The sequence below is a fragment of the Stenotrophomonas sp. 78350_Sma genome, from assembly GCF_056482105.1.
The window spans coordinates 1,924,772-1,980,340 of sequence record NZ_CM151182.1; the positions used below are offsets into that span (position 1 = coordinate 1,924,772).

Consider the following 55,569-nt stretch of genomic DNA (forward strand, 5'->3'; position numbering starts at 1 on the left):
GTATTCCTGGCGTGGGTGACGCGCAGATCTTCGGTGGCGGCGACTACGCCATGCGCGCCTGGCTGGACCCGGACAAGGTCGCCTCGCGCGGCCTGACCGCCAGTGACGTGGTGCGCGCCATGCGCGAGCAGAACGTCCAGGTCTCGGCCGGCCAGCTCGGTGCCGAACCGCTGCCGAACAGCCAGTTCCTGACCCTGATCAATGCCCAGGGCCGCCTGAAGACCGAAAAGGAATTCGGCGACATCGTGCTCAAGAGCGGTGTTGATGGCGAGATCGTGCGCCTGGCCGATGTGGCCCGCCTGGAACTGGGCGCCGGTGACTACACCCTGCGCTCGCAGCTGGACGGCAAGAACGCGGTCGGTATCGGTATCTTCCAGTCGCCCGGTGCCAACGCGCTGGAAATCCGTGACCAGGTCATCTCGACGATGGACGAGATGCAGAAGACCATGCCGGCCGACGTGAAGTACGAAGCCGTGTATGACACCACCATCTTCGTGCGTGACTCGATCAAGGCCGTGGTCTCCACGCTGCTGGAAGCCATCGCGCTGGTGGTGCTGGTGGTGATCCTGTTCCTGCAGACCTGGCGTGCCTCGATCATCCCGTTGATCGCGGTGCCGGTGTCGGTGGTCGGTACCTTCGCTGCGCTGTACCTGCTGGGCTTCTCGATCAACACGCTGAGCCTGTTCGGCCTGGTGCTGGCAATCGGCATCGTGGTCGACGACGCGATCGTGGTGGTGGAGAACGTCGAGCGCAACATCGAAGAAGGCCTGTCGCCCACCGCGGCGGCACACCAGGCCATGCGTGAAGTGTCCGGCCCGATCGTGGCGATCGCGCTGGTGCTGTGTGCCGTGTTCGTGCCGATGGCGTTCCTGTCCGGTGTCACCGGCCAGTTCTACAAGCAGTTCGCAGTCACCATCGCCATTTCCACGGTGATCTCGGCGATCAACTCGCTGACCCTGTCGCCGGCCCTGGCCGCACGCCTGTTGAAGGCCCACGGCGCACCGAAGGACGGCCCGAGCCGCCTGATCGACCGCCTGTTCGGCTGGGTGTTCCGTCCGTTCAACCGCTTCTTCAAGTCCAGCTCGGAGAAGTACGAGCGCGGCGTGGCGCGCATTCTCGGCCGTCGCGGCGCGGTGTTCGTGGTCTACGCGATCCTGCTGGTCGGTACCGGCGTGATCTTCAAGCTGGTGCCGCCGGGCTTCATTCCGACCCAGGACAAGCTGTACCTGATTGCCGGCGTGAAGCTGCCGGAAGGCTCGTCGATCGCGCGTACCGATGAAATGTTGCGCAAGGTCGCCAAGATCGCCCAGGAAACCGATGGCGTGGCCCACACCATTTCGTTCCCGGGCCTCAATGCGCTGCAGTTCACCAATACGCCGAACACCGGTGTGGCGTTCATTCCGCTCAAGCCGTTCGCCGAGCGCCATGGCCGCACCGCCGCGCAGATCAACGCCGAGATCAACCAGAAGATCGCCGGCCTGCAGGAGGGCTTCGCGTTCGCGATGATGCCGCCGCCGATCCTCGGCCTGGGCAACGGCAACGGCTACCAGATGTTCATCGAGGACCGTGGCAACCTGGGTTATGGCGCGCTGCAGAATGCCGTGCAGGCGATGCAGGGTACCGTTGCGCAGACGCCGGGCATGGCCTTCCCGATTTCCAGCTACCAGGCCAATGTGCCGCAGCTGGATGCCGAGGTGGACCGCGTCAAGGCCAAGGCACAGGGCGTGCAGCTCACCGAACTGTTCGACACGCTGCAGACGTACCTCGGTTCGGCCTACGTCAACGACTTCAACCAGTTCGGCCGTACCTGGCAGGTGATCGCGCAGGCTGATGGTCCATTCCGCGAGACAGTCGAGGACATCGGCAAGCTGCGCACCCGCAACGATCGTGGCGAGATGGTGCCGATCGGTTCGATGGTTACCATCAAGCAGACCTTCGGCCCGGACCCGGTGCTGCGCTTCAATGGCTACCCGGCAGCAGATCTGGCCGGTGAAGCCGACCCGCGCGTGCTGTCCTCGGCCGAGGCGATGAACAAGCTGACCGAGATCGCCGGCAAGGTGTTGCCGGTGGGCATGACCACCGAATGGACCGACCTGAGCTACCAGCAGGCCACCCAGGGCAAGGCCGCCTTCATCGTGTTCCCGGTGGCGATCATGCTGGCCTTCCTTGTGCTGGCCGCGCTGTACGAGAGCTGGTCGCTGCCGCTGGCGGTGATCCTGATCGTGCCGATGACCCTGCTGTCCGCGTTGTTCGGCGTGTGGTTGACCGGTGGTGACAACAACGTGTTCGTGCAGGTCGGCCTGGTGGTGCTGATGGGCCTGGCGTGCAAGAACGCGATCCTGATCGTCGAATTCGCCAGAGAGCTGGAGATGGGCGGCAAGGGCATTGTTGAAGCTGCGCTGGAAGCCTGCCGCCTGCGTCTGCGCCCGATCGTGATGACCTCCATCGCGTTCATCGCCGGCACCGTACCGCTGGTGCTGTCGCACGGTGCAGGTGCCGAGGTGCGCTCGGTGACCGGTATCACCGTGTTCGCCGGCATGCTGGGCGTGACCCTGTTCGGTCTGTTCCTCACGCCGGTGTTCTACGTGGCCCTGCGCAAGTTCGTCACCCGCAACGGTGGTGGACAGCTGGTGCAGCACGGCGAGCCGACCATCCACCACTGACATGGAACCCCGTCGCCGCCGGTCACTGGCCAGCGGCGGCTTCCCCCTCACAAGGCAAGAATCCATGAACACCCATCAGAACAAGATCGCGCTGGTCACCGGCGCCACCCGTGGCATCGGCGCCGAGACCGTGCGCCAGCTGGCCCAGGCCGGCGTGCACACGCTGCTGGCCGGCCGCAAGCGCGAGACCGCCGTCGAGCAGGCGCTGAAGCTGCAGGCCGAGGGCCTGCCGGTGGAAGCCATCCAGCTGGACGTGACCGACGCGGCCAGCATCGCCGAAGCGGTCGAGCAGGTGCGCCAGCGCCACGGACGACTGGACATCCTGGTCAACAACGCCGGCATCATGATCGAGAACCCGGCGCAGGCGCCGTCGGAACAGTCGCTCGATACCTGGAAGCGCACCTTCGACACCAACGTGTATGCGCTGGTGGCGGTCACCCAGGCCTTCCTGCCGCTGGTCAGGCAGGCCAAGTCCGGCCGCATCGTCAACGTGTCCAGCATGCTCGGTTCGCAGACCCTGCACGCCGACCCGGCGTCGGGCATCTACGATTTCAAGGTGCCGGCCTACAACGCCTCCAAGGCAGCGGTGAACAGCTGGACCCTGAGCCTGGCCTACGAACTGCGCAACACCCCGATCAAGGTCAACACCGTGCATCCGGGTTACGTGAAGACCGACATGAACGGCGGCAACGGCGAAATCGAAATCAGCGAAGGCGCACGTTCCAGCGTGGAAATGGCGCTGATCGGTGAATCCGGCGCCAGTGGCAGCTTCACCTACCTGGGCGAGGTGCTGCCATGGTGATCCGCACGTTGGCGATGGCCGTCTCCAGCCTGGTGCTGGCAGGCTGTGTCAGCGTCGGCCCCAACTACAAGGCGCCGGTGCAGGAGCCCGTGGTGCTGCAGGGTGCGCAGCAGCCGGTGTTCAGTAGCACCTCGCCGGTTGCCAGCTGGTGGGCGCAGTTCGACGATCCGGTGCTGGAAGAACTGGTGCACGGTGCACTGTCGGACAACCTCGACCTGCGCGTGGCGGTGGCCCGCGTCAGCCAGGCCCGCGCGGTGTTCGTCGAAAGCCGCTTCGACCAGGCCCCGCACATAACCGCAGGCGGCAGCTACGACCGCCGCAAGCAACCCGATCCGCAGCTGGGTGGGCAGCGGGTGTTCAGTGAAAGCTACCAGCTCGGCTTCGACGCCGGCTGGGAGCTGGATCTGTTCGGCCGCAAGCGCCGTGCTGCAGAAGCCGCGCGCGCCGACCTGGACGCCGAGCAGGCCAACCTGGCCGATGCGCAGGTACTGGTCGCCGCCGAAGTGGCGCGCAACTACTTCGAGCTGCGCGGTACGCAGAAGCGCATCGCGGTGGCCCAGCACACCCTGGTCAACCTGCGTGATACGCAGAAGCTGACCGAGGCGCGCTGGGAGCTGGGCGCTGGCAGCGAGCTGGACGTGCAGAGCAGCCGTGCACGGCTGAAGGCGATCGAGGCCGACATTCCGCTTCTGGAAGTATCCGAGACGCAGTCACGCAACCGGCTGGCGGTGCTGCTGGGCCAGCGCCCGGAAATGCTGACCGCGATGCTGGCACCGCATGAGGTGCCGGCGTTCGCCAAGGCGCTGCCGCTGGGCGATACCCGCGAGCTGCTGCGCCAACGCGCCGACGTGCGCGTGGCCGAGCGTCGCCTGGCCGCTGCCACTGCGCGGGTGGGCGTGGCCACTGCGGATCTGTTCCCGCGGCTGTCGCTGTCCGGTTTCGTCGGCTTCCTCGGCGGCGATGCCAGCGGCCTGGTCAACGGCAACAACAAGGCCTGGTCGCTGACCCCGTCGCTGAGCTGGGCCGCGTTCGATTTCGGCACCGTGCGCGCACGGCTGCGTGCCAGCAAGGCAGAAGCCGAGGGCGTGGCTGCGCAGTATGAACAGGCCGTGCTGTTGGCACTGGAAGACACCGAGAACGCGCTGACCCGCTATTCCAAGCAGCAGGCGCGGCTGGCGATCGTGGTCGAGCAGGCGCAGGCGGCGCGACGTGCCGAATCGCTGGCGCAGATCCGCTATCGCGAGGGCTCGGAGGACTTCCTGACCCTGCTGGATGCGCAGCGCACGCAGCTGGCGGCAGATGATGCATTGGCGGCGGCCGAGGCCGAAGTCAACGTCAGCGTGGTTGGCGTGTACAAGGCGCTGGGCGGTTGGGGGCAATCGCCGCAGCAACCCAGCGTGGCGCAGCTGCAGTAGGCGCAAGGGGACGGAAGCCGCGGCTTCCGTCCCTTTCTGCTTTCAGGGCCAATGATTGGCCGGTATCGCGCGTTCGCGCATGCGCACGATGCAGAAGCGATGGCCGGTCGGCGCTTCCATCACCCACCAGCGTTTGACGAAGCTGATCCGGCGCGCGCCGAGTTTTTCCAGTCGATCTGCCTCGGCATCGATGTCGTCGCTCTCGATGTCCAGGTGCACCCGCGATGGGTGAGCGACCCGCTGCACTTCCACGTTCAGGCCCGCGGGCGCGCCCTGCAGGTCGGCGTACTCGGCGCCGTCTTCGGCATGAGCGGGCTGCGCCTGCAGACCAAGTGCGGCCGCCCAGAAGCGTGCGCCTTCGTCTGCGGGCGTGTCCTGGCAGTCGATGATGAATCCGGCCAGCCGGCTCTGGTGCGCCATGACGCCCTCCGCAGATTGGGAATGGAGGAAGGGTAGCGCGTCGCGTGCTGTGGACGTTGTCACAGTCATGACGTTTCTGACTCTGCCAGAACCGGAGCCCGCGGTGTAACTAGTGGGGGCAGATTCCAGGAGGGCAGGCGATGAGCGATGACAAACGCGATACCCAGCGCATGCTGTTCGGTGATCCGGGACCACCCGGCGCAGGGCTGTCGGTAGCGGTCGTAGTGCTGATGGTACTGGCGACGATGGCGGCTGCGATCGGCTTCGTGCGCCTGCCGGACCAGATGCTGGGGCTGGGCCTGATCGGCATCTCCGTGTTTCTGGCGGTCGGTGCCCGCATCTTCCAGGCACGCAACCAGCATCAGGCGTTGTACCGGCTGATGTCGCGACAGCCACGGCATTGAGATCACGCCGCATTGCGATCCTGAATGGGGCAATAGCCACACTTCCAGGGTTACGCTTGGCTTGTAGGAGGGAATAAACGCGACATCACGCGGTAGCCATCGGAACTATTCAGTAACGTTCTAATGATCTCTTCTCCATCAACATGAAATGGTTCATGGGACTTGACGTAGCCGAACACTTTTTCAGCCAGAACGGAGCCGGCAGAATTGAATGCTCCATGCAGCTCCGGTCTTAATCGGTCAAGGAACATCACCGAAGCAACAGCAGTTCCCAGGGCCTGCATCGCCCGAGAAGGACCGCTATGGTCCCAGAACCAGCGACCCTTTGCCGGACAGAAGTCCTCGTTGTCATCGTGAATCATGTAACTCCAGTCGGGGCTCTCGTACATCCAGTCTGGAGGCGTAAGCAGCCTGCCCTTGTAGAAAACTTCATGAGTTCTCGCCGAGCCAGTAAATCTCACTCCTTGGTCCTGAAGCCAGTAAAGTGCTCGTTTTCTTAGTGCGTGATACTCGAGACGTTGCTGTACCTCATGTGTAATCTGGGCTTGCGTGGATCCATCGGTAGCCGCGAGCAGAAATTCACCCAATGGAATGCTTTCCGAATGCAGTTCGGTGAGATCCAAGTATGCTCGCCCTTGTAGAACAGGAGGGAGTGCTGCGCGGGCATCAATACCGAGGATGACTGGAACGATTCGCACGTCGGACTGATCAACGTGCTTCTCCCGCATAGCCAGTTCGCGACTCAATCCTGAGCCGGGTCTCGACATGGCCGAGAGAAAGTCGCTGTCACAAAGGCAGAAAACGATCAGTGGGCGTTCCGCCAGCGCGCGTTCAATCAGCTTGTCGATGCTTTGACCAAAACCGACGCTGTCCCTGTCCCAGAAGACTCGATACTTCCAATCCAAGTTGAGGATAATATCGCTACGGATCCACTCCTTTGCATGAAATTGCCCGCCCCAAGCGTAAGAAATGAAGACGGTTGTATCTTCGCGCCAAGGTGTGTCCATTCAGTCTGTATGATTGTTTTGGATTTGACCGGATTCTACTCAGGCCAGTCCAGCTCGACCACCAGCGGGAAATGATCCGACGGCAATACGCCGTCGATGCGACGGTCATCGGTGACGAAGCGGCGTGCATGGAAGCCACGCACCAGCACCCAGTCCAGTTGCGCGGTGGCCTGGCCGGTGAAATCGTGGAAGGTCAGGCGTGGCCCCTGCGGAGCCTTCACCTGGGTACGGGTGTCCTGCAGCAGGCGGGTGAATGCCTTGTAGGTGTCACCACCGGGCTCGCTGTTGAAGTCACCCGTCAGGACTACCGGCAGCCCGGCCGGCAGGGCTGCCAGATGCTTGCCGATCAGTTCGGCACCCTTCACCCGGCGCGGCTCGTCCTCGTCGCGGTAGGGCAGGTGGGTATCCATGAAGTAGAAACGACGGCCATCGTCCAGGCGCCGGAACAGGGCCCAGGTGACCATGCGCGGGTACAGGTTGCCCCAGGTGATGCTGCCGGGCACCTCCGGTGTGTCGGACAACCAGAAGTTCCCGGATTCCTCGACGGCCAGCACCTTGCTGTCGTAGAACACGCCCATGTGTTCGTCACCGCTTCCACCGCGGCGGCCTTCGCCGAACCAGCGGTAACCGGGCAGGTGCCCGGACAGGTAGTCGGCCTGCTCCTTCACCAGTTCCTGGGTGCCGATCACGGCCGGGTGCGCATCGAGGATGACCTTGACCATGGCATCGCGACGGTCCGGCCAGCGCTTGCCCGGTTCGGTATCAGCCGGGGTGCGGACATTGAACGACATCACCTTCAGTGGCGCCGGCGCAGTGGCCCAGGCAACGGCAGGCAGAGCAAGCGCCAACAATGCGCACAGCGCAGGTCGATGGAAGCGCGACAACATCGTGGAATCCCTCCATTCCATGAAAACGGTTTCATGGAGCATGCCATGGAAGGCGAGGGCAGCGGTATGCCGGGACGGGCGGCTGGCAGGTGCCGGGCGGGCGGTGAAAGCGCCGCCCGGCGGATCGCGCGGGCGCGATCAGGAGATCATGTCTGCTCAGTCGGCGGGCAGGTACCACTGGCCATTCTGGTCAATCCAGTACACCCGGATGTAGGGAGTGCCATCCTCTTCGAAGTACGTCACTTCGCAACGTTGATGGTAATAGGGCCCCATCTTGACCCGGACGCAGTTCGTGTTCTCCGGACCACCGCCACCACCGCTGGCGGTGGCCTGGGACGACGTGGAGAGAGCTCCCACAGCAAGCATCAGTGCGGCCATCGAGGCCAGGTGCAGTTTCATGGGCATCATCCTTGTGTCTGCAATCGCGCATCTGCGCGGTGTCATGCAACTACCCCCGGTAGATCAGGCGACCGTGCGGCAGCTGCTGCGTATGCGCCGGCCCGGCTCGCGGCCCGGCGCAGTCCCTTCCCGGCTCAGTCGCGCAGGTAGGGGTTGCCGTACTCGTCGATCCAGTACTCGGCTGTGTAGACGTTGCCGAATTCATCGGTGTAGGTTTCCGTGCAGTGGTGGTGGACGCGGTTGCGGTCCACATTCACAGGCACACAGGAAACATTCTCTCTCGGGACCCCTGTGTTGGCGTCCGCCACCGGAGCCAGGGTTGCAGTTGCCACCACCAACGCGGCCATCGCGGCCAGTTGCAGTTTCATAAGCATCATCCTTGCTTTCTGCAATCGCGCACATGCGCATGGCGTGTGTAACACGCGAACCAGACCGCCGGAAGTGCCTCGCCGCGATCAGTCCTCGATCTCGCCGCGCCGACTGGCAGCACGTACCGCCTGCGCGGTGGTTGCCACCCCCAGGCGTTGGCGCGCGTGGCGCAGATGGTTCTCCACCGTGCGCGTGGAAAGCCCAAGCGTGGCCGCGATCTCAGCCTGCCGGCGCCCGGCGGCAACCCAGCGCAGCACTTCGCGCTCGCGCGTGCTCAACGCGCTTCCCGAAAGCTCGGCAGGCGATTCGGCCAGATGGCGTGCGGCTCGGAATGCTGCGGTTGCAGCAGCCTCCAGCTGCAGGCGCGCGCTGGCTGACGCGTCGATCGACGTACCGGCAACGCTGATCGCGCCCTCCAGGCCGGTGGTGCCGAACACCGGCACTTGCAGACCATGCAGGCCTTCGCCGCGTGGCTGCTTCACTATCTGGTAGCGTTCGCCGCGAACGCCTTGGCGCTTGCTCCAGAAGAACGGCGCGTCGCTGTCCAGCACGTGGCGATTGACCGGGCAGGCGTGGAGGTAGCCCGCAAGGTCGGTATCGCTGCCATCGCCGAACCAGTCGCCCTCGATCCAGTACACGCGTTGTGTACCGCGCTCCAGCCCGGTGCCGGTGGCGAACACCAGCACGCGGTCGTAGCCGAGTGGTGCCGCGATGCCTCGCAGGACCGCACCCACCGCGCTCAGCGAACGGGCGCGTTCCATTTCCAGCAACGCCTGCACCAGCGCGGTCATCCGGTTCAGCGCTCGGCCAGGGCGTCGAGCAGGGTGCGTGCAGCCAGTTTGCCCAGCGCATTGCCGGCCAGCGGGCTGTCGCCGGTCAGCAGCAGGCGGTCCTGCAGCACGCTGCCATCGATGCCGTCGTTGACGATCTGCACGCCCTGCCGTGCCAGGCGCTCACCGAAGAACCACGGCAGTTGCCCGGGCATGTAGCCGATCTCCGGCGTCTGCCGGTCCATCGCATCGGGGAAAGCGCAGATGCGATAGCCGCGGAACAGCGAACCGCCGTCGGCTTCGTCCACGCCTGCAGCGAGCAGTGCGGCCGGGCCGTGGCACAGGGTGATGATGTGGCGTTGCTGGGCCATCGCCCAGTGCAGGACGTCCTTCACTGCACGGCTCTGCGGCAGTCCTATCAGGGCGCCATGGCCGCCGGGGATGAACACTGCGGCATAGTCCGAATCCGCAGCAAGCCCGGCGACCACCTCATCCAACGGCAGTGGCTGGCGGAAACGCGACGCGTAACGTTCGTACAGTCCGCCGATTTCCTTGTCCTCGCGCGGGAACGCCCACCACTCGAATTTGGCGGCGTTGCCCGACAGCGTGGCCACATCGATGTCAAAGCCGGCCTTGTCCAGGTGGTACATCGGCAGCAGGGTTTCCACTGGATGGTTGCCGGTGGAGAACAGGTGGCCGTTGGCAGTCGGCAGGTAGCGTTCGTCCGCAGCAATCATCAGCACCTTCCAGCGCCCATCGCGGCGCGCGTCGGGATAGTCGGCACCGGACAGGTCGCTCCTGGGCGAGGTGAACTGCGACAGCGAGTAGGGCGACGGGAAGAAGGCATCGCGCTCGGCCGGGTCGGGGCTGGGCTGGCGGCTGGGCTCTTGCGTGTTCATTCGGACCTCCTGCGGGGAATGTGAGGCCAGCATAGGAGGACGGGTGCGCACGCGCGATGAGGGATTTCCCTCAGTCGGATGTCGCCGGTGCCTGTTGGCGCCAGGCATTCGGGCTCATGCCGAACGCGCGGCGGAACGCACGACTGAATGCGGGTTCGGACAGATATCCGACATCTCCGGCAATCTGCGACACCCGTCGGTTGCCACTGCGCAGCATCTGCGCGGCCAGCTGCAGTCGTGATTCAGCGAGATAGCGCATCGGCGACATGCCGGTGGCCAGGCTGAACCGCTGCGCGAAATTCGAGCGGGACTGATTCAGGCACGCAGCGAGTGACTCGACGGTCCATGCGTGCGCGGGCCGGGCCTGCATCAACGCCAATGCCCGTCCAATCAGTGGGTCGGCCAAGGCATGCAGACGCTGGCAGTTGTGCGGACCGGACGTTCCGAGCCAGTAGCGCAGGGTCCAGACAAACAACAGGTCGAGCAGGCGTGACAGCATCAAGCCGCTGCCCAGCGTAGGCCGGGACGCTTCCGCCTGGATCGCGGCCAGGGTTACCGCCATCCAGTCGGCCGAGTTGGCAGGAAATCCGCTTGGCATCCGGTCCACCCCTGGAACATGCAACCAGCCGGGCAGGGCATCGAGCAGCAGACGGCTGCCAGGGCCATCGAACCCGAACGATGCGGTGGTCAGGCAGGCCGGCCCCTGCGCGTCGGCGGCGCAGTCGATGCGATGCGTCCGGCCATGCGGCATCAACAGCAGCTCGCCGGTCTGCAGTGGCACCACCGCGGCATCCGCATGCAGCCGCGCCGTGCCGTGCTCGATGAAGTGGAAGCACCCCTTGCCTTCGGCAATGGCGAGTGATCCGCCGGGCTGCATGACGTTGCAGCTGATGTCGCCGCCCTGCATGCGCGACGACTGGAAGATCGCAAACAGTGCGTCGGATCCAGCCTGGAGCGATTCGGTGTTGTGGAGCCTTGGCATGGTTTTCAGGAGTCCGTGCATCGCCGCTGGCGGGTGCGATCCGTAGTCTGGTCGGGTGGCTTCAGGCAGCGCGGGCTGCTGCCAGCCAACCATCCCATCCAAGTGAGGAGTCCTGCAAGATGAGCAAGCCAAGCATCATTCTGGTTCATGGTTTCTGGGGCGGTGCCGCGCATTGGGCCAAGGTGATCCTGGAGCTCGATCGCCGGGGCTTCCACGACCTGCATGCCGTGGAACTGCCCCTGACGTCGCTGGCCGACGACGCAGAGCGGACCCGGCGCATGATCCGCCAGATCCCGGGGCCGGTGCTGCTGGTCGGTCATTCCTATGGTGGCGCGGTGATCTCCGAAGCTGGAAACGAACCCAACGTGACCGGCCTGGTCTTCATCGCCGCGTTCGCGCCGGATGCGGGCGAGAGCCCCGGCGGCATTACCCAGCAGCAGTTGCCCGAGGCGGCGGCCAACCTGGCGCCGGACGGTGACGGCTACCTGTGGCTGCAGCCGGGCAGGTTCCACGAGAGCTTCTGCCAGGACCTGCCGGCCGACGAGGCGCGCGTAATGGCGGTCACCCAGAAGGCACCTCTGGCGAGCACCTTCGGCGATGCCATCAGCGATCCGGCGTGGCGGCACAAGCCGAGCTGGTACCAGGTCTCCAGCGCCGATCACATGATCCATCCCGACAACCAGCGGCGCATGGCGGCGCGCATGCAGCCGCGTGCCACCATCACGCTGGATGCCAGTCATGCATCGCTGGCGTCGCAGCCGGTAGCGGTGGCCCAACTGATCACCGACGCTGCGTCCGACGGACAAGGCTGAGTATCCCGGTCTGCCGCAGTGGCGGTGTTCCGGCAAGCCTGGGCACCGCCGCTGTGATGCGGCCGCGCGGGACGGCCAGCGGCCGTGATGAGGTGGGTTACTTGTTCTGGCGCTCGTGCTCCTGCATGTCCTCATGCAGGATCCGCCGTAGTTCGACGATGGCCGGCGTGGCTTCCTGCACGCTGTGCCCGGACACGATCACCTTCTCCGAGTCCGCGTGCGGCAGGTGAGAGCTCCAGTAGGGCACCAGCCCGTCGTCGGTCTTTTCCAGCGGACCATCGGCCTTGGCGCGCGCGATGATCGAGTGGTAGTGCACCTTCGGCGACATCGGCAGGTCGGCCACGGCGCGGACGAAGGGATCGTCCTTGTCCAGATTCTGGATGCTGTTCATCTGGTAGCCGTGCTTGCCGTCGTTGCGATCGATCTGGCCGTCGTTGGCGATGGTGGCGACGTCTTCCAGCACGGTCAGCGGCAACCGCACCAGGCGCCCTATCCAGCGGCCCAGGCGGGTGCCGGCCACATCGGTGCCGCGGTGTGGCGTGGCGATGAATACCACCCGCGACACTTCCGGTTCCGGCAGGAAGGTCAGCACCGGTGCGCCCTTGGTGCGCAGAAGTTCCTGCTGTGCAGGTGTCATCTGAGCGGTTGCCAGCAGCGTGTCCACCAGATGATCGCCGGAAGAGGAGATCATCAGCCGCGCGATCACGCCACCCATGCTGTGCCCGACCAGCACCATGTCATGCGACGCCTGCGCCTTGCCGCTGGGATCGAAATGCTTGAACACCTCGTCCAGCGTATGACGCATTGAATCGTGGCTCATCGCGATGGGCATGTTGGTCGGGTAGTAGAACTGCCAGACCTGGAAGTCCTGGCGGATCTCGTCGTCGCGCATCAGCTCGTTGGCGACGTTGACCCAGGCTTCCGGACTGCTGGCCAGGCCATGGATCATCAGCAGCACGCGGCGGTTCGGGTCGTAGGGCTGCATCATGTACAGATGCGGCGTGTCGATGCCGCCCTTGCCACCGAACAGCGAACGCAGCGATTGGTGGCTGAAATTGGAGCGCGCCAGCCACAATGCGTAGCCTGCGGTGAAGTTCGCGGCCAATGGCACCTGCTGTCCATGCAGGGTGACTTCCGTGACCTGGTAGGGATCGTGGATCTCCAGTTCCGGCTCGTCGTCGTGCAGTACTTCCCACAGGTTCTTTCCGGAGAAGCGCAGCAGCACCGTCATCGACGGCGACGGCATCTCGCTCCAGCTCTGCGTGGCCGAAGTGCTGGCCTGCGTAGCAGGCGTCGCTGCCGGCGGCGTGGTGGTCGTGGCGGCTGCAGGATCGTCCATCACCGCCACAAGTTCGGCACCGAAGCCATCGCGGCGATGCACGCTGCGCAGCGTGCCGGTGAACGACAGCGAGGCCGCCGGTACCAGCTCGGTGGGCGTACGCGTATCCAGCGGCGATGCCTCACCTGAAGGTGCCAGTACGAAGGTCCAGCGGCCCAGCTGGAAATGGCTGGCTTCACTATGCACGCGCCCGGTGGCATAGGCGTTGTACAACTGTACCGAGGCTTCCTGCACGGCCAGGTTGTAGTAGTCGCGCACCTGGGTCTGGCGGTCTTCGAAGCCGCGCTGGTTGGCGGTACGCTCGGTGAAGAACAGATAGGCGTAGGCTTGGCGCGCGACCTGCATCCACGCGTCCAGGCGCGGCTGGAAGTCGGCGTCCAGTTCGGTGATCGCGCTCTTGGCGCGGCCTGACGTGGAGTACTCGCGCTTGGGCGCGGGCAGGGTCATCGCATACTGCAGCCACAGCTCGGCCAGGCTTGAGCGCTTGTCCTCCTCGCGCACCACGATGCTGCCTTCCATGGCCTCGATGCAGGGCAGGCCGGGCTTGGCGCAGACGCCTTCATCCAGGCCGGCCACGCGCAGCGTTTCCATCGTTGCCGAACTGAGCTTGCCGGTGGTCAGGATGTCGCCGCGTTTCAGGGCGATGTACTGGCCGGGCGTGACCGAGGCCACCTGCACCGAGGGGCCGAACTGGCGCAATGTCGCGCAGCCGCCCAGGGTGAGCAGCACGGTGATGATGAGGGTCGTGCGGCCGATGAAGCCCAAGCCCGTGGTAGCCATACGATCCTCCTGCGCGGTCGCGCCACTCTAGCGGTCGGCCTGTCAAAGCGGAAGATACCGGGCGGTCGGTTTGGGCCCCTGAGCCGCTGCCATGCAAGCGATTCAGGCAGTTCCGTGTGACACTGGAGTGAATGGAGCAATGCAGGAACTGCGATGACGTGGCTTGAAACCCGGATCCCGCCGCCGCTGGTGATGCTGTTGTGCGCGGGGATCGGCTGGCTGGGGAGCCGACTGTGGCCGGGTGCGGTGTTGCCCCTGCCGATGCCGGCGCTGATGGCAGGCGGGGTGATGGTGATCGGTTTGGCGCTGAACCTGCTGCCGAAGCTCGCGTTCCAGAGGGCGCGCACCACGGTCAATCCGCTGCGCCCTTCGGCATCGAGCGCGCTGGTCACGCGCGGCGTGTACCGCTACACGCGCAATCCGATGTATCTCGGCCAGGCAACGATCCTGACGGGCGCGATGTTGTACCTGCAGAACACGATCGCGTTGCTGGCTGTACCGTTGTTCGTGCTGTACATCACCTGGCTGCAGATCATGCCGGAAGAGCGGGCGTTGCTGGCCCGCTTCCCCGAGGTGTATCCGTTGTTCCGCCAACGTGTGCGGCGTTGGCTGTAGCGGGGATCAACCCGCTACCGGGTGATCTGGCACTTCACGGCCGCGGAATAGCCTTCGTAGTCGTCGCCTGCGATCACGTGCAGGGTGTGTCGCTTGTCGATGGCCTTCACGTATGAAGGTTCCTCCGTGTTGGCGTGTTCGTTGACCGTGGTCACTGACCACGCCTTGGCCAGATGCTTGGAGTCAACGCCGTTCAAATAGACGAAGAGGCTCTTCTCGCCCTCGGCCACGTTCACATCGGCACTGGTGACGGTACCGCCGAACAGGGCGACCGGCTTGTCCTCCGGCTCGAAGGTGCCACCCGGTTTCCTGGCCAGGCCGGCGGCCTGCAGTGCATCAATGGCGTCGGCCTCGCTGAAGTTCGAGCCGGCCCTGCAGGCCAGCAGGGCTTCCAGCGTAGCGGTGCCAGCAGGCGCAATGGCTGGTGCGGCGGCGTGCGTGGCCGGAACTGTGGTGAATGCGGCGAAGAGCAGGGTGAGGGCGAGGGGGGCTTTCATGGCAGATCCTTCAATGTGCTGCGGGATAGCCGGTGGCGGGGCGAACAGACCCCGGCCACCGGCCATATTCGGCGTGACGGGTCAGTCGAACCAGACCAGCGGCATGTCGGCATTGAGCGACATGTGGCGGAAATCTCCCAGTACCTGGGCCACGGCCTGCACGGTGTGGCAGCCCGTTCCCAGCGCGGACGATCCCGCGCTCAGGTAGCTGGCGGAGATGGTACGGGTGCTGACCGAGTCCGGTCTGGAACCCAACTGCTGGGTGCCGAGGCTGCCCACCTGCTGGCCATCGATCTTCAGGAACAGGAACACGCTGCCGCCGCCGTCGTTCGGGTCACCCTGCACACGGGACTTCGTCGAGAACAGCACCACCCCGTTGTGCCCCTGCGGGATGCAGACCTGGCCCTCACCAATGACCACCTGCGAGCCCACCGACGGGCAGCCGGGCGCGAAGCCATTGGTCCCGACGCAGACATAGGCGAAGCGGCGGTAAGGGCCCGCGGCGGCGTAGTTGAATCCTGGATTCAAGCCCTTTCCGGCCACGCCAAAGCCGTTGGCCAGCGTCACCAGTCGGGAGTTGGCGCCGAACTTGTACTTTACGTTGTTGGTGTTGGCGTCCTGCGGCTGGTAGTAAGGCGATTCGGACGCGACGAAGCTGACAGTGCTGTAAGCCGGCGGATTGACGAACAGGCCCTGCGAATAGAAGGGAGCCTGCGTTTCGGCGCCACTGAAGATGTCATTGATCGACCAGGTCATCGATTCGATGCCGGGTTCCTGCTCGTTCAGGAAAATCCCCAGCATGCCGTCGCCGTAGCTGCCCCACGCGAACGCGCGGCCGGAAGCCATGGCCACGATGGGGCCACCGGGATTGCCGGCCTGGGCGGTCATCAGCAGCTTGCGGTCCTTGGCCTGCAACGCCATTCCTTCAGGGCTGCCGACGGTATTGAAGTCCAGCTGCGTGGTGTCACTCGCAAGGCTGCTGTTGGTTACCGAGCCTGCGGAGGTGATGAGCACGGAGAGGTTGCTGGCAGAGCCGAAATTGACGGCCGAACCGATGGCCTGACCGGCCAGGTTGACCGTATGGCGTCCGGCAGGCAGGTATTTGGCACCGATGACATTGAAGGAATGCTGCTGGGCCGACGTCGACTGCCGCCAGTCGATGTAGCTGTCGTTTGAGACCACCTCACCGTTGATGGTGATGTAGGCATTGGCGGCAGAGCTGCCGCCAGGGAAGTACCGTCCATCCGACTGCACGTACACCCAGCCGGGGGCGCTCAGATCGATGGTGCTTGAAAGCAGGGTTGCCGTGCCGGGTTGTACGCGCTGGTCAGCGGCCAGCTGCAGATAACGGGACCCTGGCGTGGCAGCGGAAGCCTGCCCCAGTGCCAACGCCACGGCCAAGCCCACAAACAGTGTGATGCGTTTCATCTGATGTCCTTTCAGGTGTCGGGTCACGTCGTGTGACGCAGGGACTCTACTGGATCCGGATCCCAGCTTCTGTGACTGGCTCCCGATGCGGGTGGCATTGGGGATGTCGGAACAGCAGATGGGGCACCAACTTCGGAAAACAAAAAAGCCGGAACTCCGTTGCGGGAGATCCGGCTTCTTGCGGCCTCGACAGGCCATACAGATGGTGGAGGTGGGCGGAATTGAACCGCCGTCCGAAGGCACTCCATCCCCAGCACTACATGCTTAGCTCGCCGTTGAATCTCGTCCCCGAACAGCACGGCGTGCAAAGCGCATCCGGGAACCAGCCTGTTGTGTTCTAGTGCCGGACTGACAGGCAGCCACCCAGCGCGATTCCATGATAGTGACTCTACACCGCGAGCATGGACACAAGCGGTTTCGAGGCTTAGGCCTTAAGCGGCCAGAGCGTAGTTGTCGTCGTTGGCAACTAGAGTTTTGCAGCTGGATTTACGAGGAAAGCTACCCCCTCGGCATGCGCCAGGCGACTTCACAACCCCCGTCGAAACCAATGCACCCCCGGTTTCTACAGTGCTGCAAGGTACAGGGCCGATTCCGTGTCGCCACGGGCAGGGCCTGCCCAACGCCGCGAATGTTACGGCAATACGGCTGAACAGTCACGCACGGGAGTCGGAACCTGGATATACACGATGGAGCCGGCGGAGGGGCCATCCGCCCGTCGCCGGCTCCGCCCATGCCGCTTGGCACGTTGTGGTCACCGCAGCGGCGTGCTCGAATCGGTCAACGCCCTTCCGCGGACGGCCCCGGCCATGCCCTCCAGCTCCCGCATTCTGCGATTCCGTGGTGCTGCCGCAGCACTCGCCGTCCTGGTGGCGATGCCGTTCTGCACGCTGCAGGCCGCGGAGCCTCCCTATTCGGTGGAGGCCCGCTACAGCCGGGCGCTGGATCTGTTCAATCTGCTGGACAACCTGCCGGACTGGCTGCCTGGATACACCTCGCCGGTGTATCGGGAAGCGTGGCAACGCCGCTTTGGCCTGAGCGATCAGGACCGGGCGCTGTTGGCCGACTACGCGGCTTTCCGACAGCGCACGTCACCGCTTGCGCGGAGCGGTAGGGAACCATCGGCGCCGGCTGATCGCCTGTTCGCGGGTGCTGACACCCGCACCGGCGATCCTTACGCGAGGTATTTCCTGGCCGTGCCGTCCTTCACCGCAGCTGTTGACGCCGCCATCGCGGGGCAGGACAGGGAGGATCAGCTGCTGCTGCGCCGCTACTACGCGCACTTCGCGCCACGTGCCGAACAGCTGCTGGCGGCCCAGGCGCCGTTTGTTGCGCAGCAGGCATTGCTTGCCCGGCAACTGGCCGCGCCTGCAGTGCTGGCGCTGGCCCAGCAGATGAAGGCGTTCTTCAACGTGGACGATTCGCCCGTTTTCCAGGTCCGCTTCGTATGGTGGCCCGAGGCGGAACGAACCCAGGCCAAGCTGCGCGGGGGCTACATCCTGCTGTTCTCGACGTTCGGGACCGACGAGGATTGGGCGCCGATCGTGATGCATGAGTTCAGTCATTTTCTTTCGGCGGGACAGCCAGCGCCGCAGCGGCGGCTCCTGGCCGAGTCCTTCGCCGCGTTGTGCCCGGAGGCCCTGGCACTGCCCAACCCCCTCAATGCACTGGAAGAGCCGCTGGCGATCTACTGGGGCCAGTACCGCTTCGAGCAGCAGGTGCGGGGCGAGGCGCTGTCGGCGGAGAGCGCCTGGTACGTGCAGCCGCAGGCCGACCGTACGGCGAAGGCGCTTGCAATGGCCTTCCCGGCCCGCGGCCCCGCGCCACGCCTGGAGGTGGGCCCCTTGCTGCGAGCTGCGGCGTCTGCCTGCAGCGCTCCAGAAGACGAGCGGCGTTGATCGGCACGCCGGGGTATCCGGTCCGCAGGGTTGGCGCCTGCCCGCGCATTCTGGCAATCCGCAAGAAGTTGTAGAGCCGCCGTCATAGCGGATTGGTAACTTCATTGGCACGAATTTGCGACACACTGGCGACGACCATCCAAGCCAATACAGACACGGAGACGGTGGGTGACCGATGCAAGCCAACAACGCAGCCTGCGACAGCTGATCGGGCCGGTCGGTGCCGACTACCAGCGGCGCGCGTTGCCGCCGGGCTGGGTCTGGGCGGTGCTGGCGGTGCTGCTGGCGGCCACCTGGCTGACCGAGCTGCCGGCCACGGCTGCGGCCGCGCTGATCGCCAGCGCGGTGGTGGTGCACTGGTCGCAGCGCGGTCGCATCCATTGGCTCGGCTGGCGCCTGCCGGGCCTGGCCGTACTGGCGGCTCTGCTGTGGGGGCCGGAAGTGCTGTCGCAGTGGTTCGAGCACGGGCTGGCTGTGGTCCTGATGTCGCTGGCCAGTCTCAGTATTGGCGTGCACGTGTGGCAGTCGCGGCAGACGGCGCGCCAGCTGCAGGGCGCGGCCGATGCGCTGGATGATGCCCAGCTGCTGTCCTTGCTGCCGGATGATGCCGCGCAGCTCGCCCAGCAGTGGCGGAGGGGGGATGATCGCCATGCGCCGGAACTGGCGGTGGTGATGCACCTGGCGGTGATGCACGCGGCGCTGGCGCCGCGCATGCGCGGGCAGGGCGTGCTGGCAGGGTGATCCGCCTTTTGTAGAGTCGAGCCATGCTCGACTGCTTCTTCGCCGAAGCCGAGCATGGCTCGGCTCTACAGAAAACCAGGGCAGCCGAGCATGGCTCGGCTCTACAGAAGGCCAGGGCAGCCGAGCATGGCTCGGCTCTACAGAAAACCAAGGCCGCCAGGCATGGCCCGGTACTGCAGCCTTACGCGTCGCGGTTGCCGCGACGCATCACGCGCTGCTTCTCGATCGCCCAGTCGCGATCCTTGGCGGCATCGCGCTTGTCGTGGGTCTGCTTGCCCTTGGCCAGCGCGACTTCGAGCTTGATCTTGTTCTTGCTCCAGTACATCGCGGTCGGCACGATCGTGTAGCCATCGCGCTCGACCTTGCCGACCAGCTTGTCGATCTCGCTCCGGTGCAGCAGCAGCTTGCGCTCGCGCCGGTCGTTGGCGACTACGTGGGTGGAGGCCTGGATCAACGGGGTGATCTGGGCGCCGATCAGGAAGATCTCGCCGTGCTTCACGTAGGCGTAGGCATCGATGATGTTGCCGCGACCAGCGCGGATCGACTTCACCTCCCAGCCCTGCAGGGCCAGGCCGGCCTCGAAGCGCTCTTCGATGTGGTACTCGTGGCGGGCACGCTTGTTCAACGCGATGGTCTTGTTGGCCGTCGCGCTCTTTGCTTTATCCTTGCCGCTGTTCTTGCTCATTTCCGTATTGTCTCCGATTCGGGCCCGCCCGGTCGATTGCCGAAACGTCCTGTATTCATGCCTACTATCCGCCGCAGCGCCCTGGTCGAGCATTCGTCCGCGCGCATGTTCGACCTGGTCAACGATGTCCAGGCCTATCCGCGCCGCTTCCGCTGGTGCTCGGCTGCCCAGATCCTGGAGCAGGGCGAGGACCGCCTGGTGGCGCGCCTGGACCTGGGCCTGGGTTCGTTCAGCACCTGGTTCCAGACCGAAAACACCCTGCAGCGCCCGCACAGCATCGACATGCAGCTGCGCGATGGCCCGTTCAAGCAGTTGCACGGCCGCTGGGAATTCCATGCACTGGCCGAGGACGCCTGCAAGGTCACCCTGACCCTGGAATTCGAGCCCAGCTCGCGCCTGCTGGGGCCGGCCCTGGCGATCGGCTTCCAGGGTCTGGCCGATCGGATGGTCAATGATTTCGTCCGCGTCGCCGACGAGGCCTGAGCGATGATCGAGGTCGAGGTGGTGCTGGCCTGGCCGCAGCACGTGCTGTCGCGCCGGCTGCAGCTGGACGAGGGCGCGACCGTGGCCGATGCCATTGCCGCCGCCGCGCTGGAGGGCAGTGACCGATGCCCGGCCGCGGCCGTGCATGGCGTACTGGCGCGCCCGCAGCAGGTGGTGCTGGAGGGTGACCGCATCGAGCTGCTACGCGCGTTGCTGGTCGACCCAAAGGACAACCGCCGGCGACGCGCGCTCGGCGGTTGATGCCCGCACCCCGTCCGTGGGGACGGACAGGGGGCCTCAGCGGCCCTTCTTCTTCTTGTCCTTCGGCAGGTTGCGGCCGAACTGGCGCACGGTCTGCTGGGCCAGGGCCTTGTCGTTGCCCGGGAAGTAATCGCCTTCCCAACGGGTCACGGTGTCATTCTCGAAGAACACCACGAAGTTCTTCACTTCGGTGCGGCCCAGGCGGTTCACGCGCTGGCTGGAGGTGTAGTCCCAGCGCTGGGCGTGGAACGGATCGGGAATGGACGGGGTGCCCAGCAGCGCGGTGACCTGCTGCTTGCTCTGCCCGACCTGCAGCTTGGCCACGGCATCTTCCCGGATCAGGTTGCCCTGATAGATGGGTTGCTTGTAGATGATGCCGCACCCGGTGGTGGACAGGGCGACGGCGGCGACCAACAGGAGATTGCGCATCGGGACTGGCGGTTGGGGAAATCAAACCGATGATACACTCCCGGCGTGCCACCGCGACCCAATCCGAGGCAGCTGGCGCTAAATCGCCAATGAACGGAGACCTATGGAAACCCACGACCTGCGAAAAGTCGGCCTGAAGGTGACCCATCCACGGATGCGGATCCTGGCGCTGCTCGAACAGCGCAATGCCCAGCACCACATGACCGCCGAAGACATCTACCGCCAGCTGCTGGAGCATGGCGATGAGATCGGCCTGGCTACGGTGTACCGGGTGCTGACCCAGTTCGAGGCCGCCGGCCTCGTGCTCAAGCACAATTTCGAAGGCGGCCAGGCCGTCTACGAGCTGGACCGTGGCGGCCACCACGACCATATGGTCGACGTGGACAGCGGCAAGATCATCGAGTTTGAAAGCCACGAGATCGAGGAGCTGCAGCGCAAGATTGCAGCCGACCACGGCTACGAGCTGGAAGAGCACTCGCTGGTGCTGTACGTGCGCAAGAAGCGCAAATAAGCCGATCCGCCCAGCCATAAGCGACGAAACCCCGGGCCTGCCCGGGGTTTTTCGTTGCTTACGGTAGATCCACGCCATGCGTGGATGGACCCATCAGAACCTCCAGATCCACCGCTTCGGCCATCGCCCGGTTGCCCGCATCGCCCGGGTGCAGGTGATCGCCGGAGTCGTAAGCAGCGGTCATCCGTGACGGATCGGCCGGGTCGCGCAGCGCGGCATCCAGGTCGATCACCGCGTCAAACGGACTGTCCGTGCGCAGCCAGGCATTGAGCTGGCGGCGCAGGGCATCCTTGTCCGGCTGGTAGTAGTCGTCCAGCGGCGTGCCGGGCAGGGCGTCGGCGAACGGTGTCAGCGTGACGCCCACGATCCGAACGCCACGGTGGTGGGCCTGTTCGGCCAGGGCGCGATACCCCGCCTGCAGTTCGGCAAGCGTGGGCCGCGCCTGCTTGAGGGCGAAGGCGGTGCCGGGCCAGCTGATGTCATTGATGCCAACCAGCACGATCACGCTGGACACGCCAGGCTGATCCAGTGCATCGCGGTGGAAACGGACCAGCGCGGACTCCCCCATGCCGTCGCGCAAGAGGCGGCCACCGGAGATACCGGCATTGACCACCGCCACGCCACGCGGTGCCAGACGCGCGGCCAGATGGTCGGTCCAGCGCTGGTCCCGGTCGAGGCTGGCGGTGGCGCCGTCGGTGATCGAATCGCCGATCACCACCACGCTGCGCGCGCTGGCCGGTGCCTCGACCTCGATACCGGTCAGGAACAGGCGGGCCGTGGTGGCGCTGGCCCGGTCCAGCCCGCGTGCCAGGCTCTGGTCGCCGGGGGCGATCCAACTGGTCTGGCGGCCCTCCCAATGAAAGGTCTGCAGCGGCGTCGGCGCTGGCACAAAGACGCTGACCTGCAGCGCCTGGCCATCCTGTACAGCCAGCGACAGCGGGTCGCTCAGCCGTTCCTGGCCGGGGCCGATCAGCACCTCGGGCCGGCCATCGAAGCGGAGCGGCTGCGGCGTCGCACCTGCCTGCGGCGCCACGCTGGCGCCGCCGATCCGCAGCGGGCGGGTGCCATGGGCATTGCTCAACCGCACCCGCAGGCGCGGGCCGCCCAGGCTGATGCGTGCGGTCTGGCGGAAGGTCTGGTCGTGCAGCGACGCCGGTATCAATGACGGGAACAGGAAGTCCGCTCCCCAGACCGGTTGCGGGCTGGCCTGCCAGCTGGCAACCCAGTGCGGGGCAGGGGCGGCGCTGGCGGCGCTGGACAGGCCGATCAATGCGGTGGCGGCGAGCTGGCTGAAGCGGTTCATTGGGCAATCCCGGCTGGAGGGGAAGCCATGGTGATTCCGCACTCATCTGTGAACTAGACTGCGCATGGACAATCATCTGTGAACTGGATTCATTGCCATGGCGCGCTCCGACATCAACCGATCCGGCGAACTGGAAGTGTTCGTGCGGGTGATCGAGACCGGCGGCTTTTCCGCGGCCGCCCGAACGTTGGAGATGACCCCGTCGGCGGTCAGCAAGCTGGTGGCGAGGCTGGAACAACGATTGGGTACGCGCCTGCTGCAACGCTCCACCCGCCAGCTGCAGCTGACTCCGGAGGGCTGCGCGTTCTACGAGCGCGGCCTGCGCGTGCTGGCCGACCTGGACGAGGCCGAGCGCTGTGCCAGTGCTCACGCCGAGCCGCGTGGACGCCTGCGGATCAATTCCAATGTGCCGTTCGGCCAGCATTTCCTGTTGCCCCTGCTGCCGGCGTTCCTGCAGCGCAACCCGCAGGTAGGCGTGGACCTGACCCTCAACGACGAGGTGATCGACCTGCTGGAGCAGCGCACCGACGTGGCGGTGCGGGCCGGTCCGCTGAAGAGCTCCAGCCTGGTGGCACGGCGGCTGGGCGCGACGCGGATGATGATCGTGACCGCACCGGCCTACGCGCAGCGGCATGGACTGCCGCGCAACGCTGAGGAGCTGCAGTCACACAATCGGCTGGACATCGGCCATGCACGTGCGATGCAGGGCTGGCCGCTGCTGCAGGACGGACGCGAGCGGATGCTGCTGCCCAGTGGCAATGCCCGTGCCAGCAACGGCGATGCGCTGCGCCAGCTGGTGCTGGGTGGTCTGGGCATGGCACGGCTGGCCGCGTTCCAGGTGCAGGCCGACATCGCTGCCGGACGACTGCTGCCGGTGCTGGAGGAAGCCAATCCCGGTGACCTGGAAGAGGTGCACGCGGTGTTCCTGGGGCAGGGCGGCTACCTGCCGCTGCGGGTGCGCGCGTTTCTTGATTTCCTGGTGGAGAACGTCGACCTGACGCAGCCACGGGGGTAGTGCCGGCCGCTGGCCGGCAACCTCACGATCTTCGCCCACCCGCATCGGGGTGCCGGCCAGCGGCCGGCACTACCGCGCGCGTTGTAGATCCACGCCATGCGTGGATAACCGCGAACAGGCGTTACACCTGCAGCAGCTTGCGGGCGGCGGCGCGCGCTTCCTTGCTCACTTCCACGCCGCCCAGCATGCGCGCCAGCTCTTCCTCGCGCGCCTTGCTGTCCAGCTTTTCCACCGCGCTCTGGGTCATGCCTTCCACCGGCGCCTTGCTGACCCGGTAATGGGCATGGCCCTTGGAGGCGACCTGCGGCAGGTGGGTCACGCACAGCACCTGCCGCTTCTCGCCGAGGGCGCGCAGCTTCTGGCCAACGATGTCCGCCACTGCGCCGCCGATGCCGGAGTCGACCTCGTCGAACACCATGGTCGGCACCGCATCCAGGTCCAGCGCGGCCACTTCGATGGCCAGCGAAATGCGCGACAGTTCACCGCCCGAGGCCACCTTGCGCAGGGCGCGCGGCGGCTGGCCGGCGTTGGCCGCCACCAGGAACTCCACACGCTCGGCACCCTGCGGGTCCGGCTTGCCGGCGTCCTGCGGTTCCAGTTCGATCAGGAACTGGCCGCCGCCCATGCCCAGCTCGGCGATGATGCCGGTGGTGGTGGCCGACAGTTCGGCAGCAGCGCTGCGACGGCTGGCGGTCAGCACTTCGGCCTGTGCGCGCCAGGCGGCGGCGGCCTTGTCGATCTCGCCGGCCAGGCGCTGCAGGCGTTCGTCGGCGCCGCGCAGCTGCTCCACTTCGGCGTGCATGCGCTCGCGCTGCGCGCCCAGCTCGTCCATCGGCACGCGGTGCTTGCGGGCCAGGTCGTGCAGGCGGCCGAGGCGGCGCTCATTCTCCTCGAACTGCTCCGGGTCGGCGTCGAGGTCGTCATGTACGCGGTCCAGCAGCGACAGGGCTTCGTGCAGCTGGATCGAGGCGTTCTCGATCAGGCCGTCCACCTCGCCCAGGCGCGGGTCGTGTTCGATCAGGCGCGACAGCTCGTGGCGCACCTGCTGCAGCAGGTCCAGTGCGGAACTGCCGTCGTCGCCGTTGAGCTGGTTGCTGGCGGCCTGGCAGGCGCTCAGCAGGGCGCTGGCGTGGGCCTGGCGACGGTGGCTGGCACCGAGTGCCGCGATCGACTCCGGCTCCAGGTCTTCACGGTCCAGTTCGCGCAGCTGGTGTTCCAAGAAGCCTATCCTGTCACTCACGTCGCCCTGTTGCGACAGCGCCAGCGATTCATCGACCAGCGCCTGCCAGGCGGCAGCGGCGCGGCGCACCTGGCGACGCTCGTTTTCGTTGCCGGCATAGGCGTCCAGCAGGGCCAGCTGCGACGGGCGCGTCAACAGGGCCTGCTGTTCGTGCTGGCCGTGGATCTCCACCAGCAACGAGGCCAGGTCGCCCAGCTGGGCCAGGGTCACCGGGCGGCCATTGATCCACGCCCGCGAACCGCCGTCGGCACGGATCACGCGGCGCAGCTGGCATTGTTCTTCGTCGTCCAGCTCGTTGTCGGCCAGCCACTGGCGCGCGGCCTGCAGCTGCTCCAACGCGAACTCGGCCGAAAGCTCGGCACGGGCGGCGCCGTGGCGGACCACGCCGCTGTCGGCGCGCAGGCCGGACAGGAAGCCCAGCGCGTCGACCATCAGCGACTTGCCGGCGCCGGTCTCGCCTGAAACCACGGTCATGCCTGGCCCGAACTCCAGTTCGGTGGCGCGGACGACGGCAAAATCCTTGATCGAAAGATGTCTGAGCATGGGTACGGGGGTATCAGCAGCCGCGCAACGCTAGCACGCGGGCGAGGGAGGTCCAATGACTTGCCAAGGTGATGCGCCGCCATTATCTAGTGTCCGTGTCTCACAGGTTGATTCCATGCACGGTTCTCCCGACCAGCTTGCCCCACGTGCGCGCCATCTGCTGCGCACGCTGATCGCGCGTTACATCCAGGACGGTGAGCCGGTCGGCTCGCAGACGCTGGCGCGCGTGGCCGGCCTGGAGGTCAGTCCGGCCACCATCCGCAACATCCTCGGCGACCTGGAAGACCTGGGGCTGCTGGCGTCACCGCACACCTCGGCCGGGCGCATCCCGACCGCGCATGGCTACCGGGTGTTCGTCGACAGCCTGCTGCAGATGCAGCCGCCGGGCGAGGGCGAGCTGGCCCGGTTGCGCCAGGAGCTGGCCGGTGGCGGCAGCACCCAGGCCCTGCTCGGCAGCGCCTCGGAGCTGCTGTCGGCGATGAGCCACTTCGTCGGCGTGGTCAGTGCGCCGCGGCGCGAGCAGTTTGCTTTCCGCCAGATCGATTTCGTGGCACTGGACGGGCGCCGGGTGCTGGCGATCCTGGTGTTTGCCGACAACGAGGTGCAGAACCGGGTCATCGAGACCCGCCAGGAGTTCGCGCCGGGCCAGCTGGAGCAGGTGGCCAACTACCTCAATGCCCATTTCGCCGGCCTGCCGATGGCCGAGATCCGCACTCGCCTGCTGCTGGAACTACGCGATGCCCGTTCCGAGCTGGAGCAGCTGCTGGCGCACAGCATCGAGCTGGCCGAGCAGGCCCTGCAGCCGGCGGCCGACGACATGCTGGTGGCCGGCCAGACCCGCCTGATGGGGGTACAGGACCTGTCCGACCTTGAGCGCCTGCGCGAGCTCTTCGAGCTGTTCTCCAGCAAACGCGAAATCCTGCAGCTGCTGGAACGGACCATCCAGGCCCCCGGCGTGCGCATCTTCATCGGCGAGGAGACCGGGATGATGCCGCTGCAGGGCGTCTCGCTGGTCACCGCCCCGTACACCGCCAACGGCCAGGTGCTGGGCGTGCTGGGCGTGATCGGCCCCAAGCGGATGGCCTACGACCGTGTGATCCCGCTGGTCAAGGCCACCGCCGATGTGCTCGGCGCGGCCTTTTCGCCGGCCCGCCGCACGCCGGGAACATCCGACGCTTGAAACGCAGCATCCCGCCCACACTAGGGTGGGTGGAGGCGGAGATTGACCGCCAGGGACCCAGACATGAACCACGAACATCCAGATATCGAATCCCAGCAGAGTGCCGCCGATGCGGCCGCCGCCGCCGGCGTCAATGACGAAGTGGAGCGCCTGCGCGCTGAAGTTGAACAGGTCAAGGCCGATGCGCTGCGTGAGCGCGCCGACCTGGAGAACCAGCGCAAGCGCGTTGCCCGTGACATCGAGCAGGCCCGCAAGTTCGCCAACGAGAAGCTGCTTGGGGAGCTGCTGCCGGTATTCGACAGCCTGGATGCTGGCCTGAAGGCTGCCGGCGACGACGCCCACCCGTTGCGCGAAGGCCTGGAGCTGACCTACAAGCAGCTGCTGAAGGTTGCCGGTGACAATGGCCTGGTCCTGCTGGACCCGACCGGCCAGCCGTTCAACCCGGAACACCACCAGGCCATCAGCCAGGTGCCGGCCCCGGGCGCCGCCCCCGGCACCGTGGTGACCGTGTTCCAGAAGGGCTACCTGCTCAACGAGCGCCTGCTGCGGCCGGCGCTGGTGGTGGTGGCCGCCGACTGACCCTGCCGGGCCGGGAGGCGGAATGACCCGCGACCCGGCCCGACGCTGAACGCGCCGGACGACCGGAAACACAGCGTTCGGGAGATGGCTTGAATGTTCCACGAGCCTCCCCCACATCGTATTCATCCACCGGCCGAACGGCCGGACTGACCCCAACAAGCATCCTCAGGAGTCTCCCCCATGGGCAAGATCATTGGTATCGACCTCGGCACCACCAACTCGTGCGTGGCGATCATGGACGGCGGCAAGGCCCGCGTCATCGAGAATTCGGAAGGCGATCGCACCACCCCGTCGATCGTCGCCTACACCAAGGACGGCGAAGTCCTGGTCGGCGCCTCGGCCAAGCGCCAGGCCGTGACCAACCCGAAGAACACCTTCTACGCGGTGAAGCGCCTGATCGGCCGCAAGTTCACCGACGCCGAAGTGCAGAAGGACATCGCGCACGTCCCGTACGGCATCCTGGCCCATGACAATGGCGACGCCTGGGTGTCGACCAGCGACGGCAAGAAGATGGCCCCGCAGGAAATCTCGGCCAAGGTGCTGGAAAAGATGAAGAAGACCGCCGAGGACTTCCTCGGTGAGAAGGTCACCGAAGCGGTCATCACCGTGCCGGCCTACTTCAATGACAGCCAGCGCCAGGCGACCAAGGACGCCGGCCGCATCGCCGGCCTGGACGTCAAGCGCATCATCAACGAGCCGACCGCGGCCGCGCTGGCCTATGGCCTGGACAAGGGCGACAACAAGGATCGCAAGATCGTGGTGTACGACCTGGGCGGCGGCACCTTCGACGTCTCGGTGATCGAGATCGCCAACGTCGACGGCGAGAAGCAGTTCGAAGTGCTGGCCACCAACGGCGACACCTTCCTGGGCGGCGAAGACTTCGACAACCGCGTCATCGAGTACCTGGTTGAAGAGTTCAACAAGGACCAGGGCATCGACCTGCGCAAGGATCCGCTGGCCCTGCAGCGCCTGAAGGACGCTGCCGAGCGCGCCAAGATCGAGCTGTCCAGCGCCCAGCAGACCGAAGTGAACCTGCCGTACGTCACCGCTGACGCGTCGGGTCCGAAGCACCTGAACATCAAGCTGACCCGCGCCAAGCTGGAAGCGCTGGTGGAAGACCTGATCAAGAAGTCGATCGAGCCGTGCCGCGTCGCCCTGAACGATGCCGGCCTGCGTTCGAGCGACATCAGCGAAGTGATCCTGGTCGGTGGCCAGACCCGCATGCCGAAGGTGCAGCAGGCGGTGACCGAGTTCTTCGGCAAGGAACCGCGCAAGGACGTCAACCCGGACGAAGCCGTGGCACTGGGTGCTGCGATCCAGGGCGGCGTGCTGGGCGGCGACGTCAAGGACGTTCTGCTGCTGGACGTGACCCCGCTGTCGCTGGGCATCGAGACCATGGGCGGCGTGTTCACCAAGATCATCGAGAAGAACACCACCATCCCGACCAAGGCCTCGCAGGTGTTCTCCACCGCCGAGGACAACCAGTCGGCCGTGACCGTGCATGTGCTGCAGGGTGAGCGCGAACAGGCCCGCTTCAACAAGTCGCTGGCCAAGTTCGACCTGTCCGGCATCGAGCCGGCCCCGCGTGGCCTGCCGCAGGTGGAAGTGTCCTTCGACATCGACGCCAACGGCATCCTGCATGTGTCGGCCAAGGACAAGAAGACCAACAAGGAACAGAAGGTCGAGATCAAGGCCGGTTCGGGCCTGTCCGAGGAAGAGATCGCACGCATGGTCGCCGACGCGGAAGCCAACCGCGAAGAAGACAAGAAGTTCCAGGAATTGGTGCAGGCCCGCAACCAGGCCGACGCCCTGATCCACGGCACCCGCAGCGCGATCACCGAGCACGGCAGCAAGGTCGGTGGCGAAGTGATCGGCAAGGTCGAGGCGGCGCTGGCCGACCTGGAGACCGCGATGAAGGGTGACGACAAGGCACAGATCGAAGCCAAGTCGAAGGCACTGGAAGAAGCTGGCCAGTCGCTGTTCGCCGCTGCTTCGGCCGACCAGGGCGGTGCCCCGGGTGCCGATGCCGGCAATGCCGGCAAGGCGCAGGACGACGTGGTCGACGCCGAGTTCACCGAAGTCAAGGACGACAAGAAGTCCTGATCCGGACCGACACGGGACGCTGGCAACCAGCGTCCCGTTGTCGCATCAGGGTCCTGACCGCCCACCGGCGTGTCGGGGCGCCCGACGCAAGAGCGGACCTGGTTCCGCTCTTCCGCTTTGACGAATCCCGACTTTCCGGAACCAGATCCACGATATGAGCAAGCGCGATTACTACGAAGTGCTGGGCGTTGCCCGCACTGCCACCGACGAAGAGCTGAAGAAGGCCTACCGTCGCTGCGCGATGAAGTTCCACCCGGACCGCAACCCGGGTGATGCGGCGGCCGAAGCCTCCTTCAAGGAGTGCAAGGAAGCCTACGAAGTGCTGTCCGACGGCAACAAGCGCCGCATGTACGACAGCCACGGCCACGCCGCGTTCGAACACGGCATGGGCGGTGGTGGCGGTCCGGGCGGCCCGGACATGAACGATATCTTCGGCGATATCTTCGGCAACATTTTTGGCGGTGGCGGCGGTGGTCCGCGCCAGGCCCGTCGCGGTGCCGACATCGGCTACGTGATGGAGCTGGACCTGGAAGAAGCCGTGCGCGGCGTCGAGCGCCGGATCGAGATCCCGACCCTGGCCGAGTGCGGCGACTGCGATGGCAGTGGCTCGGAAGACGGCAAGGTCGAGACCTGCAACGTGTGCCATGGCCGCGGCCAGGTGCGCATCCAGCGCGGCATCTTCGCCATGCAGCAGGCCTGCCACAACTGCGGCGGCCGTGGCCAGATCATCGCCAAGCCCTGCAAGACCTGCCACGGCAACGGCCGTGTCGAGGAAGACAAGGTGCTGTCGGTGAAGGTGCCGGCGGGCGTCGATACTGGTGACCGCATCCGCCTGCAGGGCGAGGGCGAGGCTGGTCCGGCCGGCACGCCGCCAGGTGACCTGTACGTGGAAGTGCGCGTGCGCGAGCATGCGATCTTCCAGCGCGATGGTGACGACCTGCACTGTGAAGTGCCGATCCGCATCTCGCAGGCGGCACTGGGCGACACCGTGCGTGTGGCCACCCTTGGTGGCGAAGCGGAAATCCGCATCCCGGCCGAGACCCAGACCGGCAAGCTGTTCCGCCTGCGCGGCAAGGGCGTGCGTTCGGTGCGCAGCCGCAGCGAGGGCGACCTGTACTGCCGCGTGGTGGTGGAGACCCCGGTCAACCTCACCAACGAGCAGCGCAAGCTGCTGGAGCAGTTCGAAGCCACCTTCGTCGGTGAGGAAGCGCGCAAGCATTCGCCGAAGTCGGCCACCTTCATGGATGGCGTAAAGGGCTTCTGGGACCGGATGACGTCCTGAGTTTTCAACGGAAGCGTTGAACGGTAGCGCCGGGCGATGCCCGGCGTTTTCGTTTGCGGGCGCGGCTGCATTCTGCCAGCGTGGCCCGGCGCTACCGGGGAATGCTCACCGGAAAAACGCCGCCGGCGTTTGCCCCAGCTGCCGTTTGAACATGCTGGTGAACGCGCTGGGGCTGTCATACCCCATCGCCATCGCGACATCGATGACCTTGTCGCCGACCGCCAGCCGTTCCAGCGCCGCCAGCAACCGCGCCTGCTGCCGCCACTGGCCGAAGGTCATGCCCAGTTCGCCGGCGAAATGCCGCTGGATGGTTTTCACGTCCACCTCCAGCGCCTGCGCCCAGTCCTGCAGCGTGGCGTCGTCACCCGGATGCTTCTGCAGGTGCTGGCAGATCCGCTGCAGACGCGGATCGGTGGGGGCGGGCAGGTGCAGCGGCAGCACGTCCATGCGATGCAGTTCGTCCAGCAGCAGGCGCACCACGCGGCCATCGCGGCTGTCTTCAATGTGCTCGCCCTTGATCAGGGTGGCTGCCTGCAGCAGTTCGCGCAGCAGCGGTGCCACCTGCACCGCGAACGGTTCGGCTGGCAACTGCGGGGCGAACGATGGATCGATGTACAGGCTGCGCATGTGCACGGCGGCGATGCAGTCCACCGCGTGCACCATGCCCGCCGGCATCCAGATCGCGCGGGTCGAGGGCACTACCCAGCGGCCCACCTCCGAGCGCACCACCATCAGTCCGGAGATGGCGTAGACCAGCTGGTGGCGCTGGTGCTTGTGCCCGGCGATATGGGTGCCGGCCGGGTATTGGGTGACCCGGTAGGTGACAGGGCGATGCAGCGGCACCTCCCGCCACGGTGCGGCCGGATCGACGTCGCTGGCAATGTCCTTTTTGCGATAGGGCATGACCCGAACGCGGCAGAAGGGAAGAGAGCGCAACCGTAGCATGCGTGGCTCGCCCCCAACCTGACTGTGTCCATGTCGACTCTGGCTTCTCCCGCAACAACCTCACGCCCGGTGGCTCCCGGCGTGCTGGCTGCCATTTCCACCTCGCATGTCGTCAACGACATGATGCAGTCGCTGATCCTGGCCATCTATCCAGTGATCAAGGGCGGCTTCAACCTGAGCTTCACCCAGATCGGCCTGATCACGCTGACCTACCAGCTCACCGCCTCGATCTTCCAGCCGTTGATCGGCATGGCCACCGACCGCCGTCCGGCGCCGTACTCGCTGCCGATCGGCATGGCCTCGACCCTGTGCGGCATGCTGCTGCTCGGCTTCGCGCCCAATTATGCGGTGGTGCTGACGGCGGCGGCGATGGTCGGCATTGGTTCGGCCATCTTCCATCCGGAAGCCTCGCGCATCGCGCGGCTGGCCTCGGGGGGCCGCCATGGCTTCGCGCAGTCGGTGTTCCAGGTCGGCGGCAACTTCGGTACCGCGCTGGGCCCGCTGATTGCAGCGGCGGTGATCGTGCCGTACGGCCAGCATGCCGCCTCGTGGTTTGCCGGCGCCGCCCTGATCGGCATCGCATTGCTGACCTATGTCGGCCGCTGGTACGCGCTGCACCTGGGCACCCCGCGCCCGGCCAGCACCGCCTCGATGGCTCCACGCCATCCGCCGCGCACCGTGGCCAAGGTGCTGGCGATCCTGCTGGTGCTGATCTTCAGCAAGTACTTCTACATGGCCAGCATCGGCAGTTACTTCACCTTCTACCTGATCCACCACTTCGGCATTCCGGTCGCGCAGGCGCAGCTGCATCTGTTCGCGTTCCTGGTGGCGTCCGCCGCCGGCGGCTTCCTCGGTGGCCCGCTGGGAGACCGCATCGGCCGCAAGCCGATCATCTGGACCTCGATCCTGGGCGTGGCGCCGTTCGCACTGATGCTGCCGCACGCCGACCTGTTCTGGACCACGGTGCTGGCGGTATTGATCGGTTTCGTTCTGTCCTCGGCGTTTTCGGCGATCGTGGTCTATGCGCAGGAGATGATGCCGCACCGCATCGGCATGGTGTCCGGCCTGTTCTTCGGCTTTGCGTTCGGCATGGGTGGTCTGGGTGCTGCCGTGCTAGGCCTGCTGGCGGACAAGACCAGCATTGAGTACGTCTACCAGCTGACCGCGTTCCTGCCGCTGCTGGGCATCGTGGCGGCGTGGCTGCCGCCGTCGCGGCCTGCTGCTCACTGAGGGGGTTTGGTTTGCAGGGCTTGCAGCCCTGCACCTGCCGAAGCAACGTCAACGTCAACAGCAGAAGCTGGCTATCCGTGGGTTGGCGGGGTGGGTCCGGTTGAGGGGGACGCTGCAAGTACGTCCATGTAAGCTCGGTCGCCGCATCCATGCGGCTCACGCCCCCTCAACCGGACCCACCCCGCCTTCGACAGTTGGCCGCGATCTGTCGGACAGCGTTCTGCTTTGGTGGGTGCCGACCGTTGGTCGGCACGGGGTCGGATATCGATATTTGACAGACGTGTCGACCAACGGTCGACACCTACCAACAGCCGCAGTTGCCAGTAGAGCCACGCCATGCGTGGATGAATTCATTCGGTATCCGACAGATGTGCCGACCAACGGTCGGCACCCACCAACAGCCGCGTGAACCTGTCAGAGGTGGGGCGGTGTCGGAGTGCGGGGTGTCAGCCGCATGGATGCGGCTGCCAAGCCCCCAAGGACGGGTTCACGGCGTCCCCGCACTCCGACACCGCCCCGCCATCCCACGGATAGCCCGCTTTGGCTTTTGCCGTTGCCGTTGCATTGAGCAGGTGCAGGGCTGCAAGCCCTGCCGAAAACCCCCTTGGGCGTAGAATGCGGTCATGAGCGAATCCCTTGACAACCACCTGGTCCACGGCCGCCGCCTGCGGCCCGACGGCCCGTCGCCGATCGATGTCATCTCGGTCCAGTCGCAACTTGTCTACGGCCATGCCGGCAACAGCGCCGCCGTACCGCCGATGCGCGCACTCGGCGTGCGCGTAGCCGAAATTCCGACCGTGCTGCTCAGCAATGCGCCGTTCTACGACACCACGCGCGGTCGCGTGCTGCCCGCCGACTGGTTCGCCGACCTGCTGCTGGGCACCCACGAGCGCGGCCTGCCGCAGCGGGCGAAGATGCTGGTGTCCGGCTATTTCGGCAGCACCGCCAACGGTGCTGCCTTCGCCGACTGGCTGGACGAGATCCTGCCGACCTGCCCGCAGCTGCGTTACTGCCTGGATCCGGTGATTGGTGACACGCACACCGGCCCCTATGTGGAGCCGGGCCTGGAAGCGATCTTCGCCGAGCGCCTGCTGCCGCATGCCTGGCTGGTCACGCCGAATGCATTCGAACTCAATCGCCTTACCGGCATGCCTGCGTTGGCCGAAGCCGATGCCATCGCCGCCGCACGCACGCTGCTGGACCGTGGTCCGCACTGGGTGATCGCGCACAGCGTGGGCGGCAACCCGGGTGAACTGGTGACCCTGGCCGTTGGCCGCGAGGAAACCTGGCGCTGGACCTCGCCGCTGCTGCCGGTGGACGTGGCCGGCACTGGCGATGTGTTGATGTCGCTGGTGGTGTCGTTCCTGCTGCGCGGTGAATCGATGCAGCAGGCGATCTCGCGCGCCATCGCCGGTACCCATGCGGCATTGGAAGCGACCCTGGACAACGGTTTCGAAGAGTTCGACGTGATCGTCGCAGCACCCGCTGCCCTGGCCGATGGCGCACGCTTCCGCGCCGAACGCGTGGCATGAGCGGCCTGCTCGAACGCACGCCGCGCACGGTCGGCATCGTCGGAAGCGCCGGCGCCTACGGGCGCTGGTTGAGCCGCTTCTTCCAGCAGCACATGCAGCTGCAGGTGATCGGCCACGATCCGGCCGATCCGGACTCGCATACGCCGGAACACCTGTTGGCGCTGGCCGACGTGCTGGTGTTCTCGGCGCCGATCCGGCATACGCCCGCGTTGATCGCCGAATACGTGCGGCAGTCCGCAGGCCGCGAGCGCGATCGCCTGTGGCTGGACGTGACCTCGGTGAAAGAGGCGCCGGTGCAGGCGATGCTGGCCTCGCAGGCCGAGGTGGTCGGGCTGCACCCGATGACCGCGCCGCCCAAGGCACCCACCCTGAAGGGCCGGGTAATGGTGGTCTGCGAAGCACGGCTGAAGCACTGGCAACCCTGGGTCGATGCGTTGTGCGCGACGCTGCAGGCCGAGTGCGTGCGCGCCACCCCGCAGCACCACGACCAGATGATGGCGCTGGTGCAGGCGATGGTGCACGCCACCCATCTGGCCCAGGCCGGCGTGCTGCGCCAGTACCAGCCGCAGCTGGGCGACCTGGCCGCGATGATGCCGTACCGCTCGGCGTCGTTCGAACTGGATACCGCAATCATCTCGCGCATCCTGTCGTTGAACCCGGCAATCTATGAGGACATCCAGTTCGGCAACCCGTACGTTGCGCCGATGCTGGAGCGCTTGGTCGCCCAACTTCAGGCCCTGCAGGCCCAGGTCGGGCAGGGCGACGACACTGCACGCAGTGCATTCCGTGAGCAGCTGTTGTCGGCCAATCGCAGCGCGTTCGGCGAGCAGGCGCTGGCCGAGGGCAACTACACCTTCGAACGCGTGGGCTATCTGCTGGCAGACCTGACCGAGCGCAACGCGCTGTCGGTGCACCTGCCGGAAGACCGGCCGGGGTCGTTGCGCGAACTGCTGAACGTGTTCGAGCAGCATCGCATCAGCCTGGCTTCGATCCACTCCTCGCGCACCCCTGGCGGCGAAGTCCATTTCCGCATCGGTTTCGTTGCGGGCAGCGACCCTGCAGCGATCACCGTGGCGGCGGCCGAAGTGGACGCCAGCGGCATCGGGCGCGTGCTCGGCTGATCGCATTCATCCACAGGCGGTGTGGATGGCTTCTGCGCAAACATGTGGATAACCGCGCGCAGCCCTTGGCAGCCAAGGCTGTCAAGATGTCTGGTCAAAAATTGACCACGCCTTCTTGTAGCGTCGAGCCATGCTCGACTGCTTTTGGCGAAACGCGTGCCGACCAAGGTCGGCACCTGCCAGAGCAGGGCGATGCGAAATCCGGTCGCGCCGGGCCATGCCCGGCGCACCTCAGATCGTCAGCCTCAGCTCACCACCGCTGGTGGTGAATTCGCGGCCATTGCGCACCAGCAATCGACCGTCGTCGAGCTCGTAACGGGGCGTGGCTTCGGAGTGGTGCCCGCTGCCATTCGCCTCGGGCTTGAACTCGATGATGATGTGGCTTTCACCGTTGCTGTCGACGGCGGGAAACTGACGGAACGACATCCTGCACCTCCTTCAGCGGATGCTGTTGATGCGGTGCCAGCTTCACTCCGCCGATGTTAGCCGGCCGTCATCAATCGATGAACTGCAGTCGTGCCAGTTCAGCGTACAGGCCGCCTTCGGCCAGCAGCTGTGCGTGCGTCCCTTCCGCCACGATGCGGCCCTGGTCCATCACCACGATGCGGTCGGCCTTGAGTACGGTGGCCAGGCGGTGCGCGATCACCAGCGTGGTGCGGCCCGCCATCAAGCGCTCCAGGGCCTGCTGCACGCCATGCTCGCTCTGTGCGTCCAGCGCGCTGGTGGCTTCGTCCAGCAACAGGATCGGTGCGTCCTTCAGCAGTGCGCGGGCAATCGCCACACGCTGCTGCTGGCCGCCGGACAAGCGGGCGCCACGCTCGCCCAGCTCACTGTCATAGCCCTGCGGCAACGCGCGCAGGAAGCCGTCCGCCTCGGCGGCGCGTGCGGCAGCCTCGACCTCGCTGTCGCTGGCCTGCAGGCGGCCATAGCGGATGTTGTCGCGTGCACTGGCCGCGAACAGCGTCGGCTGTTGCGGCACCAGCGCCAGCTGCGCGCGCAGTTCGGCCGGGTCGACCTGGCGCACGTCGATGCCATCCACGCAGATGCGGCCGCCGGCCGGATCGTGGAAGCGCAGCAGCATCGACAGCACCGTGCTCTTGCCTGCGCCCGACGGGCCGACCAAAGCCACGGTCTCACCCGGGCGGACATGCAGGTTGAAATGGTCCAGCGCGGCCTGGTCCGGGCGCTGCGGATAGTGGAACACCACGTCGTCGAACTGGATCTCGCCACGCAGCGGCTGCGGCAGCACGTGCGGCTGCGCCGGCGCGCGGATCTCGATGTCTTCCTGCAGCAGTTCGCCGATGCGGCCCATGCCGCCGGCCGCGCGCTGCAGTTCGTTCCAGACTTCGGCCAGCGCACCGACCGAGCCACCGCCGATCAGTGCATACAGCACGAACTGGCCCAGGGTGCCTGCGCTGAGGCGACCGTCGATGACATCGTGCGCACCCAGCCACAGCACGCCGACGATGGCGCCGAACACCAGCAGGATGGCGCTGGCGGTGACCAGCGACTGCGCACCGATGCGGCGCCGCGCGGCCTTGATGGCATCGCCCAGTGCGTGGTCGAAGCGGCCGCGCTCGTAGGGCTCGCGTGCATGCGCCTGCACCGTCCGTACGGCGCCCAGGGTCTCGCTGGCCAGGCTGTTGGCATCGGCGATGCGGTCCTGGCTGCTGCGCGCGACAGTGCGCAGCTTGCGCGCACCGATGATGATCGGCAGGACCGCAAGCGGAATGCCCAGCAGCGACCACGCCGCCAGCCGTGGGCTGGTGACGAACAGCATCGCCAGGCTGCCAACCACCGTGACGCTGCTGCGCAATGCCACCGACATGGTCGAGCCGACCACGCTGCGCAGCAGTTCACTGTCGGCGGTCAGGCGCGAGACCAGCTCGCCGCTGCGGCTGCGGTCATGGAACCCGGCACCGAGCTGGATCAGGTGTGCATACAGGCGGCTGCGCAGGTCGGCGACGACCTTTTCGCCCAGCAGTGACACGAAGTAGAAGCGTGCGGCGGTGGCCAGGGCCAGCACCACGGCCACCAGCATCAGCAGGGCGAAGGCGCGGTTGATCTGGCCGCCGCTGCTGAAGCCATGGTCGATCATCTGCTTGACCGCCGGCGGCAGGCTCAGCGTGGCCGCCGAAGACACCGCCAGGGCCAGCAGCCAGGCGGTGAACAGGCCACTGTGGCGGCGCACGAACGGCCATAGCGTGCGCAGGCTGCCGAGGCGGCGCAGTGGCGGGGGCGAGGCGGGGGCGCCGTCCTTGTCAGTCATCCTGGTGGTCGTCTTCTATGCGGATACGGTCACGAGTGGCGTCGCGCAGGCGGATTTTCAATGCGTCGACCTGATCGGCCGGCAATTCAACGCGCAGGCGCACCCCGTTCGCGTCGAACTGTTCATCGCGCTTCTCCGCGCCGAATGCCGGCAGGGCCGCATGCAGGGTGCCCAGGTCTTCGAAGCCGGCCTGCAGCTGCAGCCGTGCCATGGCGACCAGCGCCAGCCGCGGTGCGGTGCGCAGGCATTCTGCGGCGGCGCCGCCGTACGCCCGGACCAGGCCGCCGGCCCCGAGCTTGATGCCGCCGAACCAGCGCGTCACCACCACCATCACCTGGTCGAAACCCTGGCCGTCGATCGCCGCCAGGATCGGACGTCCAGCCGTGCCGGCCGGCTCGCCATCGTCGCTGGAGCGATAGTCCTGCCCGTGCCGGTAGGCCCAGCAGTTGTGGGTGGCATCGGCCACCGCGACCTGCTGCAGGAATGCCATGGCCGCTGCGGCGCCATCGATCGGCGTGGCATGGGCGATGAAACGGCTGTGTTTGACTTCCAGCGTGTGGCTGACCGGCTGGGCGAGGGTATCGGGCATTCCCACCATTCTACGGGGTTGCCGGGTATTCCCGTCCGCTTCAGTCGTCCAGCAGCGGGCGCAGGTCGCGCGGCAGTCGCGATTCCGGGTACTGCTGGATGTAGCGTTCCAGGCTGGCGCGGGCGAGGTCGCGCTGGTCCTGGTCACGGCGCTCGCGGATCTTCTGCAGCCATTGCCGGCGCGGCAGGCGCGCGTCGGCGTCTACTTCGGCCTGCACCGTGTCCGCACTCAGTCCGGCTTCGCTGCCGCGACGCATGACGCCGGGTGCCGAGCGGTTGGTGGCAACGCGCTTGCTGGAAGTGACCTGGACCCGATCGAGTGCCGGAGCCGGTTCGGCGTCGGCTGTGCTGGCTGCGGTTGGCGCAGCGCTGCGCGCCTGCATGGCGCCGACCGGAGCCGGTGCGGATGCCGGAGCGGGTGCGGCGTAGGCAACCGGTGCCACAGGCGCCGCTGACGGCGGAGGTGGTGGCAACGCTGCGAAGGCGGTATCGGCGACAGGCTCTGCGACGCGTGCGCGTGCCGCCGCTGCCTTCACCGGGGCGGGAGCCGGCGCTTCAGCAGGCGCTGCCGGGGCTGGCACCGGGGCGCGGGCGGCGGCGGGCGCCGCCTGGGAAGCGGCGGGGGGCACCGACTGAGGTGCGGCGAGTGGCGCCGCCTCTGGTGCGGGCGGAGCCGGAGCCATCGCAGTCTCGGCGGCATTGCCTTCGGCGGTCTGGTCGGCCACGCCGTCGTCAGCGGCAGGCGCGGCGGCGACCTGCGTTTCGCCGGCCGGAACCGGCGGCGGTTCCGGACGCAGCTGCCAGGCGATGCCGATGGCAAACACCATCGAGGCGGCGATGCCGAACACCGCCGGCCAACGCGGGCGGGTGCGCTGCGTGCGCGGCGCCTCGGGAGAGGCGACCGCATCGGCCGCCGGCGGGTCTACGGCAGCGCGGGCCGCGGCCAGGATGGCAGCATCCAGCGCAGCGGGCGGAGCCTGCTCGGCGCGACGGCCGAGCAGCCGGGCCAGCTCGCGTTCTTCCGGCGTCAGGGGTTCGTCTCGGTTCATGCGTTCAGTCCCGCACGCAGCTTGTCCATCGCATAGCGCAGCCGCGATTTCACGGTTTCCCGGCCCACGCCGGTGATCTGGCCGATCTCCTCCAGGCTCAGTTCCTGATCCAGCCGCAGCTGCAGCACTTCGCGCTGCTCGGGCGGCAGTAGTTCCATCGCCAGCTGGATGCGGCGACGTTGTTCGAATTCGGAAAGCTCGCCTTCCGGGGTCTGCCCATCCTCGATCGCTGCCAGGCGCAGATCGGCGTCGGCCGGTGCAGCCGGGCGATGACGGGCGGCACGCCAATGGTCGTTCAGGCGGTTGTGGGCGATGCGGAACAGCCAGGTGCTGAACGCTGCCTCGGGTTGCCAGCCGGCGCGCGCGCTGATCACCCGCTGCCAGACGTCCTGGAAGATCTCCTCGGCCAGCGCGTTGTCGCGCAGTTGCCGCAGCAGGAAGCCGAACAGGCGCTTGCGATGGCGCGCATACAGGCTTTCGAACGCACGCAGGTCGCCACCGGCCCAGGCCAGCATCAAGGCTTCATCGGTTGGCAGTGCGCTGGCTTCCACGGCGTACAGGGTAAGGCCTGCAGGCGATGGCGCATAGCCGGTGGCGGGGGCGGGCAGGGCGAGGGTCATGGCTCGGAAGGGGCTACGGACAGCAGGAAAAACGTACGGGCGCACGATTCGGGGTTTACGGGCTTCCATTGCCCCCCGGGTGGCGCGCTATGCTCGGCGGCTCAGGGGAGGCGACGCACAGACGGCGCCAAGAGATTGTCATTTGTCCACGCATGCTGAACCGGCGGAAGAGCCACCACACGAGGCCGTGCTGAGCACGGCGCTGGTGCGCGCGTTGCATGCGCTTTTGCCGGAAACGGCCGTGGTCCGCGTCGGCTGGGACGACCCGCAGCTGGGATATGGCCAGGGGGGCTGGCCCTTGCTTGCAACTGACAGCGCTGCATCCGTGGAACCCGGCACCGGCGATGGCCAGCACGGCTGGGAGTATGACGGTGCGCGGCTGCTGCTGTCGGTTGCGGGCGCGGCGCCTTCACCCGCGTGGTGGGGGCTGGCCCGGCAGGCAATGGAGCTGGCCCTGCAGCGCGGCCGCCAGGCCGGCCAGATCAGGGCACTGGAAGAAGCCGAGCGGCTCCAACAGGCCCTGTTCCAGATCGCCGACCTGGCCGGTGCCGACCTGGAAATGCCCGAGATGCTGCGCCACGTGCATGGCGTGCTGGGCACGCTGATGTATGCCGAGAACTGCTACATCGTGGAATACGACGATGTGCGCGACCAGATCCGTTTCCTGTACTTCGCCGATCAGGTCGATGACTTTGTCGCCGATCCCACGCAGAGCCATGACGCCAGCGAGATGCCGCGCAGCCTGACCGTGGCGTTGCTGCGCCATGGCAAGCCGCTCAGTGGCCCCTCGCGCAAACTGCTGGCGCAGGTGATGGAACAGGAGCACGACCCGCAGCGTGGGCCCGAAAGCCTGGACTGGCTGGGCGTGCCGATGCTGCGCGATGGCCGCGTATGCGGTGCCATCGTGGTTCAGAGCTATGAACAGGCGGCCCGCTATGGCGAGGCCGAGCGCGCATTGCTGGGCTTCGTTGCGCAGCACGTGCAGACCGCGATGGACCGGCGCCAGGCGCAGGTGCGGCTGGAGCAGCAGGTGGAGCGGCGCACCCAGGAACTGCAGCGCGCCAACCGCAGCCTGCAGGATGAGGTGGCCGAGCGTCGCCGCGCCGAACAGCTGCAGACCGCGCTGTACAACATCGCCGAGATGGCGATGTCGGCCGACAGCCTGGCCCAGTTCTACGGCCAGGTGCACGGTGTGGTCGGGCGCCTGCTCGATGCCCGCAATTTCTACATCGCCCTGGTCAACCCGGCCGGCAACGGCCTGGACTTCGTCTATTCGGTGGACGAGCACAATGCCAGCCGCGCGCCACGGCCGTTCAGCCGTGGCCTGACCGAGTATGTGGTGCGCAACCGGCGTCCGCTGCTGGCGTCACGCGCGCAGATCGATGCGCTGCTGGCCAGTGGTGAAGTGCGCGAATCCGGCGCGCGCTCGCATTGCTGGCTGGGCGTGCCGCTGCTGCGCGACGACGAAGTGGTCGGCGCGATCGTGGTGCAGAGCTACAGCGAGAACAGCACGTTCAGCGTGCATGACCAGCGCCTGCTGATCTTTGTCGCGCAGAACATCGGCACCGGGCTGGCCCGGCAGCGCGACCAGCAACGGCTGCGTTCGGCGCATGCCGAGCTGGAAAAGCGCGTGGAAGAGCGTACCCGCGAGCTGGCCGAAGTGAACGAGAAGCTGCTCGGCCAGATCGGCGAGCGCCTGCGCGCCGAGCAGCGCCTGACCCACCAGGCCATGCACGATGCGTTGACCGGCCTGCCCAACCGCCTGCACCTGCTGGATCGCCTGCAGGATGCCCTGGCACTGGCCAAGCGTGAAGGCGGGCCGGTATTTGCCGTTCTGTTCCTCGACCTTGACCGCTTCAAGCTGGTCAACGACAGCATCGGCCATGCGGCCGGTGACCGCATGCTGGTGGAAGTGGCCAAGCGCATCGTGTCGATGGCCGGTACCGAAGATGTGGTGGCACGGCTCGGCGGTGATGAGTTTGCTGTGCTGCTGCAGTGCCCGCAGGGCCTGGCGCAGGCACTGGATTTCGGCCAGCGGCTGCTGCTGGCGTTGCAGGAATCGATGTGGATCGCCGGGCGCGAACTGTTTCCGTCCGGCAGCCTGGGCATTGCCCTGTGGAATCCACGCTACCGCACCGGTGAGGAGCTGCTGCGCGATGCGGATGCAGCGATGTACCGGGCCAAGGCGCAGGGCCATGACCGCTGTGCGATCTTCGACGAGGACATGCGCGAGGAAGCCATGCGCAGCCTGGACCTGGAAGCCGATCTGCGCCGTGCGATCAACAACCGCGACTTCCTGCCGTTCTACCAGCCGATCGTGCGCTTGTCCGACGGCGAAGTGGTCGGTCACGAGGCGCTGCTTCGCTGGCAGCATGAGCGCCGTGGCCTGCTGCTGCCCGGCGCGTTCCTGGAACTGGGCGAAGAGAGCGGCCTGATCGAGCAGGTGGACTGGTTGATCTACGAACAGGTCATCGCGGGGCTGGCACGGGGGGGCGAAGGCTACGTCTCGGTGAACGTGTCGCCCCGGCATTTCCGCTCGGCGGAGTTCAGTGATCGCCTGTTCGGCCTGCTCGACAGCTGCGGTGCCGATCCGCGCCGGCTGCGCCTGGAAATCACCGAGGTAGCGTTGCTGGACGACGGTCCGCACACGCTGCGCATCCTGCAGGGCCTGCGCGAGCGCGGCATCCAGGTGCAGCTGGATGATTTCGGCACCGGCTTCTCCGCGTTGTCCTACCTGCATCGCTTCCCGATCAGCACGCTGAAGATCGACCAGAGCTTCATCGCCGGCCTGCATGGTCCGGAGGTGCAGAGTACGCGCGCACTGGTTGAGGGCGTGCTGTCGCTGGCGCGCACGCTGGGCATCGAAACCATCGGCGAAGGCATCGAGACCGATGCGCAGCGGCAGACCCTGCGTGAACTGGGCTGCGACTACGGCCAGGGCTACCTGCTGGGGCGGCCCGCCCCATGGGCGCACGCGGCGGCCTGAGCCGCCGCGTACTGTTGCATCATCGCAGGGCGGCGCGGCGCTTCTCGTCGATCCATTTCGAGGCCTGCGCCGGCTGGTAATTCTTCATCCACTCCAGCATCTCTTCGATGTCCGAGCCGTACCACAGGTCCTGGCGCTGGTCCGGGTGCAGGAAGCGCTCTTCCACCATGCGGTCGATCATGCCGATCAACGGGGCGTAGAAGCCTTCCACGTCGAGGAACGCGCATGGCTTGTTGCCGATGCCCAGCTGGCGCCAGGTCAGCATCTCGAAGATCTCTTCCATGGTGCCGAAGCCGCCGGGAAGGGTAACGAAGCCATCGGCGAGGTCGAACATGCGCGACTTGCGCTCATGCATCGAACCGACGATTTCCAGTTCGGTCAGGCCACGGTGGGCCACTTCCCAATCGGCCAACTGGCGCGGGATCACGCCGGTCACCTCGCCGCCGGCGGCGAGCACGGCATTGGCCACGGTTCCCATCAGGCCGACGTTGCCGCCGCCATACACCAGGCGCAGGCCATCGCGGGCGATGCGGTCACCCAGGGCAATGGCGCGTTCGGTGTAGGCCGGCTTGCTGCCAGCGTTGGAACCACAGTACACACAGATCGATTTCATGGATCTTCCTGTCTCTTGGCCGGAAACGAAAACGCCCCGTCGCCGACCGAAAGGCAGTCAGCGACGGGGTGTGCGTAGAGTATGCGGCCTTGAGAGGCCTTCTGTAGAGTCGAGCATGGCTATGCCGGTCGTCCTGACCGGCACCCTTCGGGCCGTCGCCAGCGACGTTGGCAGCGGCTCCTGCCGCTGCCTTCGGCTCTACCGACGCGGGCGCTTACGCCGCCGCGGCCTGCTCGCGGCGCGGGCCTTCACGCAGGGCGCGGCCGACCATGCCCACCAGCAGGTCCAGCTCCTCGCTGTCCATGCCGAAGTGCGGGGTGAAGCGCAGCGAGTTCTCGCCACCGTGGATCACGTTGATGCCGTGCTGGCGCAGCCATTCCTCTGTGGAGTTGGCGCCGTAGCACTTGAACTGCGGGGCCAGCTCGCAGGAGAACAGCAGGCCGGTGCCCTGCACCTTGGTGATCAGCCCGCCCAGCTCGTTCTTCAGCTGTTCAAGCTTGCGCACGGCCTCGGCACCACGCTCGGCGATGTTGGCGCGCACCTGCGGGGTCAGCTGGGCCAGGGTGGCGCAGGCCACGTCCAGTGCCCGCGGGTTGCTGGTCATGGTGTTGCCATAGATGCCCTTGCGGTACAGCTGCGCGGCATGCTCGGTCACCGCCAGCACCGACAGCGGATACTGCGCGGCGTTGAGCGCCTTGGAGTAGGTCTCCATGTCCGGCGGGTCCAGGCCTTCGAAGCCCGGGTAATCGACCACCGACAGCACGCCATGCGCACGCAGGCCGGCCTGGATCGAGTCGAGCAGCAGCAGGCTGCCATGGGCACGGGTCAGTTCGCGGGCCACGGCATAGAACGACGGCGGCACCGAACGGCCCGGGTCGCCTTCGCCCATCACCGGCTCCAGGAACACCGCCTCGATGAACCACTGGTTGCGCGCGGCGTCCTCGAACACCTTGCGCAGGCCGGCTTCGTCGTACGGCGCCACGGTGATCACCGAGTCCTCGCCACGGTAGCTGGCCAGGTGCTGCATGTAGCTCTTGCGGCTGGAATCCGAATAGAGGGCAGGGCGGTCGGTACGGCCATGGAAGCTGCCCTTGACCACCACGCGCTTGATCGCAGCACCGGCGTGGCGTGCGCCCGGGTCGGTCTGCAGCTTGGCGTTGACGTCGGCGATGCGCGCGGCCAGGCCGACCGCTTCGGAGCCGGAATTCAGGCACATGAAACGGGCAAACGGGCAGCCGCCACGGCGGTGGCCGATCTCGGCGCGCAGGGCAGTGATGAAGCGCTGCTGCGACAGGCTGGGGGTCATGATGTTGGCCATCACCTGCGGGCGGGCCATCGCCTCCAGCACAGCGTCCGGGGTGTGCCCGAAGCCGAGCATGCCGTAGCCGCCGGCGTCGTACAGCACGGCGCCCTTCAGGGTGACCACCCACGGGCCGCGCGCGGCCAGCGCCACGTACGGGGTCACCGCGTCATCGGCATAGAAATTGACGAAACCGTCCTGCATTGCGTCGATCTGCGCCTGTTCGTCCTGCGCCAGCAGCGGCCCCAGGTCGGCCTGTACGCGCGCAAATTCCTCGGCGGCGGCGTCCACCGCGGCGATCAGCTGCGGGTGGTTGGCGGACAGGGCGGTCAGGGTGGCATCGTCCAGACCGGAGGTAAGGCGGGCGCCGGGCTGGTTGCGCAGGGGGGCGAGGCGTTCGATGAAGCTCATTGCAGATCTCCTGAAACAATGGGTCGCACGGGTCTTCAAAAGCAAAACGCGCGTCATCACGCGCGCTTGGGGCAGGCTCGTGCAGCGGACTTCCGGCTCGATGCTAGCACTTGTTTTTTTGCGCGATAACCCCGCAAAAGCCTGCTGCATAGCAGCATTTTGCGCGACGTTCGCTGCGAAGCGCGCCGGCTCGCAGACGCTGGACGTACAATGCGCGCCATTGTCGACCTGTTGCCGCCCACTGCCTTGAAGAAGTCCGATTTCCACTACGACCTGCCGGCTGAACTGATCGCGCAGGCACCCCTGGCCGAACGTTCCGCAAGCCGCCTGCTGCTGGTGCCGCCGGCGCCCGATGCCTTCACCGATCTGCAGGTGCGCGACCTGCCGTCGCTGCTGCAGCCGGGCGACCTGCTGGTGTTCAACGACACCCGGGTGATCCCGGCGCGCCTGTTCGGGCAGAAGGCCAGCGGTGGCCGCGTGGAGATCCTGATCGAGCGCCTGCTCGGCGCCCAGCAGGCACGCGCGCAGGTCGGCGCCAGCAAGTCGCCGAAGGCGGGCAGCCGCATCGCGCTGGATGCCGGTGGCGAAGCCGAGGTGCTGGGCCGCGATGGCGAGTTCTACGTGCTGCAGTTCCATGTGCCGGAATCGCTGGAACAATGGCTGCTGCATGCCGGCCGCCTGCCGCTGCCGCCGTACATCCAGCGCGAGCCGGGCGTGGACGACCGCGAGCGCTACCAGACCGTGTTCGCGCGCGAAGTGGGCGCGGTGGCGGCGCCGACCGCCGGCCTGCATTTCGACGAACCGCTGCTGGCTGCGCTGAAGGACAAGGGCGTGGAGTTCGGCCACGTCACCCTGCACGTGGGCGCGGGCACCTTCCAGCCGGTGCGCGCCGATGACCTGAAGGACCACGTGATGCACCGCGAGTGGCTGAACGTTGGCGCCGAACTGGTGCAGCAGGTGCGGCGCACGCGCGCCGCCGGCGGCCGCGTGATCGGCGTTGGCACCACCGTGGTGCGCGCGCTGGAAAGCGCGATGCGCGATGGCGAGCTGCTGCCGTTCGCCGGAGAAACGCAGATCTTCATCACCCCGGGTTATCGCATCCGCAGTGTCGATGCGATGGTGACCAACTTCCACCTGCCGGAAAGCACGCTGCTGATGATGATCTCTGCGTTCGCCGGCAAGGAGCGCGTGTTCGAGGCCTACCAGCACGCGATCGAGCAGCGCTACCGCTTCTTCAGCTACGGCGACGCGATGCTGCTGTTCCCGCAGGCAGGCTGACGCGCACTTCATCCACGCATGGCGTGGATCTACTGGACGGTAGTAGATCCACGCCATGCGTGGATGAATCCGGTACCCCCGGCCATCTCCGGCGGATCTCGCCGCCGGGCATGGCCCGGCGCTACCGGAGCAGGGAAGGCGGTTTTGGGAGACAATAGGCAACTATTTGCCTGAACGACCGCTCCATGTCCCGATTGCAGTTCCAGCTCCAGACCCGCGACGGCCGTGCCCGCCGTGGCCGCCTGACCTTTCCGCGTGGCACGGTGGAAACGCCGGCCTTCATGCCGGTGGGAACCTATGGCTCGGTCAAGGGCATCCTGCCGGACCAGGTGCGCGCGCTGGGCGCCGAGATCATCCTCGGCAACACCTTCCACCTGTACCTGCGGCCGGGCCTGGACATCATCGCCGACCACGGCGGCCTGCACGGCTTCTGCCAGTGGGATGGCCCGATCCTGACCGACTCCGGCGGCTTCCAGGTGTTCTCGCTGGCGCACCGCCGCAAGATCACCGAGCAGGGCGTGACCTTTGCTTCGCCCACCGACGGCGCCCGCGTATTCCTGGGCCCGGAAGAGAGCATGAAGATCCAGAAGGTGCTCGATTCGGACGTGGTGATGATCTTCGACGAGTGCACCCCGTACCCGGCCACCGAGGATGTCGCCCGCCGTTCGATGGAGCTGAGCCTGCGCTGGGCCCAGCGCAGCCGCAACGCGCATGACGAGCTCGGCAACGACGCGGCCCTGTTCGGCATCGTCCAGGGCGGGGTGCACACCGACCTGCGCAGCCGCTCGGCCGAGGCCCTGCAGGCGATCGGCTTCGACGGCTATGCCATCGGCGGCCTGGCCGTGGGCGAACCGGAGCACGAGCGCAACGCCATGCTCGACCACCTGGACCCGGAGCTGCCGGGCGACCGCCCGCGCTACCTGATGGGCGTGGGCCGGCCGGAGGACCTGGTCGAGGGTGTCGCCCGTGGCGTGGACATGTTCGACTGCGTGATGCCCACCCGCAATGCCCGCAACGGCCACTATTTCACCTCGTTCGGCACCGTACGCATCCGCAACTCGCAGTATGCGCGCGACATGGACCCGATCGAGCCGGGCTGCGGCTGCGTGGCCTGCAGCGGCGGCTACACCCGCTCGTACCTGCGCCACCTGGACCGCTGCAACGAGATGCTGGCGCCGATGCTGGGCACCCTGCACAACCTGTTCTATTACGAAAAACTGATGGCCGACATCCGTGCGGCCATCGAGGCGGGAACCTTCCAGGCCTTCCGCGAGTCCTTCTATGCAGCACGCGGGGCGGTTGCGCCGCCCCTGTAACCCCGCAGCACCCCTGCCGAACGGCCCAAGGACGAACGTCCGGGGCCGTGGCATACTTCAAGGCTGACCCAGATCCGCGGTCGACACCCCCGCCCCTGAAGGGACGGGAGCGCCGCCCAACCAAAGGACCAACGATGAACCTGCTTGCCTTCCTGATTCCCGCCGCCCACGCCCAGGCCGCCGGCGGCCAACCGCAGGGCATGGGCCTGACCACGCTGCTGTTCCCGGTCATCCTGATCGCCATCATGTACTTCCTGATGATCCGCCCGCAGATGAAGCGGCAGAAGGAGCACAAGGCCATGCTGGAGAAGATCAAGCGTGGCGACGAAGTGCTGACCAACGGCGGCATCGCCGGCGTGGTCACCGACATCGGCGACAACTTCATCACCATCGAAGTGGCCGACAACGTGCGCATCCGCGTGCAGAAGGGCGCTGTCGGCAACGTGCTGCCGGCCGGTACCCTGAAGTCGGCCCAGTAAGCCACTCCCTTTCCGATGCACAACCGCGGCGCCGGGGATGGCGCCGCGCGGGACCCAAGCAATGCTCGAATTTCCACGCTGGAAGTACGTCGTCATCCTGATCGTACTGGCGCTCAGTGCGCTGTACGCACTGCCCAACATCTACCAGAAGGACCCGGCCGTCCAGATCACCGCCAACCGTGGCGGAACGGTCGACGACGCGCTGCGCGACCGTGTTCTGGCCGACCTGAAGAAGGCCGGCGTGGACACCATCGGTGCCGAGAAGGAAGGGGAGAGCCTGATTGTCCGCCTGCCGGACCTGAAGGCGCAGTCCGCCGCCAGCGACGCCCTGCGTGACACCGTCGGCGAGAAGTACACCGTGGCCCTGAACCTGGCTTCGACCGTGCCGGACTGGCTGGCCAACCTCGGCGGTCGTCCGATGGTGCTGGGCCTGGACCTGCAGGGTGGTGTGCACTTCGTGCTGCAGGTCGACCAGAAGGCCGCCCTGGACAAGCGCCTGGACGCCTACACCGAAGACGTGCGCAGCACCCTGCGTGACGCACGCATCGCGTACCAGTCGGTGGAGCGCCGCGCTGACAACAGCATCGTGGCCAACCTGAGCCCGTCCGCCGGTGATGACGCCGCGCAGCGTGCCCGTACGGCCCTGGTCAAGGCGCAGCCGACGCTCGGCTACGACGTCAGCGGCAACCGCATCACGGTCACCGTGCCGGAGACCGAGATCGCGCAGATCGCCAATGGCGCCATCGAGCAGAACATCAACACCCTGCGCAACCGCGTGAACCAGCTCGGCGTGGCCGAGCCGATCATCCAGCGCCAGGGTGCCGACCGCGTGGTCGTGCAGCTGCCCGGCGTGCAGGACACGGCCGAAGCCAAGCGCATGATCGGCGCCACCGCCACTCTGGAATACCGTGCGGTGGTCGAGGGCAACGCGCAGGACGCGATCGACTCCGGTCGTATCCCGCCGGAAGCGAAGGTCTATCAGCGCCGTGACGGCGGCGGTCCGATCCTGCTGAACAAGCGCGTGATCGTCACCGGCGACCAGATGGTCGGCGCGCAGGCGGTGACCGACTCCACCAGCGGTGCACCGGCGGTCAGCGTGACGCTGAACAACGTCGGCGGCCAGCGCATGTTCGATTTCACCAGCGCCAACGTGAACAAGCCGATGGCGGTGGTGTATACCGAGCGCGTGCCGACCGTGACCGTGGTTGACGGCCAGGAAGTGCGTGGCTTCAAGGTCAACGAGGAAGTGATCTCGGTGGCCAACATCAACGGCGTGTTCGGCAAGAACTTCCAGACCACCGGCCTGCAGAAGAAGGAAGCCGACGACCTGGCCAAGCTGCTGAAGTCCGGCTCGCTGGCCGCGCCGATGGACTTCGTCGAAGAACGCGTGGTCGGCCCGAGCCTCGGCGCCGAAAACGTCAAGAACGGCATGCGCGCGGTGGTGTTCGCGTTCCTGTTCACCCTGGTGTTCTTCAGCGTGTACTACCGCATGTTCGGTGTGATCACCTCGGCAGCGATGCTGTTCAACCTGCTGATCGTGGTGGCGGTGATGTCGCTGTTCGGCGCGACCATGACCTTGCCGGGCTTTGCCGGCCTGGCGTTGTCGGTCGGCTTGTCGGTGGACGCCAACGTGCTGATCAACGAGCGTATCCGTGAAGAACTGCGTGCCGGCGTGCCGGGCAAGACCGCGATCGTGACCGGTTACGAGCGTGCCTCGGGCACCATCCTCGACGCCAACCTGACCGGCCTGATCGTCGGCGTGGCGCTGTTCGCATTCGGTACCGGTCCGCTGAAGGGCTTCGCGCTGACCATGATCATCGGTATTTTCGCCTCCATGTTCACCGCGATCACCGTGTCGCGTGCGCTGGCGACGCTGATCTACGGCCGTCGCAAGAAGCTCCAGAACGTGGCCATCTGACGGGACGACACGCACAATGAAACTGTTTCCGCTGCACATCCTCCCGAACGACACCAAGATCGACTTCATGCGTTGGCGCCATGTCGCCATGGCAGTCACCATCGTGGTGTTCCTGGCCTCGATAGCCATCATCGGCATCAAGGGCTTCAACTACGCGCTGGACTTCACCGGCGGCACCCTGATCGAAGCCCGCTTCGACAAGGCGGTGGACGTCGAGCAGGTCCGCAACAAGCTCGAGCAGAATGGCTTCGAAGGCGCCCAGGTACAGAGCGTCGGTGGTAACACCGACCTGCTGATCCGCCTGGCCCCGCACGGTGAGCATGCGCCGGGTACCGGTGACGCCGCCGCCGAGGACAAGGCCACCGCCGCAGCCGTGGTGAAGGCCCTGTCCACCGCCGACAACCAGGCCACCGTGCTCCGCAACGAGTTCGTGGGCCCGCAGATCGGCAAGGACCTGGCGATGAATGGCCTGTACGCCACCATCTTCATGCTGGCCGGCTTCCTGATCTACATCGCGGTGCGCTTCGAGTGGAAGTTCGCGGTCACCGCCAGCATTGTGGCGATGTTCGACCTGATCGTGACGGTGGCTTACGTGTCCCTGCTGGGCCGTGAGTTCGACCTGACCGTGTTGGCCGGCCTGCTGTCGGTGATGGGCTTTGCGATCAACGACATCATCGTGGTCTTCGACCGCGTCCGCGAGAACTTCCGCAGCCTGCGCGTGGATTCGATGGAAGTGCTGAACCGTTCGATCAACCAGACGCTGTCGCGTACGGTGATCACCGCGGTGATGTTCTTCCTGTCCGCGCTTGCCCTGTACATGTACGGCGGCAGCTCGATGGAAGGCCTGGCCGAGACGCACATGATCGGTGCGGTGATCGTGGTGCTGTCCTCGATCCTGGTGGCGGTGCCGATGCTGACGATCGGCTTCCTGCGCGTCAGCAAGCAGGACCTGCTGCCGAAGGCAAAGGACGTCGAGGCCCTGGCCCGTCGCCCGTAAACGCCTGCTGCCCGCAGCACACAGAGAACCCCGCGCAAGCGGGGTTTTTTGTGTGCAGGGCTTGCAGCCCTGCACCCGCTCAATGCAACGGCAACGTCAAAAGCCGGAGCTGGCTTTCTGCTGGTTGGGCGGGGCCATGTGGGTTGGCAGGACACGCCGTAAACCCATCCTTGGGGGCTCGATGGCGCCATCCATGGCGCCAACGGTCCTGCCAACCCACATGGCCCCACCTCTGACAGATTCCTGCGGCTGTTGGTAGGTGTCGACCTTGGTCGACACATCTGTCAGATATCGATAATCAAACTGGAATCAGATCTACCGTGTCGACCAAGGTCGACACCCACCAGAGAAGAATGCTGTCCCGACAGGTCGCGGAAATCTGTCGAAGGCGGGGTGGGTCCGGTTGCGGGGGCGTGAGCCGCATGGATGCGGCGACCGAGCTTACATGGACGTACTTGAAGCGCCCCCCGCAACCGGACCCACCCCGCCAACCCACAGGAACCCAGCTTTTGACGTTGCTGTTGGGGTTGCCGGCCAGCGGCCGGCACTACCGCAGGTGCAGGGTGCAACCCTGCAAAACAAGCACCACCCTACGCCAGCGTCGGTTGTGCATTCGGCCCCCGCGCACTACGATCCTGCGGTTCGCGCGCGCAGGCGCGCGCCCGTATTCCTGCTGAGCGCCCCGTGCGCCGCATCTGCCAACCCGAGGTATCCATGGTCATCAAACCGCGCGTCCGCGGCTTCATCTGCGTCACCACCCACCCGACCGGCTGCGAAGCCGCGGTCAAGCAGCAGATCGACTACATCCGCGCGCGTCCGCCCATCCAGAATGGTCCCAAGCGCGTGCTGGTCATTGGTGCCTCCACCGGCTACGGCCTGGCCGCACGCATCACCGCCGCGTTCGGCAGCGGCGCCGCGACCCTGGGCATCTTCTTCGAGCGCCCGGGCACCGAATCCAAGCCGGGCACCGCCGGCTGGTACAACTCCGCCGCGTTCCACAAGTACGCCGACGAAGCCGGCCTGTACGCCAAGAGCATCAACGGCGATGCCTTCTCCGATGAAGTGAAGGCCAGGACCATCGAGATGATCAAGGCCGATCTCGGCCAGGTCGACCAGGTCGTGTACAGCCTGGCCGCGCCGCGCCGCAAGCATCCGAAGACCGGCGAGATCATCAGCTCCACGCTGAAGCCGATCGGCGAGCCGATCACCCTGCGTGGCCTGGATACCGACAAGGAAGTGCTGACCGAAACCCATCTGCAGCCAGCCACTCCGGAAGAAATCGCCGGTACCGTTGCGGTGATGGGTGGTGAGGACTGGCAGATGTGGATCGATGCGCTGGCCGATGCCGGCGTGCTGGCCAATGGCTGCACCACCACCGCCTTCACCTACGTGGGCGAAGAGATCACCCAGGCGATCTACTGGAACGGCTCGATCGGTGCCGCCAAGAAGGACCTGGACACCAAGGTGCTGGGCCTGCGCGAGAAGCTGGCCAGGATCGGCGGCGACGCGCGCGTGTCGGTGCTGAAGGCCGTGGTCACCCAGGCCAGCTCGGCCATTCCGACCATGCCGCTTTACCTGTCGTTGCTGTTCAAGGTGATGAAGGAAAAGGGCACGCACGAAGGCTGCATCGAACAGCTGGATGTGCTGTACGACATCCTCTACGGCGGCAAGGCCGACGGCGTGGCAATCGATCGCCTGCGCCACGACCTGGTCGATGGCGATGGCCACACCGTTGCGCTGGTCGATGAGGAAGGCCGCCTGCGTGCCGACTACAAGGAAATGGCGGCGGACGTGCAGGGCAAGGTGGTGGCGCTGTGGCCGCAGGTGACCAACGAGAACCTGTACGAGATCAGCGACCTGGCCGGCTACAAGGCCGACTTCCTGCGCTTGTTCGGCTTTGGCGTGGAGGGCGTCGACTACGAGGCCGACGTCAACCCGGACGTGAAGATCGACAACCTGGTCGACATGACCTGATCAATGAAAAGGCCGGCGAAAGCCGGCCTTATCTTTGGGTAGTGCCGGCCGCTGGCCGGCAACCCTGGGTACCAAAGGCTGCCGGCCAGCGGCCGGCACTACCTCGGTCACCCAAACTCAAACCCCATCTCCGGCAGCGCCGGGCCGACGAAGTCGCCCTGCACGTAGTCCACGCCGGCACTGAACAGCAGGGTCATCGAATTGGCGTCGCTGACGAACTCGGCGATGGTGCGGATGCCGGCTTCCTGCGCACGCGCGGTGATCTGGCTGATGCGGTCGATGTTCTCGCGGGTGGCCGCCAGATCGCTGGTGAAACCGCGGTCCAGCTTGAGGAACTGCGGCTGGAAGTGGGCCAGCAGCTGGAACGAGTCCAATCCCGAACCAAACTGCTCCAGGCCGATGCGGCAGCCCAGGGGCGCCACTTCGGCAAGGAACTGCTGCGCGCTGCGCAGATGGGTGAACACCTTCGCCTCCGGTGCATGCAGCCACAGCCGTTCGCCGGGCACACCCTGTGCCTGCAGTTCGCGCCGCAGGGTAGCGATCATCTGCGGGTCGTCGAACGACTCCGGCGTCACCTTCACCAGGACCTGGGTGGCATGGCCCTCGCGGGCGCGCTGGCCCAGTACGGCGATGGCCTGAGAAACCACCCAGCGGTTGATCTCCGCCAGCAGCCCGTACTCCTCTGCGATGCCAAGGAACGCAGTCGGGCTCAGCAGTTCGCCGTTGTGCTCCAGGCGCAGATAGGCTTCGTACAGCTCCAGCGGCTCGCCCTGCAGGTTCAGCACCGGCTGGTAGTGCAGCTGGAAGCCGTCGCCGGCCAGTGCTTCACGGATACGGGTGACCCAGCGCAGCACGCGCTCTTCCTCGACGCGGTCGGCCGCGGCCGGATCGAAGATGCGGCAGGTATTGCCCAGTTCGGCGGCGGCATGCGTGCACTCGCTGGCGCGTGCGAGCACCTGGCCGATGCTGGCGATCTTCTCGCCCACCTGTACGCCACCGATGCTGACCGTCACCGTGGCCGAGCGCGCACCGATGCTGAACACATGCGCTGCATAGGCTTCGCGGATCCGCTCGGCCAGTGCCACGGTCTGCGCGTAGGGCCCGGCCAGCAGCACGGCGAAACTGTGTTCACCGAAGCGGGCCAGCTGGGCCTCCTGACCGACCACGTCGGCCAGCAGCGACGCCAGTGCGCCGATCAGGGTGTCGGCCGATGCCAGGCCGATGTCCGGCAACAGGCGCGCATAGTGGTCCGGCTCGATCAGAAGCAGGCCGAACTGGCCTTCGCTGCGGCCGGCCTGGGCCACCGCGCTTTCCAGTTGCAGCATGAAGGTCGGGCGGTTGAGCAGGCCCGTGACCTGGTCGCGCTGGCGCAGGTCCTCCACTTCGCGGGCCAGCTCCGGATCGAATTCCATGCGGCGGCGAAGCACCACCTGCAGGCAGGATTCGCCTTCGTAGGTGGCAGCGGTGAATTCCATGGTTGCCGCGAACGTACTGCCATCCTCGTGGCGGGCATCGAGCTGGTACTGCGGCGGCGGCGCCTCGCCGCGGCTGAGGCCCTTCAGCAGCTGCTTGAAGCCCTCCACATGCTGCGCGGCGACCATGTCCAGCAGCGAGATGCCTTCGATGTCGTCGAACTGCTCGTAGCCGAACATCTCCAGGTAGGCATCGTTGGCACGGATGTGCATGCCTTCGTGCACGTAGGCGATGGGATCGCGCGAAGAGGCGATCAGCGCATCGCAGCGGCGCTCGGTCTCACGCATCTGCGCCTCGATGCGGCGCAGGCCGCGACGGGCCTGCAGGTCCACCCATTGGTCGCGGACCACAGCCAACAGATGCTCGGAGCGCTGGCGGAGGGCGAGGGCACGGATGCCGTGGCTGCTGGCCTGCACCAGCTCGTCCTCGTCGATGCGCTCGGCCAGCAGCACCAGCGGGATGTCCTTGCCACTGGCGGCGATGTGCTGGGCTACCAGCGGCAGCGGGATGCCCTGCGAGGGCGACGCCAGCACCAGGTCGATGGCCTGGCTGGACAGCACCTGGGACAGCTCGGCCGCATCCTGCGGCCGCCAGGGCCGCACCGCGATGCCGCTGTTGCGCAGGGTGCTGACAATGGCTTCGGCATTTTCGCCGCTGTCATCGACGATCAGCAGGCGGATGGTGATGTCGTTCGCGTTCTGCATGCACTGCTCCCCAATCTGCGAATCTAGA

50 protein-coding genes and 1 other RNA gene (1 of these 51 running past the window's edge) are annotated in these 55,569 nt (G+C 66.4%); 26 read left to right on the forward strand and 25 right to left on the reverse strand.

The features are described 5' to 3' along the window. The 3 genes from ACZK4H_RS09080 to ACZK4H_RS09090 all read left to right on the forward strand — a co-directional run. Window positions 1-2,663, forward strand: the 3' portion of a protein-coding gene (locus tag ACZK4H_RS09080) for an efflux RND transporter permease subunit (RefSeq protein ID WP_099551200.1). The gene continues 508 nt to the left of window position 1, outside the view; 2,663 of the gene's 3,171 nt are visible here — the last part of the coding sequence; its start codon lies off the left edge, out of view; its stop codon occupies window positions 2,661-2,663. Window positions 2,664-2,727: 64 nt separating this feature from the next. Then, a complete protein-coding gene (locus ACZK4H_RS09085) occupies window positions 2,728-3,465 on the forward strand; it encodes an SDR family oxidoreductase (RefSeq protein WP_099551199.1) in 738 nt (245 codons plus the stop codon). Continuing rightward, entirely contained in the window at window positions 3,459-4,880 is a 1,422-nt protein-coding gene (locus ACZK4H_RS09090; protein WP_099551198.1) for an efflux transporter outer membrane subunit, read from the forward strand. Before ACZK4H_RS09085 ends, ACZK4H_RS09090 begins: the two co-directional genes overlap by 7 nt. A 42-nt stretch (window positions 4,881-4,922) precedes the next feature. Here ACZK4H_RS09090 and ACZK4H_RS09095 read toward each other — a convergent pair whose 3' ends face one another. Then, complete coding sequence (locus ACZK4H_RS09095; protein ID WP_099551197.1) at window positions 4,923-5,300, reverse strand: VOC family protein; 378 nt, start codon at window positions 5,298-5,300, stop codon at window positions 4,923-4,925. Window positions 5,301-5,440: 140 nt separating this feature from the next. Between ACZK4H_RS09095 and ACZK4H_RS09100 the strand changes: the two genes are divergently transcribed. After that, a complete protein-coding gene (locus tag ACZK4H_RS09100; RefSeq protein WP_099551196.1) occupies window positions 5,441-5,704 on the forward strand; it encodes a hypothetical protein in 264 nt (87 codons plus the stop codon). 50 nt (window positions 5,705-5,754) lie between these two features. Here ACZK4H_RS09100 and ACZK4H_RS09105 read toward each other — a convergent pair whose 3' ends face one another. The 7 genes from ACZK4H_RS09105 to ACZK4H_RS09135 all read right to left on the reverse strand — a co-directional run bounded on the left by ACZK4H_RS09105 (window position 5,755) and on the right by ACZK4H_RS09135 (window position 11,110). Next, a complete protein-coding gene (locus tag ACZK4H_RS09105; RefSeq protein WP_478473073.1) occupies window positions 5,755-6,711 on the reverse strand; it encodes a toll/interleukin-1 receptor domain-containing protein in 957 nt (318 codons plus the stop codon). 35 nt (window positions 6,712-6,746) lie between these two features. After that, window positions 6,747-7,598 (reverse strand): endonuclease/exonuclease/phosphatase family protein, encoded by an 852-nt coding sequence (locus ACZK4H_RS09110; protein ID WP_099551194.1) that lies wholly within the window; start codon window positions 7,596-7,598, stop codon window positions 6,747-6,749. A 156-nt stretch (window positions 7,599-7,754) separates the two neighbouring features. Continuing rightward, window positions 7,755-7,997, reverse strand: a complete 243-nt coding sequence (locus tag ACZK4H_RS09115; RefSeq protein WP_049429131.1) for a hypothetical protein — start codon at window positions 7,995-7,997, stop codon at window positions 7,755-7,757. Between the two features lie 134 nt (window positions 7,998-8,131). Continuing rightward, complete coding sequence (locus ACZK4H_RS09120; protein ID WP_006433851.1) at window positions 8,132-8,365, reverse strand: hypothetical protein; 234 nt, start codon at window positions 8,363-8,365, stop codon at window positions 8,132-8,134. Window positions 8,366-8,452: 87 nt separating this feature from the next. Then, complete coding sequence (locus ACZK4H_RS09125) at window positions 8,453-9,157, reverse strand: PA1136 family autoinducer-binding transcriptional regulator (RefSeq protein ID WP_099551193.1); 705 nt, start codon at window positions 9,155-9,157, stop codon at window positions 8,453-8,455. A 5-nt stretch (window positions 9,158-9,162) separates the two neighbouring features. Continuing rightward, window positions 9,163-10,035 carry a glyoxalase III HchA gene (hchA, locus tag ACZK4H_RS09130; protein ID WP_099551192.1) on the reverse strand — a complete coding sequence of 291 codons (873 nt, stop codon included), beginning with the start codon at window positions 10,033-10,035 and terminating at the stop codon, window positions 9,163-9,165. 70 nt (window positions 10,036-10,105) lie between these two features. Continuing rightward, window positions 10,106-11,110 (reverse strand): AraC family transcriptional regulator, encoded by a 1,005-nt coding sequence (locus ACZK4H_RS09135; protein WP_239503813.1) that lies wholly within the window; start codon window positions 11,108-11,110, stop codon window positions 10,106-10,108. 26 nt (window positions 11,111-11,136) lie between these two features. Here ACZK4H_RS09135 and ACZK4H_RS09140 point away from each other — a divergent pair, with 26 nt between their 5' ends. Next, entirely contained in the window at window positions 11,137-11,829 is a 693-nt protein-coding gene (locus ACZK4H_RS09140; protein ID WP_099551190.1) for an alpha/beta hydrolase, read from the forward strand. Between the two features lie 97 nt (window positions 11,830-11,926). Here the strand turns inward: ACZK4H_RS09140 and ACZK4H_RS09145 are convergent, their stop codons facing one another. After that, window positions 11,927-13,948 carry an esterase/lipase family protein gene (locus ACZK4H_RS09145; RefSeq protein ID WP_099551189.1) on the reverse strand — a complete coding sequence of 674 codons (2,022 nt, stop codon included), beginning with the start codon at window positions 13,946-13,948 and terminating at the stop codon, window positions 11,927-11,929. Window positions 13,949-14,101: 153 nt separating this feature from the next. On the opposite strand from ACZK4H_RS09145, the gene ACZK4H_RS09150 reads away from it, so the two are divergent. Beyond that, complete coding sequence (locus ACZK4H_RS09150; RefSeq protein WP_099551188.1) at window positions 14,102-14,563, forward strand: methyltransferase family protein; 462 nt, start codon at window positions 14,102-14,104, stop codon at window positions 14,561-14,563. 14 nt (window positions 14,564-14,577) lie between these two features. Here ACZK4H_RS09150 and ACZK4H_RS09155 read toward each other — a convergent pair whose 3' ends face one another. From ACZK4H_RS09155 to ssrA, 3 genes are all read right to left on the reverse strand, one after another. Beyond that, on the reverse strand, window positions 14,578-15,060 hold the full coding sequence (locus ACZK4H_RS09155) for a hypothetical protein (RefSeq protein ID WP_099551187.1): 483 nt from the start codon (window positions 15,058-15,060) through the stop codon (window positions 14,578-14,580). Window positions 15,061-15,141: 81 nt separating this feature from the next. Then, the gene (locus ACZK4H_RS09160; protein ID WP_164145967.1) at window positions 15,142-16,731 is read right to left on the reverse strand and encodes a hypothetical protein; all 1,590 of its coding nucleotides are present in this window, start codon (window positions 16,729-16,731) and stop codon (window positions 15,142-15,144) included. Beyond that, window positions 16,692-17,045, reverse strand: a transfer-messenger RNA (tmRNA) gene (ssrA, locus tag ACZK4H_RS09165). The genes ACZK4H_RS09160 and ssrA overlap by 40 nt, the downstream gene beginning before the upstream one ends. Before the next feature lie 207 nt (window positions 17,046-17,252). On the opposite strand from ssrA, the gene ACZK4H_RS09170 reads away from it, so the two are divergent. Next, window positions 17,253-18,383, forward strand: coding sequence for a hypothetical protein (locus tag ACZK4H_RS09170; protein WP_239503812.1), 1,131 nt, complete (start codon window positions 17,253-17,255; stop codon window positions 18,381-18,383). Between the two features lie 168 nt (window positions 18,384-18,551). Then, a complete protein-coding gene (locus ACZK4H_RS09175) occupies window positions 18,552-19,124 on the forward strand; it encodes a hypothetical protein (protein ID WP_099551185.1) in 573 nt (190 codons plus the stop codon). Window positions 19,125-19,305: 181 nt separating this feature from the next. Here ACZK4H_RS09175 and smpB read toward each other — a convergent pair whose 3' ends face one another. Continuing rightward, window positions 19,306-19,809 (reverse strand): SsrA-binding protein SmpB, encoded by a 504-nt coding sequence (smpB, locus tag ACZK4H_RS09180; protein WP_005409231.1) that lies wholly within the window; start codon window positions 19,807-19,809, stop codon window positions 19,306-19,308. Window positions 19,810-19,866: 57 nt separating this feature from the next. Here smpB and ACZK4H_RS09185 point away from each other — a divergent pair, with 57 nt between their 5' ends. Both ACZK4H_RS09185 and ACZK4H_RS09190 read left to right on the forward strand, forming a co-directional pair. Continuing rightward, on the forward strand, window positions 19,867-20,292 hold the full coding sequence (locus ACZK4H_RS09185) for a type II toxin-antitoxin system RatA family toxin (RefSeq protein WP_005409232.1): 426 nt from the start codon (window positions 19,867-19,869) through the stop codon (window positions 20,290-20,292). 3 nt (window positions 20,293-20,295) lie between these two features. Further along, a complete protein-coding gene (locus ACZK4H_RS09190) occupies window positions 20,296-20,553 on the forward strand; it encodes an RnfH family protein (RefSeq protein WP_099551184.1) in 258 nt (85 codons plus the stop codon). 36 nt (window positions 20,554-20,589) lie between these two features. Here the strand turns inward: ACZK4H_RS09190 and ACZK4H_RS09195 are convergent, their stop codons facing one another. Continuing rightward, on the reverse strand, window positions 20,590-20,982 hold the full coding sequence (locus ACZK4H_RS09195; RefSeq protein ID WP_005409234.1) for an outer membrane protein assembly factor BamE: 393 nt from the start codon (window positions 20,980-20,982) through the stop codon (window positions 20,590-20,592). Between the two features lie 103 nt (window positions 20,983-21,085). Between ACZK4H_RS09195 and fur the strand changes: the two genes are divergently transcribed. Continuing rightward, a complete protein-coding gene (gene fur, locus ACZK4H_RS09200; RefSeq protein ID WP_005409235.1) occupies window positions 21,086-21,493 on the forward strand; it encodes a ferric iron uptake transcriptional regulator in 408 nt (135 codons plus the stop codon). 58 nt (window positions 21,494-21,551) lie between these two features. Here the strand turns inward: fur and ACZK4H_RS09205 are convergent, their stop codons facing one another. After that, window positions 21,552-22,796 carry an SGNH/GDSL hydrolase family protein gene (locus tag ACZK4H_RS09205; RefSeq protein WP_099551183.1) on the reverse strand — a complete coding sequence of 415 codons (1,245 nt, stop codon included), beginning with the start codon at window positions 22,794-22,796 and terminating at the stop codon, window positions 21,552-21,554. Window positions 22,797-22,893: 97 nt separating this feature from the next. On the opposite strand from ACZK4H_RS09205, the gene ACZK4H_RS09210 reads away from it, so the two are divergent. Continuing rightward, window positions 22,894-23,811 carry a LysR family transcriptional regulator gene (locus tag ACZK4H_RS09210; RefSeq protein WP_099551182.1) on the forward strand — a complete coding sequence of 306 codons (918 nt, stop codon included), beginning with the start codon at window positions 22,894-22,896 and terminating at the stop codon, window positions 23,809-23,811. Between the two features lie 121 nt (window positions 23,812-23,932). Here ACZK4H_RS09210 and recN read toward each other — a convergent pair whose 3' ends face one another. Next, window positions 23,933-25,594, reverse strand: coding sequence for a DNA repair protein RecN (gene recN / locus ACZK4H_RS09215; protein WP_099551181.1), 1,662 nt, complete (start codon window positions 25,592-25,594; stop codon window positions 23,933-23,935). Between the two features lie 115 nt (window positions 25,595-25,709). Between recN and hrcA the strand changes: the two genes are divergently transcribed. From hrcA to dnaJ, 4 genes are all read left to right on the forward strand, one after another. Beyond that, the gene (gene hrcA / locus ACZK4H_RS09220) at window positions 25,710-26,774 is read left to right on the forward strand and encodes a heat-inducible transcriptional repressor HrcA (RefSeq protein ID WP_478473074.1); all 1,065 of its coding nucleotides are present in this window, start codon (window positions 25,710-25,712) and stop codon (window positions 26,772-26,774) included. Window positions 26,775-26,837: 63 nt separating this feature from the next. Next, window positions 26,838-27,353 (forward strand): nucleotide exchange factor GrpE, encoded by a 516-nt coding sequence (grpE, locus tag ACZK4H_RS09225; RefSeq protein WP_099551179.1) that lies wholly within the window; start codon window positions 26,838-26,840, stop codon window positions 27,351-27,353. Window positions 27,354-27,533: 180 nt separating this feature from the next. Further along, window positions 27,534-29,456: a molecular chaperone DnaK gene (gene dnaK / locus ACZK4H_RS09230; protein ID WP_099551178.1), complete on the forward strand. Its 1,923-nt coding sequence runs from the start codon at window positions 27,534-27,536 to the stop codon at window positions 29,454-29,456. A gap of 154 nt (window positions 29,457-29,610) precedes the next feature. Further along, window positions 29,611-30,738, forward strand: a complete 1,128-nt coding sequence (gene dnaJ / locus ACZK4H_RS09235) for a molecular chaperone DnaJ (protein ID WP_099551177.1) — start codon at window positions 29,611-29,613, stop codon at window positions 30,736-30,738. A gap of 105 nt (window positions 30,739-30,843) precedes the next feature. On the opposite strand, the gene ACZK4H_RS09240 is transcribed toward dnaJ, so the two are convergent. Then, window positions 30,844-31,641 carry an AraC family transcriptional regulator gene (locus ACZK4H_RS09240; RefSeq protein ID WP_099551176.1) on the reverse strand — a complete coding sequence of 266 codons (798 nt, stop codon included), beginning with the start codon at window positions 31,639-31,641 and terminating at the stop codon, window positions 30,844-30,846. A gap of 72 nt (window positions 31,642-31,713) precedes the next feature. Between ACZK4H_RS09240 and ACZK4H_RS09245 the strand changes: the two genes are divergently transcribed. The 3 genes from ACZK4H_RS09245 (at window position 31,714) to ACZK4H_RS09255 (ending at window position 35,566) form a co-directional block, all read left to right on the forward strand. Then, window positions 31,714-32,913 carry an MFS transporter gene (locus tag ACZK4H_RS09245; protein WP_099551175.1) on the forward strand — a complete coding sequence of 400 codons (1,200 nt, stop codon included), beginning with the start codon at window positions 31,714-31,716 and terminating at the stop codon, window positions 32,911-32,913. A gap of 623 nt (window positions 32,914-33,536) precedes the next feature. Continuing rightward, window positions 33,537-34,445 (forward strand): pyridoxal kinase, encoded by a 909-nt coding sequence (gene pdxY, locus ACZK4H_RS09250; RefSeq protein ID WP_099551174.1) that lies wholly within the window; start codon window positions 33,537-33,539, stop codon window positions 34,443-34,445. Then, window positions 34,442-35,566, forward strand: coding sequence for a prephenate dehydrogenase (locus ACZK4H_RS09255; RefSeq protein WP_099551173.1), 1,125 nt, complete (start codon window positions 34,442-34,444; stop codon window positions 35,564-35,566). Before pdxY ends, ACZK4H_RS09255 begins: the two co-directional genes overlap by 4 nt. A gap of 231 nt (window positions 35,567-35,797) precedes the next feature. Here the strand turns inward: ACZK4H_RS09255 and ACZK4H_RS09260 are convergent, their stop codons facing one another. The 5 genes from ACZK4H_RS09260 to ACZK4H_RS09280 all read right to left on the reverse strand — a co-directional run bounded on the left by ACZK4H_RS09260 (window position 35,798) and on the right by ACZK4H_RS09280 (window position 39,987). Continuing rightward, window positions 35,798-35,992 carry a hypothetical protein gene (locus ACZK4H_RS09260; protein WP_049458055.1) on the reverse strand — a complete coding sequence of 65 codons (195 nt, stop codon included), beginning with the start codon at window positions 35,990-35,992 and terminating at the stop codon, window positions 35,798-35,800. Between the two features lie 70 nt (window positions 35,993-36,062). Next, window positions 36,063-37,835 carry an ABC transporter transmembrane domain-containing protein gene (locus ACZK4H_RS09265; protein ID WP_099603824.1) on the reverse strand — a complete coding sequence of 591 codons (1,773 nt, stop codon included), beginning with the start codon at window positions 37,833-37,835 and terminating at the stop codon, window positions 36,063-36,065. Further along, window positions 37,828-38,424 (reverse strand): IMPACT family protein, encoded by a 597-nt coding sequence (locus tag ACZK4H_RS09270; protein WP_099551214.1) that lies wholly within the window; start codon window positions 38,422-38,424, stop codon window positions 37,828-37,830. Before ACZK4H_RS09270 ends, ACZK4H_RS09265 begins: the two co-directional genes overlap by 8 nt. 40 nt (window positions 38,425-38,464) lie before the next feature. After that, complete coding sequence (locus ACZK4H_RS09275; protein WP_164145998.1) at window positions 38,465-39,472, reverse strand: hypothetical protein; 1,008 nt, start codon at window positions 39,470-39,472, stop codon at window positions 38,465-38,467. After that, on the reverse strand, window positions 39,469-39,987 hold the full coding sequence (locus tag ACZK4H_RS09280; protein WP_241896739.1) for an RNA polymerase sigma factor: 519 nt from the start codon (window positions 39,985-39,987) through the stop codon (window positions 39,469-39,471). The genes ACZK4H_RS09275 and ACZK4H_RS09280 overlap by 4 nt, the downstream gene beginning before the upstream one ends. 247 nt (window positions 39,988-40,234) lie before the next feature. Between ACZK4H_RS09280 and ACZK4H_RS09285 the strand changes: the two genes are divergently transcribed. Continuing rightward, complete coding sequence (locus tag ACZK4H_RS09285; protein ID WP_099552314.1) at window positions 40,235-43,078, forward strand: bifunctional diguanylate cyclase/phosphodiesterase; 2,844 nt, start codon at window positions 40,235-40,237, stop codon at window positions 43,076-43,078. A 19-nt stretch (window positions 43,079-43,097) separates the two neighbouring features. Here the strand turns inward: ACZK4H_RS09285 and ACZK4H_RS09290 are convergent, their stop codons facing one another. Together ACZK4H_RS09290 and ACZK4H_RS09295 are read right to left on the reverse strand one after the other, a co-directional pair. Continuing rightward, window positions 43,098-43,691, reverse strand: a complete 594-nt coding sequence (locus ACZK4H_RS09290; protein WP_049428514.1) for an LOG family protein — start codon at window positions 43,689-43,691, stop codon at window positions 43,098-43,100. A 214-nt stretch (window positions 43,692-43,905) separates the two neighbouring features. Next, the gene (locus ACZK4H_RS09295) at window positions 43,906-45,402 is read right to left on the reverse strand and encodes an aminotransferase class III-fold pyridoxal phosphate-dependent enzyme (RefSeq protein ID WP_099552313.1); all 1,497 of its coding nucleotides are present in this window, start codon (window positions 45,400-45,402) and stop codon (window positions 43,906-43,908) included. Between the two features lie 210 nt (window positions 45,403-45,612). Here ACZK4H_RS09295 and queA point away from each other — a divergent pair, with 210 nt between their 5' ends. The 6 genes from queA to fabV all read left to right on the forward strand — a co-directional run bounded on the left by queA (window position 45,613) and on the right by fabV (window position 53,364). Next, a complete protein-coding gene (queA, locus tag ACZK4H_RS09300; protein WP_099552312.1) occupies window positions 45,613-46,680 on the forward strand; it encodes a tRNA preQ1(34) S-adenosylmethionine ribosyltransferase-isomerase QueA in 1,068 nt (355 codons plus the stop codon). A 185-nt stretch (window positions 46,681-46,865) separates the two neighbouring features. Continuing rightward, complete coding sequence (gene tgt, locus ACZK4H_RS09305; RefSeq protein ID WP_079221572.1) at window positions 46,866-47,996, forward strand: tRNA guanosine(34) transglycosylase Tgt; 1,131 nt, start codon at window positions 46,866-46,868, stop codon at window positions 47,994-47,996. A gap of 134 nt (window positions 47,997-48,130) precedes the next feature. After that, a complete protein-coding gene (gene yajC / locus ACZK4H_RS09310; RefSeq protein ID WP_099552311.1) occupies window positions 48,131-48,475 on the forward strand; it encodes a preprotein translocase subunit YajC in 345 nt (114 codons plus the stop codon). 61 nt (window positions 48,476-48,536) lie between these two features. Next, the gene (gene secD / locus ACZK4H_RS09315) at window positions 48,537-50,393 is read left to right on the forward strand and encodes a protein translocase subunit SecD (protein WP_164145991.1); all 1,857 of its coding nucleotides are present in this window, start codon (window positions 48,537-48,539) and stop codon (window positions 50,391-50,393) included. 16 nt (window positions 50,394-50,409) lie between these two features. Continuing rightward, on the forward strand, window positions 50,410-51,390 hold the full coding sequence (gene secF / locus ACZK4H_RS09320) for a protein translocase subunit SecF (protein ID WP_099552309.1): 981 nt from the start codon (window positions 50,410-50,412) through the stop codon (window positions 51,388-51,390). 714 nt (window positions 51,391-52,104) lie between these two features. Then, window positions 52,105-53,364 (forward strand): enoyl-ACP reductase FabV, encoded by a 1,260-nt coding sequence (gene fabV, locus ACZK4H_RS09325; RefSeq protein WP_099552307.1) that lies wholly within the window; start codon window positions 52,105-52,107, stop codon window positions 53,362-53,364. A gap of 107 nt (window positions 53,365-53,471) precedes the next feature. Here fabV and ACZK4H_RS09330 read toward each other — a convergent pair whose 3' ends face one another. Continuing rightward, entirely contained in the window at window positions 53,472-55,541 is a 2,070-nt protein-coding gene (locus ACZK4H_RS09330) for an EAL domain-containing response regulator (protein ID WP_099552319.1), read from the reverse strand. Window positions 55,542-55,569 lie beyond the last annotated feature (28 nt).

Excerpts from the sequence above, each read along its gene's own strand:
- ACZK4H_RS09085 (WP_099551199.1), top strand. The coding sequence starts at position 2,728 with ATGAACACCCATCAGAACAAGATCGCGCTGGTCACCGGCGCCACCCGT.
- ACZK4H_RS09090 (WP_099551198.1), top strand. The coding sequence starts at position 3,459 with ATGGTGATCCGCACGTTGGCGATGGCCGTCTCCAGCCTGGTGCTGGCA.
- ACZK4H_RS09095 (WP_099551197.1), bottom strand. The coding sequence starts at position 5,300 with ATGGCGCACCAGAGCCGGCTGGCCGGATTCATCATCGACTGCCAGGAC.
- ACZK4H_RS09100 (WP_099551196.1), top strand. The coding sequence starts at position 5,441 with ATGAGCGATGACAAACGCGATACCCAGCGCATGCTGTTCGGTGATCCG.
- ACZK4H_RS09105 (WP_478473073.1), bottom strand. The coding sequence starts at position 6,711 with ATGGACACACCTTGGCGCGAAGATACAACCGTCTTCATTTCTTACGCT.
- ACZK4H_RS09110 (WP_099551194.1), bottom strand. The coding sequence starts at position 7,598 with ATGTTGTCGCGCTTCCATCGACCTGCGCTGTGCGCATTGTTGGCGCTT.
- ACZK4H_RS09115 (WP_049429131.1), bottom strand. The coding sequence starts at position 7,997 with ATGAAACTGCACCTGGCCTCGATGGCCGCACTGATGCTTGCTGTGGGA.
- ACZK4H_RS09120 (WP_006433851.1), bottom strand. The coding sequence starts at position 8,365 with ATGAAACTGCAACTGGCCGCGATGGCCGCGTTGGTGGTGGCAACTGCA.
- ACZK4H_RS09125 (WP_099551193.1), bottom strand. The coding sequence starts at position 9,157 with ATGACCGCGCTGGTGCAGGCGTTGCTGGAAATGGAACGCGCCCGTTCG.
- hchA (WP_099551192.1), bottom strand. The coding sequence starts at position 10,035 with ATGAACACGCAAGAGCCCAGCCGCCAGCCCAGCCCCGACCCGGCCGAG.
- ACZK4H_RS09135 (WP_239503813.1), bottom strand. The coding sequence starts at position 11,110 with ATGGTTGGCTGGCAGCAGCCCGCGCTGCCTGAAGCCACCCGACCAGAC.
- ACZK4H_RS09140 (WP_099551190.1), top strand. The coding sequence starts at position 11,137 with ATGAGCAAGCCAAGCATCATTCTGGTTCATGGTTTCTGGGGCGGTGCC.
- ACZK4H_RS09145 (WP_099551189.1), bottom strand. The coding sequence starts at position 13,948 with ATGGCTACCACGGGCTTGGGCTTCATCGGCCGCACGACCCTCATCATC.
- ACZK4H_RS09150 (WP_099551188.1), top strand. The coding sequence starts at position 14,102 with ATGACGTGGCTTGAAACCCGGATCCCGCCGCCGCTGGTGATGCTGTTG.
- ACZK4H_RS09155 (WP_099551187.1), bottom strand. The coding sequence starts at position 15,060 with ATGAAAGCCCCCCTCGCCCTCACCCTGCTCTTCGCCGCATTCACCACA.
- smpB (WP_005409231.1), bottom strand. The coding sequence starts at position 19,809 with ATGAGCAAGAACAGCGGCAAGGATAAAGCAAAGAGCGCGACGGCCAAC.
- ACZK4H_RS09185 (WP_005409232.1), top strand. The coding sequence starts at position 19,867 with ATGCCTACTATCCGCCGCAGCGCCCTGGTCGAGCATTCGTCCGCGCGC.
- ACZK4H_RS09190 (WP_099551184.1), top strand. The coding sequence starts at position 20,296 with ATGATCGAGGTCGAGGTGGTGCTGGCCTGGCCGCAGCACGTGCTGTCG.
- ACZK4H_RS09195 (WP_005409234.1), bottom strand. The coding sequence starts at position 20,982 with ATGCGCAATCTCCTGTTGGTCGCCGCCGTCGCCCTGTCCACCACCGGG.
- fur (WP_005409235.1), top strand. The coding sequence starts at position 21,086 with ATGGAAACCCACGACCTGCGAAAAGTCGGCCTGAAGGTGACCCATCCA.
- ACZK4H_RS09205 (WP_099551183.1), bottom strand. The coding sequence starts at position 22,796 with ATGAACCGCTTCAGCCAGCTCGCCGCCACCGCATTGATCGGCCTGTCC.
- ACZK4H_RS09210 (WP_099551182.1), top strand. The coding sequence starts at position 22,894 with ATGGCGCGCTCCGACATCAACCGATCCGGCGAACTGGAAGTGTTCGTG.
- recN (WP_099551181.1), bottom strand. The coding sequence starts at position 25,594 with ATGCTCAGACATCTTTCGATCAAGGATTTTGCCGTCGTCCGCGCCACC.
- hrcA (WP_478473074.1), top strand. The coding sequence starts at position 25,710 with ATGCACGGTTCTCCCGACCAGCTTGCCCCACGTGCGCGCCATCTGCTG.
- grpE (WP_099551179.1), top strand. The coding sequence starts at position 26,838 with ATGAACCACGAACATCCAGATATCGAATCCCAGCAGAGTGCCGCCGAT.
- dnaK (WP_099551178.1), top strand. The coding sequence starts at position 27,534 with ATGGGCAAGATCATTGGTATCGACCTCGGCACCACCAACTCGTGCGTG.
- dnaJ (WP_099551177.1), top strand. The coding sequence starts at position 29,611 with ATGAGCAAGCGCGATTACTACGAAGTGCTGGGCGTTGCCCGCACTGCC.
- ACZK4H_RS09240 (WP_099551176.1), bottom strand. The coding sequence starts at position 31,641 with ATGCCCTATCGCAAAAAGGACATTGCCAGCGACGTCGATCCGGCCGCA.
- ACZK4H_RS09245 (WP_099551175.1), top strand. The coding sequence starts at position 31,714 with ATGTCGACTCTGGCTTCTCCCGCAACAACCTCACGCCCGGTGGCTCCC.
- pdxY (WP_099551174.1), top strand. The coding sequence starts at position 33,537 with ATGAGCGAATCCCTTGACAACCACCTGGTCCACGGCCGCCGCCTGCGG.
- ACZK4H_RS09255 (WP_099551173.1), top strand. The coding sequence starts at position 34,442 with ATGAGCGGCCTGCTCGAACGCACGCCGCGCACGGTCGGCATCGTCGGA.
- ACZK4H_RS09260 (WP_049458055.1), bottom strand. The coding sequence starts at position 35,992 with ATGTCGTTCCGTCAGTTTCCCGCCGTCGACAGCAACGGTGAAAGCCAC.
- ACZK4H_RS09265 (WP_099603824.1), bottom strand. The coding sequence starts at position 37,835 with ATGACTGACAAGGACGGCGCCCCCGCCTCGCCCCCGCCACTGCGCCGC.
- ACZK4H_RS09270 (WP_099551214.1), bottom strand. The coding sequence starts at position 38,424 with ATGCCCGATACCCTCGCCCAGCCGGTCAGCCACACGCTGGAAGTCAAA.
- ACZK4H_RS09275 (WP_164145998.1), bottom strand. The coding sequence starts at position 39,472 with ATGAACCGAGACGAACCCCTGACGCCGGAAGAACGCGAGCTGGCCCGG.
- ACZK4H_RS09280 (WP_241896739.1), bottom strand. The coding sequence starts at position 39,987 with ATGCTGGCCTGGGCCGGTGGCGACCTGCGTGCGTTCGAAAGCCTGTAT.
- ACZK4H_RS09290 (WP_049428514.1), bottom strand. The coding sequence starts at position 43,691 with ATGAAATCGATCTGTGTGTACTGTGGTTCCAACGCTGGCAGCAAGCCG.
- ACZK4H_RS09295 (WP_099552313.1), bottom strand. The coding sequence starts at position 45,402 with ATGAGCTTCATCGAACGCCTCGCCCCCCTGCGCAACCAGCCCGGCGCC.
- queA (WP_099552312.1), top strand. The coding sequence starts at position 45,613 with ATGCGCGCCATTGTCGACCTGTTGCCGCCCACTGCCTTGAAGAAGTCC.
- tgt (WP_079221572.1), top strand. The coding sequence starts at position 46,866 with ATGTCCCGATTGCAGTTCCAGCTCCAGACCCGCGACGGCCGTGCCCGC.
- yajC (WP_099552311.1), top strand. The coding sequence starts at position 48,131 with ATGAACCTGCTTGCCTTCCTGATTCCCGCCGCCCACGCCCAGGCCGCC.
- secD (WP_164145991.1), top strand. The coding sequence starts at position 48,537 with ATGCTCGAATTTCCACGCTGGAAGTACGTCGTCATCCTGATCGTACTG.
- secF (WP_099552309.1), top strand. The coding sequence starts at position 50,410 with ATGAAACTGTTTCCGCTGCACATCCTCCCGAACGACACCAAGATCGAC.
- fabV (WP_099552307.1), top strand. The coding sequence starts at position 52,105 with ATGGTCATCAAACCGCGCGTCCGCGGCTTCATCTGCGTCACCACCCAC.
- ACZK4H_RS09330 (WP_099552319.1), bottom strand. The coding sequence starts at position 55,541 with ATGCAGAACGCGAACGACATCACCATCCGCCTGCTGATCGTCGATGAC.